We start from the raw sequence: 56,840 nt of genomic DNA, 5'->3' as shown, positions 1-56,840 counted from the left end.
CAGGTCGGTGACCCGTTCACCGAGAAGCTGCTGATCGAGGCGTGCCTCGAGCTGTACGACGGCCAGCTGGTCGTCGGCATCCAGGACCTCGGCGGCGCCGGCCTGACCTGCGCGCTCACCGAGACCGCCGCCGCTGCCGGCACCGGCATGCGGGTCTGGCTGGAGCGGGTGCCTCTGCGCGAGCCCTCAATGGACCCGCACGAGATCCTCGCCAGCGAGTCGCAGGAGCGGATGCTGCTGGTCGTCGAGCCGGACAAGCTCGACGCGGTGCTCAAGACCTGCGAGAAGTGGGGCGTCCTCGCCACCGCGATCGGTGAGGTCACCGCACCGGAGCCGGACGGCCGCCCGGGTCGCCTGCTGATCACCTGGCAGGACCACCTGGTCGTCGACGTGCCCCCGGGTTCGCTGGTCGACGACGGCCCGGTCTACGCCCGGCCGATGCGCGAGCCGGCCGACCTGATCCTGCTCCAGGCCGACCGGGCCGAGACGCTGCCCCGCCCGGCCGACCCGGAGGCGCTGCGGGAGACCGTGCTGCGCATGATCGCGTCGCCCAACCTGGCCGACAAGACCTGGGTCACCGAGCAGTACGACCGCTACGTGCTGGGCAACACCGTGCTCGCCCAGCCGGAGGACGGCGGCGTGATCCGGATCGACGAGCGGACCGGTCTCGGTGTGGCGCTGTCGGTCGACGGTAACGGCCGGTACGCCAGGCTCGACCCGTACAACGGCACCAAGCTGGCCCTGGCCGAGGCGTACCGGAACGTCGCGGTGACCGGCGCGAAGCCGATCGCCGTGACCAACTGCCTCAACTTCGGCTCGCCGGAGGACCCGGGCGTGATGTGGCAGTTCGCCGAGGCCGTGCGCGGCCTGGCGGACGGCTGCCTGGAGCTGGGCATCCCGGTGACCGGCGGCAACGTCAGCTTCTACAACCAGACCGGTGCCGCGGCCATCCACCCGACCCCGGTGGTCGGTGTGCTGGGCGTGCTGGACAACGTCGCCGACCGGGTGCCGATGGGCTTCGTGCCGCGCGCCGGTGGCGACCACGACCAGCTCTACCTGCTCGGCGAGACGAACGTGGAGCTGTCCGGCTCGGAGTGGGCCTGGGTGACGCACGAGCACCTCGGCGGTATTCCGCCGCAGGTCGACCTTCTCCGCGAGAAGGCGCTGGCCGAGCTGCTGGCCGAGGCGGCCCGGGTCGGCCACCTGGCCTCCGCGCACGACCTCTCCGACGGTGGTCTCGCCCAGAGCCTGGTCGAGTCCTGCCTGCGGCGCGGCGTCGGTGCCCGGGTCGCGGTGCCGGAGCAGTTCGCCGAGGGCTCGATGCCGTTCGTCTACCTGTTCAGCGAGTCCGCCACGCGGGCGCTGGTCTCGGTGCCGCGCGGCCACGACAAGGCGTTCGCGGCGCTCTGCGCCGAGCGGGGCGTGCCGTTCGAGCTGATCGGCGTCACCGACCCGTCCGGTGGGGCGCTCGAGGTGCACGGCCAGTTCCGGATCGGCCTGGACGAGCTGCGCGCCGCGCACACCGAGACGTTGCCGCGCCTCTTCGGGGGCTCGGCGGCCGTCGAGGTGCCCGCGCCGGCTGCCGGTGTGGCGGGTGCGGTCGAGGCCGTACCGCTGCCGGTCGCGCAGGCTGAGCCGGTCGACGCGGCGGCGGTGGTCTCCGAGCCGATCGCTTCCTCGGGTCCTTCCCCGGAGACCGGGGCGGTCGAGCCGATCGGGTCGGAACAGCCCGACGGGGCGTCCGAGTCTGACTCCGGTGTCACCGAGCCGTCGCCTGACGAGCGCTGAGGCGTTGACGGCCGCCGTCTACGGCCAACCCGGATCGGGTGCCCGGTTCGACTGGGGGCTGACCGGGGCGGCCGAACTCGGCCGGGTCTGCGCGGCGCTGGTGGTGGTGGACGTCCTCTCGTTCACCACCGCCGTGGAGGTGGCGGTCGCCCGGGGCATGCGGGTGCACCCGTTCCCCTGGGCTGAGCAGGCCGCCGAGTACGCCGTCCGGGTCGGTGCGACCGCTGCTGTCGGGCGGCGGCAGACGACCGCAGAACATCCGTGGTCGCTCTCGCCCGCCGCGCTGAGCAGCGCACCCGTGGTGGCGGACCTCGTGCTGCCCTCCCCGAACGGCTCGGCCATCAGCGCCGCCGCCAGCGCCACCGGCCTGCCGGTGGTCGCGGCGTGTCTGCGCAACGCGCGCGCCGTCGGCCATTGGCTGCGCCGCCAGGGGTACGGCACGCTGGACGCCCCGATCGGCGTGATCGCCTCGGGGGAGCGGTGGCCGGACGGGTCGCTGCGACCATCGGTGGAGGACCAACTCGGCGCCGCCTCGGTGCTGGACGCCCTCTCCGGTGTGCCGGGTGGGCTCTCGGTGGAGGCGGCCATGGCGCTCGCCGCGCTGGCGAGCACTCCGGATCTGCACGCCGCGGTGCGCGGCAGCGTCTCCGGTCGGGAGTTGACCGAGAACGGCTTCGCCGCGGACGTGGACGTCGCCGTCCGGATCGGCGTGTCGGACGTCGTCCCGGTGCTCCACCAGGGCGTCTTCTCCGCCGCCTGATCGCGCCGGCCCGCGCCTCGCCGCGCCGGCCCGCGCCTTGTGATCAACTCGGCTTTCCGGAAGTCGCGGTGTCCAGGTTTTCGGGATGGCCCGACTTCACTGATCGCGAGTGGGTCTTGCAGCGAAACGGCCACCCGGATCTCCCGGGTGGCCGTTTCCGTGTGCTGTGGTGGGGTCAGTCGTCCAGCCAGTCGAGGCGGCGACCGCCGCGCTCGGTCGGCGGCGGGGTCTCCGGTCGGTTCCGCCCGGCGGGCTGGCCGTAACCGCCCTGGTCGTAGCCGCCCCGGTCGTCGTAACCGCCACCGCGCTGCGGCGGAGGCTCCTGGCCGCCGTAGTTGCCGCCCTGGTCGTATCCGCCGGCGGGCTGGCCGTAACCGCCCTGGTCGTAGCCGCCCCGGTCGTCGTAACCGCCACCGCGCTGCGGCGGAGGCTCCTGGCCGTAGGCGCCGCCCTGGTCGTATCCGCCGGCCGGTTGCCCGTAGCCGCCCTGGTCGTACCCGCCAGCCTCCGGAGCGCCGTATCCCGCGGTCGGCTCGGCGGTGCGACCGCCGTACGGGGCGGGATCGGGCTGGCCGTACCCCTGCCCCTGCTCCGGCTGGTAGACGCCGGTGGCGTACGGGTCGGCCGGGGCCGGGTACTGGGTGTCGCCGGTGTACCGGCCGGTCGGCTCGTCGAACCGCTCGCCGTAGGCCGCTCCGCCAGCGGGAGCCGGCGGGTAGGCGGCGGTGCCGCCCGGGGCGTCGTAGTCACGACCGCCGTAGCCGCCACCGGAGGCCGGGGCGTTCCCGTAGCCGGCACCGGAGGCCGGAGCATTGCCGTAACCGGCACCGTAACCGTCACCGGCCGCACCGGCGCCGTACCCGCCCTCCGGGCCGGCCGGAGCGCCGTAGCCGCCACCGGAGGCGGGAGCGTTGCCGTAGCCGCCGGCACCGTACCCGGCGGACGCTGGCTCCTCGCCGTAGCCGACGCCGCCCCAGCCCTGCTGACCCGCGCCGCCGTACGCCTGGGCAGGCGCGCCGTACGGGTCTGGCGGAACGTCGTCGACCACCGGTCGGTGCATCATCGTCGGCGCCTCGCTCAGCGCCGCGCCGCCGACCATTGTCGGGTCCGCTCCACCACCGGGACGACCGCCGACCACCCGGGTCTGGTCGTCGGGACCGCGGAACCCGCCGCGCGATGGCGGCACCACTCCGCCGCCACCGGCAGCTGCCGGAGCGTCGTCGTCGCCGTTCTCCCTGCGCTTCATCCAGAGCAGCACGATCGTGCCGACACCGGCGGCGACCAGGAGACCACCGAGCAGGATGATCAGGTACGAGCTGAAGCCGCCGCCGTCCTCGCTGTTGGCGGCGTTCGCCGGAGCACCCTGGCTGGCCTCCTCGGTGGGCTCCTCCGCGGTGCCCTCCTCGGTCGCCTCCTCGGTGGGGGTCGCCTCGGGGGTGGCGGACGGGGTGGCGCTGGGCGTCGCCTCCACCTTGAGCGCGAGGCTGAGCCGTTGCCCGGTGACGGCCTGCCCGGCGGCGGCGTTCAAAACCTTGAACGCTTTGATGTTGTCGAACGACGCGCCCAGGTCGATCCGTCCGGGCGCGATCGGGTTCTGGGTCGTACCGGTGAACCGGAAGTTGCCGCTGCCGTCGCTCGTGGCGTCGTAACGGTGACCGGCGGTGTCCTGGAGGACCACGAACGCGTTCGGCACGGCCTTGCCGTCGGCCTGCGAGACCACCTTGCCGGAAACCGACCGCACGGTCTGGTTCTGCGGCGGCGGCGGAGCGGCCTTGCCCTTCACGGTCAGCGAGACGGTGGCGGTGTCCGGGCCGGACTCGGCCTCGACCGCCACCGTGATGGTCGCGGTCGCGTCGCCGGCGTTGTCGTTGGCCGCGATCCTGACCAGCTGCGAACCTGTCGGATTGCCCAGGCCGCCGCCGGAGAGTTTGACATCGCCGCAACCACTGGCGCAGCTGACGCCGGACGGCAGGCCGGAGAGGCTGACCTTCGCCGACTCGTCGTTGTTACCCCCAGTGACGCGCACGGTGATTGTGGCGTCGCTGCCGGCGTTTACGGTGATCGAGCCGGGGGAAACGCTGACCTCTGCGGCCATGGCTGGTGTGGCGGGGACGGCGAGCAGAGCGCCGGCAACCAGCGCTACGACCACACCGGCCCGCTGCTTCCAGGCACGTCGGTGTGTTGACACGTCCACCGCCTTCCGGGCTGACTTCCCTCTGACCGGCGGGGCGCCGGGCCGGGGATCATCACGGTACGAATACGCCGTCGGCAACTATGCCTTGTCCGACTGCATGAGCGCGACCCAGGGCCAGCGTCGCGTGTCTGGCCTGGGGGTCGTATCGTCCCGTCGTGTCCTCTCCGCACAGTAAGTCCGCTGCCGTTACGGCCGCGTTGTCGGCGCTCGACGAGGGGCGTACACCCGAACGGCCGGTGTTCCGCGAGGCGGTCCGGTCGTTGTTGACCGTCCTCGCGGAGCGCGCCCCCGGCCGATCGGTGGAGGTGCGCGTTCCACCATACGGGGCGATCCAGTGCGTACCGGGGCCTCGACACACCAGGGGAAATCCACCAAACGTGGTCGAGATGGCCCCGAACACCTGGTTGGAGCTGGCAACCGGCAGGGTCGGCTGGGCGGAGGCGGTCACCGACGGTCGCGTCCAGATGAGTGGCAACCGCGCTGACCTGTCGGCGTATCTGCCCCTCTAGTCGTCCGGATGTCCCACTCGCTGTAACGCTGAGCAGGGGAATCGTGACTTTCTGTATTGACGTCGATTCGCGTACACTGTCAGGCGATGACAGTGGTCCCGGCAGAGGAGAGTGGATCCGCCAGTGATCCCCGCCCGGCCGGTCCAGACCAGCATGAGGGAGCGGTAGGTGCCCCGAGGCGACGGCCGGCTGAGCCACGACCTTGACCCCCAACGACCTGGCCCCCAGGATGCCTGCGGCGTCTTCGGCGTCTGGGCCCCCGGCGAAGAGGTTGCCAATCTGACCTACTTCGGCCTCTACGCCCTGCAGCACCGCGGCCAGGAGGCGGCGGGCATCGCGGTGAGCGATGGCTCCGGCGTGGTGGTCTACAAGGACCTTGGCCTGGTGGCACAGGTCTTCGACGAGCCCACCCTGGCGAGCCTGCGCGGTCACCTGGCGATCGGGCACGCCCGATACTCCACCACCGGCGCGTCCAACTGGGAGAACGCCCAGCCGACGATCCGGTCGACCACCTCCGGCACGACCATCGCGCTGGCCCACAACGGCAACCTGGTCAACACGGCCGAGCTGGAGAAGGAGGTCGCCGAGCGCGGCCTCATCGCGGACGGTTCGACCAACGACACCTCCCTGGTGACGATGCTGCTCGCCAGCCGGCCGGATCTGTCGGTCGAGGCGGCCGCGCTGGAGGTGCTGCCGCAACTGCGCGGCGCGTTCAGCTTCGTCTTCATGGACGAGTCGACCCTCTACGCGGCCCGCGATCCGCACGGCGTCCGCCCGCTGGTGCTCGGCCGCCTGGAGCGCGGCTGGGTCGTGGCCAGCGAGACGGCCGCCCTGGACATCGTCGGCGCCAGCGTGGTGCGCGAGGTCGAGCCGGGCGAGCTGATCGCGATCGACGAGAACGGGCTGCGCTCCACCCGGTTCGCCGCGCCGGAGCCGAAGGGCTGCCTCTTCGAGTACGTCTACATCGCCCGCCCGGACGCCACGATCGCCGGGCGCAACGTCCACTCGGCGCGGGTGCAGATCGGCCGGCAGTTGGCCAAGGAACACCCGGTCGAGGCCGACCTGGTGATCCCGGTGCCCGAGTCGGGCACGCCAGCCGCCATCGGGTACGCGGAGGCGTCGGGCATCACGTACGGCGCCGGCCTGATGAAGAACCCGTACGTGGGTCGCACCTTCATCCAGCCGTCGCAGACCCTGCGTCAGCTCGGCATCCGGCTCAAGCTCAACCCGCTGCGGGAAAACGTCCGCGGCAAGCGGTTGGTGGTCGTGGACGACTCGATCGTGCGCGGCAACACCCAGCGCGCCATCGTGCGGATGCTGCGTGAGGCAGGGGCGCTGGAGGTGCACGTCCGGATCTCCTCCCCGCCGGTCAGCTGGCCGTGCTTCTACGGCATCGACTTCGCCACCCGGGCGGAGCTGCTGGCCAACGGGTTGGACAACGACGGCATCCGGCGCTCCATCGGCGCCGACACGCTGGGCTTCGTTTCCCTTCCCGGCCTGATCGCCGCGACCGAGCAGCCGAAGACCAGGCTGTGTCGGGCGTGTTTCGATGGGGAGTACCCGATCGAGTTGCCAGCCGGCAACCTGATCGGCAAGCACGTGCTCGAAGGGGTGGGTCGACGCGTCGCCAACTCGGCGCCGGAGGCCACGCACACCAACGGCTCGTCCGTCGCCACTCCGGGTGGCGTTACCGCAAACCGCCCGTAGCACCAACCGGCGCGGCCCGGCTACCGCCGGCGGCACCGAGAACCAAAGGGGAGAACCGTGACGCACGTGTCCGAGCGCAGCGGCGCAGGAAGCAGCCCGACCGGCGCCGGCGGCGACCGCCAGCCGTGGACGGGCGGTGCTGGCCGCCAGGCGCGCAAACGCTCGGTCTCGTACGCCGACGCCGGGGTCTCCATCGACGCGGGTGACCGCGCGGTGGAGCTGCTCAAGTCGAAGGTGCGGCAGACCCGCCGTCCCGAGGTGCTCGGTGACCTCGGTGGCTTCGCCGGCCTGTTCCGGCTGGACACGAAGAAGTACAAGAGCCCGATCCTGGCGTCCTCCACCGATGGGGTGGGCACCAAGCTGGTGATCGCCCAGCAGATGGACATTCACGACACGGTCGGCATCGACCTGGTCGCGATGGTCGTCGACGACCTGGTGGCCTGCGGCGCCGAGCCGCTGTTCCTGCTCGACTACATCGCCACCGGCGAGGTCGTGCCGGACAAGGTCGCCGAGATCGGCGCGGGCATCGCCGACGGCTGCCGCTACGCCGGCTGCGCGCTGCTGGGCGGGGAGACCGCCGAGCACCCCGGCGTCCTGCGTCCGGACGAGTACGACATCTCCGCGACCGGCGTGGGCGTGGTCGAGGAAGCCGACATCCTGAGCCCCGACCGGGTCGAGGTGGGCGACGTGGTGATCGCCATGCGCTCCTCCGGCCTGCACTCCAACGGGTACTCCCTGGTCCGGCACGTGCTGCTGGGGGCGGCCCGGATGCGTCTGGACATCGTGATCGACGACTTCGGCCGGCAGCGGACCCTCGGTGAGGAGCTGCTCACACCGACCAAGATCTACGCCAAGGACTGCCTCAAGCTGATCGCCGAGGCCGAGGTGCGGGCGCTGTCCCACATCACCGGTGGCGGCATCCCCGGCAACCTGGTCCGGGTGCTGCCCGAGCACGTCGACGCGGTGGTCAACCGGTCCACCTGGAAGCCGCAGCCGATCTTCGACCTGATCCAGACCAAGGGTCGGATCGACGACCACGACATGGAGTCGACCTTCAACATGGGCGTCGGCATGTTCGCGATCGTCTCGGCCGAGGACGCCGACCGGGCGCTGGCCACCCTGACCGGCCGTGGCGTCGAGGCGTGGCAGGCCGGCGAGATCATCGAGGGCACCGGCAACGTGCAGATGGTCGGTCAGCACACCCGAGGATGATCACTTTCCGGTGATCGTACGGGCACCTGATCAGGGCTTCACCCGAGTGGCCAATGCCGCCTAGCCTGAAGGGCACCCTCAGGCTAGGCGGAGGAGGGCGATGGCTGCTCGGGGACAGTCGTTCAGCGGGATGCGCGGTCTGGCCGCCGTCCCGTCGTACGTCGTCATGCAGCCCACCACGCTCTGCAACCTCGACTGCGCGTACTGCTATCTGCCGTTTCGCGCCGCCGACCGCCGGATGCCGGTGGCGGTGGCCGAGGCGGTCGCTGCCGCGGTCAATCCCTGGGCGGCGAATGGTCGGTTCTCCGTGGTGTGGCACGGCGGCGAGCCCCTGGCCGCCGGTCGAGAGCACCTTGCCGATCTGATCGCCCCGTTCGGGCCGGAGGTCGAGCACCATGTGCAGACCAACGCCACCCTCATCGACGACGACTGGTGCGACTTCTTCGCCCGGCACGAGATGCGGGTGAGTGTGAGCGTCGACGGCCCCCGGACGCGCAACGGCGACCGGGTCAACCGGGGCGGTCAGCCGGCGTACGACCGGATCCTGCACGGCATTTCGGTGCTGCGCCGGCGCGGTCTGCCCTTCTCCGCGTTGGCCGTGGTGTCCCGGCCCGAGCCGGGGCTCGCCACCGAGTTGTACGACTACTTCCTCGAGCTGGGCTGCGACGTGCTGGGCATCAACATCGAGGAGACCGAAGGGGTCAACACCCGCGACAACCGCCACGACCCGGCGGCGGTGTCCGCGTTCTGGGCGGAGTTGGTAGGGGCGTGGCGCCGGGAGCCCCGGATCCACCTCCGCGAGATCGAGTGGTCGTTGCGCTACGCCGCGGCGGTGCTCGACAACTCGGCGGACGGGGTGCTGCCCCGCCACCTGGACCCGATCCCGACGATCGGTCACGACGGCTCGGTGATCGTGCTCTCCCCGGAGCTGGCCGGCTTCACCGACCCCCGCTACGGCGACTTCAGCAGCGGCAACGTGCTGACGACCCCGTTGGCGCAGATCCTCGGCAACGCGGCGACGACGCCGTGGGTGAGGGAGTTCCTGGCCGGGGTGGAGGCGTGCCGGGCGTCCTGCCCGTACTTCGGCTTCTGCGGTGGTGGCCATGCCGCCAACCGTTACTTCGAACTGGGGCGTTTTGACGGTACGGAGACCGAGCACTGCCGCAACAGCAAGATCCGCCTATTGGAGGGAGTGTTGGAGCATGCCCGAGACCACCAGTCACCGGCGGCCTGAGCGCGAAGCGGACGACGGAGTCACCGAACGGGTGCGGGACGCGGCTCCCGCGCTCGTCGCACTGCTCCAGGAGGCCGAGGACGCACGCCGGCTGCGTTCGGAGGTGTCGGGCGGCGAGGGCTCCAGCGCTGTCTGCGCCTGGAACCACTTCGAGAACATCCCGACGTTCTACAACTGGAACAATCGCCCGCGCTGAGGAAGCCGTTGTCAGGGGCCTGTCGAGCGGCCGGAGTGGATCCGGTCGGGCCAGGCCCCTGATCGTCGGCGACTGCACCTGCACGGGACGTGCGTGAGCACGCGGGGGTTACCGCGTGCTCAGCTGCGTCGAGAGGTCAGCGGGTCGGACGGACCCAGGGATCCGGATCGTCGTCCGCGTGATCCTCATCATCGTCGTCGACGAACTCTTTAGAGTCGTCGTCGAAGTGGTGCTCAGACTTACCAGCACCCGCCAGTTCGCGCTGCAAAGCGGTGAGGTCGGTGTTCGGGGAGTGGTACTTCAACTCCCGCGCCACCTTAGTCTGCTTGGCCTTAGCACGGCCGCGCCCCATGGCTCGACCCCCTCGCACAGAATGCGGGGCAGCCCGAAGGCGGGCCCCGATGACGTCAGGCATCTCTCGTGGCTCTTACGGTACATGGGGATGCCATCGTTCGGCACCTCGGGTTACCGTCAGCCGGCTCTGCGCGTCGCGTGATCCGGCCGTCACCCAGTGTACCGGGTAAGGAGCGGAACGGTTAGCGCCCGTGACACCGGACAAACCGCATCAAATTTGACCCCGGCTCAGCTTACCCAGCGACGCCCGGCACGGGGGCCCGGAGGCGGATCTCGTCGATCCGCCCCCGGGGACGCTCAGCGCAGGTGGATCGCGCGCAACCGGCCGACGTCGGCCATCCGCCGCTCCGCCAGGCGGTCGGCGGCCACCGCCGGCGGCACGCCCTCCGCGTCAGCCAGGTGCAGGATCTCGCGGGTGGTGTCGTAGATCCGGGTCGCCCGCAGCTTCGCCCGGTCGAAGTTGAAGCCCTCGATCTCGTCGGCCACCTGGATCACGCCGCCCGCGTTGACCACGTAGTCCGGGGTGTAGAGGATGCCCCGGTCGGCCAGCAGCTTCTCGATGCCCGGGTGGGCGAGCTGGTTGTTCGCCGCCCCGGTGACCACCTTGGCGCGCAACGCCGGCACGGTGTCGTCGTTCAGGGCGCCGCCCAGCGCGCACGGCGCGTACACGTCGATGTCCGCGGCGACCAGGGCGCTGGCGTCGTCGACGAGGGTGACCTGCGGGTGGTTGCTGCGCACCCACGCCAGCGCCTTCGGGTTGACGTCGGTGGCGACCACCTCGGCGCCATCCTCCAGCAGGTGCCCGGTGAGGTACTTGCCGACCTTGCCCAGCCCGGCCACGCCGATCCGTCGGCCCCGCAGGCTCGGGGTGCCCCACACGTGCTCGGCCGCGGCCCGCATCCCCTGGAAGACACCCCAGGCGGTGAGGATCGACGAGTCGCCGGCGCCGCCGTGCTCCACGCTGCGCCCGGTCACGTAGCGGGTCTCCCGGGCCACGACGTCCATGTCCGCGACGTACGTGCCGACGTCACAGGCGGTGTAGTAGCGGCCGCCCAGCGACTCCACGAAGCGGCCGTACGCGCGCAGCAGCGCCTCGCTCTTGATCTGCTCCGGATCGCCCCAGATGACGGCCTTGCCGCCGCCCAGGTCCAGCCCGGCGAGCGCGTTCTTGTACGCCATCCCACGGGACAGGTCCAGCACGTCGGCGAGGGCGTCGTCCTCGCTCGCGTACGGGTAGAAGCGGGTGCCGCCGAGCGCCGGGCCCAGCGCTGTGGAGTAGATCCCGATGATCGCCTTCAGGCCGCTCTGCTTGTCCTGGCAGAACACGACCTGCTCGTGACCGGTCGATACCGGGTCGTCGGTGCTCGCGAATACGCCCATGGTTGGCTCCTACTGTGGTGTGCGTCCTTGTGGGACGCGGACCTGGTGGACCCCGGCGGGGATGCTGCCGGTGTGATCGAGCCTAGTATCGGCCGCCGGACGGGCGCTCGACGCGCCGCCGCCGTCCCACGGTGCGGCGCGCGTGCTCCGGCCGCTGACCGCGTACGGGCGTGGTTCGTGGGAGGATCGCGCGGTGCCGTCGCTCTTCGCTTCTTACCTGCGCGTGTACGAACCGCTGGCCGCCTTCGATCGGGACCGGCAGAGCTACTGGCGCCGCTACGTCTCGGAGGGGCGCGCGATCGCCCCGGTCGAGGGGCCCGGTCGGCAGCGGACGGCGGTGATCGAGGCGCTGGGTGCTGGCTGGACCCGGCTGCCGGACCTGCCGGAGGAGGCGTACGTCCTGGAGACGGACGACGGCCTGCTGGTCTGCCCGTGGAACCTGCGCATCCGGGTCGCTGAGGCGGCGCTCAGCGCCCGGGACGGGGTGCCCTCGGTGCTCGCCGACGCCTTCGTGCCGCCGGTGCTCGCCGGGCAGGCCAGGGCGGTGGTGGACGACTGGCGCAGTGGCGCCCGGGTGCTGGAGCACGGGGTGCCCCGGGTGCACGAGCAGATCGCCACCTGGGGCGTACCGCTGCGGTGGTTCGTGCTCTTCGACCCGGCGGAGCGGGACCTGGTCACCCAGCCGGGCCGGCGGGCGTTGCGCTACCGCACCGAGATCTCCAAGGCTCGACGCCGCTCGTCGCGGGCGCTGTCGGTGCTGCGCAAATCGGTGGGCGAGGCGCCGATCACCGAGGCGGTGGAGGAGGCGGCCCGCTGGTTGGAGGAGTTCCATCCGCGGTCCGTGGTCGAGCTGGACTACGGCGGTCTGGTCGACCTGCTCTCCGACGAGACGCTCGCCGCGGACGACTCGCCCGAGCTGGTTGCGGGCGGCCTCGCGGGGCTGTCACGCGGTGAGGCCGAGGAGGCGTCGGCCGCGTACGACAAGTTGGTGGCTCGGTGGCGCGCGGTGCAGCTGTTGGAGCGGTGCAACTAGGGCATATCACCCTAGGAGCGCTCCCAAGGTGAGTTGTGCTCGTAGTTGACGCATCACGAACCGTGATCATGAGTCCGAATAAGGTACTTTCTGCCGTGTAAAAGTCGTAAAAATCGGGCATGGTTCATCCGTCCGTCTAGGGACCTTCATCCGTTCGGCCCATGTCGGACATCGGGGACTAGCCGGACCATGGGAGACGCGTCGGCCGGCGGGACCCCGGCCGATGTCTATACATGTGGAGGAGTGACCGATGGCATCGCGAACGCACGAACCAGAGCCGCTACTCACGCCGGCCGAGGTGGCGTCGATGTTCCGGGTCGACCCGAAGACGGTGACCCGGTGGGCCAAGGCTGGCAAGCTCAGTGCCATCCGCACCCTGGGTGGCCACCGTCGGTACCGTGAGTCGGAGGTCAGGGCGCTGCTGCAGGGCCAGATCCCGCAGCAGCGGCAGGGCGACTGAGCCGGCAGGAGTTCTTCGTCAGGGGCGGTGGATCTCGATCCGCCGCCCCTTTCGTATGCCCGGGCTCGGGTCAGCGCCGCAAGTCAGCGCCGTGGCTCGGTCAACGTCACCCGGATGCCGACCGTGCCGCCCTCGCCGCGACGCAGCCGGCTGCCCAGCAGGCTCAGTCGACCGATCAGGCGGTACTTGTGCTTGAGCAGGTCGCGGACCCGACCGGTGTCACCGCTCCCGTAGATCGTCGCGTGAGCTGGCACCTCCGCCCCGTGTGGCCGACCCCGCACGTCGCACGGGGCCACTGTCACCTCGCCGTTGCGGCGGATCCGCTTCACCTTGCCCGAGTCGGCGCGGGTCCAGACCGCCAACGCCTCCCCGTCGCGTACCGCCCAGACCGGGGTCGGCACCGCCCGACCGTCCTTGCGGAAGGTCGTGAGCAGGATGTACTTCTCGGCCGACAGCCGGTCCAGCATGGTCACGCCGCCAGGATACGGCCGGCGCGGGCCACTGAGTGGCCGGATAGCGTGAACGTCGTGACGGTTGAGCCTCTAATCGGTGACGTGATCGGCGAACTGCTGCGAGACACGCTCGCCGTGGCCACCGGGGTGGGCCCCCGGCCCCTGGTCGGTGGTCGACTGCCGCGACCGGTCATCGAGATCATCGAACGGGACGACGGCCTGATCAACGGCGCCCCGTCGGCGCACTACCTGGACGGCCCGGCGGAGTGGCAGCCGTACGACCACCGCGCGGTGGAGCGGGCGCACGGCGAGACGCTGGACATCGGCACCGGTGCCGGCCGGATCGCGCTGCTGCTCCAGGAGCGCGGCGTACCGGTCACCGGACTGGACACCTCAGCGGGCGCGCTGGAGGTGAGCCGGCGTCGCGGTGTCCGGCGGCTGGTGCACGGCACCGTCGACACGCACGTCGCCGACGGGTCGCGGTACGACACGTTCCTGCTGCTCGGCAACAACCTCGGGCTGTTCGAGGGGCGGGAGCGTGCCCCCGAGTTCCTGGCCGCGCTCGCCGCGCTGGCCCGACCGGGGGCGCAGATCATCGCGCAGGGCACCGACCCGTACGGCACCCGCGACCCGCTGCACACCGGCTACCACGAGCGCAACCGTCGGCGCGGCCGGCTCGGTGGCCAGCTGCGGCTGCGGTTGCGCTACCGCGAGTTGAGTACCGAGTGGTTCGACTACCTGGTCTGCTCGGCGGACGAGTTCGCCAGCCTGGTGCACGGCACCGGTTGGCGGCTCACCGATGTGGACGACCGCGACGCCCCCTACTACCTGGCCACCCTGCGCCTCGTCGACTGAGCAGGACGGCCCCCGCTCTCCGTCGGGCGGAGAGCGGGGGCCGTCGTACGTCTCAGACCTGGACGGTCGGGGGGAGCTGCTCGGGCGGCAGGCCGCCGTCGCCGTCGACCACCTCGTCCGGTTGGCCGTCCTCGTCGATGTCGACCATGGTGATGTCCACCTTGCCGTCACCGTCGGTGTCGAACTGGAACAGGTCCGCCTTGCCGTCGCCGTCGGTGTCCACCACCCACACGTCGGTCTTGCCGTCGTTGTTGGTGTCGGCGCGCAGCAGTTCGACCCGCTCGTCGCCTCGGGTCTCCACGGTCTCCCCGTCGGTGACGCTCTCCGGTGCCTGGCTCATGTCGATGCGGTCCTTCCCTCGGTTGACGGGCCGTCATTACCCGATCCGGCGCTCCCCCACGCATGGGCCGGGTCGTCGCGCTGTCTAGGGTCGCACCATGAGCGAGCGGAGCGGGCGGGACACCCGGGCCGGCGTAGCGGGGACCCCGCGCGTCGGCGGGCGGGACAGGGAGGCGTGATGAGCGATCGTTTCGTGGTCGTCGGTGCCGGCACGATGGGGCTTGGCATCGCGTACGTGGCGGCCGGTACCGGGCACGCCGTCGAGTTGGTCGAGGTGGATCCCGAGCGGGGTGCGGCCGCGCTGAACCGGCTCGCCGAGCTGTGGGAGCGGGCGGTGCAGCGCGGGAAGCTGAGCGCCGACGAGGCCGCCACGAACCGGCAGCGGGTGACGCTGCGCCCGACCCTCGCCGAGGTCGCTCCCGCCCCCCAGGTGATCGTGGAGGCGGTGCCGGAGCGCCTCGAGGCGAAGCGTGCCGTGCTGCGCGACGCCGCCGCGCTGCGCCCGGCACTGCTGGGCAGCAACACCTCCAGCATCGCCATCGGGGCGCTGGCCGCCGAACTGGACGCGCCCGAGCGCTTCCTCGGTCTGCACTTCTTCAACCCGGTCTGGGCGATGGCGCTGCTGGAGATCGTGGTCGGCCCGGCCACCGCCGAGGAGACCACCGCCGCGGCCGTCGCGCTCGCCGGCCGGCTCGGCAAGGAGCCCGTCGTCGTACGCGACATGCCCGGCTTCGCCACCTCCCGGCTCGGGGTCACCCTCGGGCTGGAGGCGATTCGGATGGTCGCCGATGAGGTGGCCAGCCCGGCGGACATCGACAAGGCCATGGTGCTCGGCTACCGGCATCCGATCGGGCCGTTGGAGCTCACCGACCTGGTCGGCCTCGACGTGCGGCTGGACATCGCCCGCACTCTCCAGGCCGCGTACGGGGACCGCTTCGCGCCGCCCCCGCTGCTGGTGGAGATGGTGGCCGCGGGGCGGCTGGGTAAGAAGTCCGGGCAGGGCTTCTACCGCTGGGAAGGCGGTGTCAAGCAGTGAGCGGGTTGCGGATCGAGGAGCGGCCGGACCGGCTGGTGGTCACCCTGGACCGGCCGGAGAAGCGCAACGCCATCGACGCCGACCTGATCGCCGAGCTGCACCAGGTCTGCGCCGAGTTGGAGGCGCGCCCACGCCTGCTGCTGCTCACCGGCGGTGCGGCGGGCATCTTCGCCGGTGGCGCCGACATCGGTCAGCTCCGCGAACGAGGTCGCACGGACGCCCTCGCCGCGATCAACTCGGCCGCCTTCGCCCGCATCCGGGCGCTGCCGATGCCGACCGTGGCGGCCGTCGACGGCCCGGCGTTGGGCGGTGGCGCGGAGCTGGCGTACGCCTGCGATCTGCGGGTGTGCACGGCACGGGCGGTCTTCGGGCAACCGGAGGTGCGGTTGGGCATCCTGGCCGGCGCCGGTGCGACCCACCGGCTGCCCGCGTTGATCGGCGAGGGCCGGGCCAAGGAGCTGCTCTTCACCGGCCGGCGGGTGGACGCCGCGGAGGCACTGCGGATCGGCCTGGTGAACCGGGTGGTGGACGAGCCGGGCGAGCTGCTGACGGTGGCGCACGCGTTGCTGGACGAGATCGCCCTGGGCTCACCGTTGGCGGTGCGGCTGACCAAGCTGGCGGTGGACGCGCCCGCCGCCGCGCACCCGCATCTCGACCTGGTCAGCCAGGCGGTGCTCTTCGAGGACGACGAGAAGCACCGCCGGATGACCGAGTTCCTGGAGCGTCGCCGGCCGCGCTGAGACCGCGTACCAGAAACGGCCGCACCGGCGGGAAGCCGGTGCGGCCGTCGTGGTTTCGGGTCCTGCCTACTGCCGGATCTGCACCCCGGCGTCGGCCAGGCCGCGGATCACCTGGGCGGACTCACCGAAACCGATGATCAGTACGGCGTCCGCGCCGAATTCCTTGATCTCCTTCGCGCCGCCGCTGAAGTCGACCGGAGCGGCCTTCGCGTCGGCCGGCGGCTCGTACGTCAACAGCTTGAGCCGGTCGTTGGCGATACCGGCCTTCTCCAGCTCGTCGCGGACGGTGCCCTGAAGGCCCTCACCGTAGGAGTCCTTGCGGGCGACGATGACGATCTTCTGTGACCCGTCGCGGAGGATCACATCGGCCAACGCCCGGCCCTGGAGGCTGTCCGGCGGGGCGGTACGGAAGTAGAGGCCCTGGTCGTCGACGTCGGTCAGGCTGCTGTCGGTGTTGGACGGGGAGAAGAGGATCTTCCCGGCCTGCACCACGTCCGGCAGTACCGCCCGGGAGATGCCCGAACCGCCGGCCCCGATGATCACGCTGACGCCGTCCGCCACGTGCTTGGCCACCGTCGCCTTGGCCACCGCCGGGCTGGTGCCGTCGTCGCCGTCGAGCCACGTCACCGGCTTGCCCAGTGCGCCGCCAGCGGCGTTGATCTCCCTGATCGCCAGCGCGGCGCCAGCGGCCATCGGCGGGTAGGCGATCGAGAGGTCACCGGTCTTCGGCAGCAGGCCGCCCAGGATCAGCGGCTCCTGGTCGGCGGCGCCACCCGGGCGCTGCTTCTTCGGCTTCGGCGGCGTCTTGGTGCTCGCCGCCGACTCGATGCCCGCGCCGACGAACTCGGTCTTGCCGTCGTTGATCTGCTGCCCGTCGAAGGTCAGCGTGGCGTAGCTCGCGGTGGCCGGCTCACCCTTGTCGGTGAAGCCCGCCCGGGTCAGCGACACGCCGCGGTACTCGATGTCCTGCCCGTTGCGGGCCAGCGCGAGACAGCTTGCCGGGTCTTCGCAGCGCTGCCCGTCGTTGGTCACGGCGACGATCTGCTTGGTGATGGCGGCCGGGTCGGTGCTCCCGGCCAACTGGGCGGCGAGCACGGCGATCACCACCGCGTCGTACGTCTCGGCGGAGTACACGTAGTCCGTCAGCGCCGGATTGACGGCTCGTAGCCGGCCCTTGAAGTCGTCGGGGAGCGGTACGAGGGGCGTGGTGCCCTTCATCCCGTCGACGAGACTCGCCCGTTCCTTCAACTCCGCAGGATAGGAGTTGAGCATGTTGCCGTCCGTGCCGTAGAGGCGCACCTGTTGGGCGCTGGCCTCTTCGGGCTTGTCATCCCCGCAAGCGCTTGTGGCGAGCAGGATCGTCGCGCAGGCAGCCAGTGTGGCTACCCGCGAGCGGCGTGATACGAACATGGTCGTCCTTCCTCCGGCGAAGGTCCGCTGCGCACATTAGCGTGCCGAGGCCGGCGGCGGGACCGTGGAGGTGGCGTAATGCGCAGGTAGCTCGCGTTGAACACGGACAGTGACGGTTGCGGGAGTGCGCTTGACCACCGGTCCTACTGTGCGCTGCGTGACCGACCTACCACAGCAGACGTTCGATGACGCGGCCGCCGTGCTCCGTTCGGCGCTGACCGGCGATGGAGATGCGGTGGTGGGAGCGTTCGACGCGGTCGTCGACCGGGCCGGCCTGGACGGCGCGTATGACGTCGCCTGGTGCCTGGCCGCGACCATGCTCGGTGATGCGCCGGCGGCCAGCGGGGCGGCGCTCGACTTTCCGGGAATCGATCAGGCCGGGTACGACACCCGCTGGGTGGCCCGCTTCGTCAGCGCGTACGCGAATCGGGACGAGCCGACCGGGGAGGCGCTGTTCGGCGCGGCGGCCGCCGACGGGCTGCTCCCCGACTGCCTGCTCACACTCGCCGGCTCGACGATCGCCACCCTGCGCAGCCGCGCCGGGTGACGCCCAGCCGGGTCGCGGCGTCCGTCGGGGGGCGGACGCCGCGACCGTGCGGGGCCGGTCAGAACGCGTGGTACGCGATCAGCGGTTCGTACTCGTACCGCAGGTTCTCGAAGCGGACCCGGAAGTTGACGCCGTCCCGGACGTTGGTCGCCACCGTGATCCAGCCGGAGTTGGCCGGCAGGTAGGTCCAGTAGTTGCAGGCGCTCGTCTTGTCGACGAAGATCACGCACGCCTCGGTGGCGTACACGCTCGCGTTGCGCACGTTGATGTCGCGACAGCGCGTCGTGGTGCGGTACTGGCCGGCCGAGCCGCCGTAGCGGCCGGTCTCGAAGTAGGACCGGACCGCCCCGCCGTAACAGGTGGCGAGCGGGGCGAACGCGTTCGGCCCGGAGCTGACCGGCGTGGTCGGTGTGGTCGGCTCCGCCTGCGCGGGCGTGCCGACGGAGAGCAGTGCGGCGGCCGTGGCGACGGCGAGCAGACGAGCGGTCGGGGATGGCATCCGTTCGTTCCTCCAAACAGTTGGCTGACCGTACGTATCGGACTGATCATCTGACCGTGACGATGATACGTATCGATCGATTGCCGCGCGGCCCCGATGATGTCCGGCCCGTGTGGTAGCTCTGTAGGCATGTCCGAGGCCATGCTCAGCAAGGTGCGCAAGCTGTTGGCCCAGGCCGAGGACCCGGCCTGCACGCCGGCCGAGTCCGCCGCGTTCACCGCCAAGGCGACCGAGTTGATCGCCCGCTACGGCGTCGACCGGGCGCTGCTCGCCGCCCGGGACCCGACCACCGACCCGGTCGGCGATCGGGTGCTGGACGTCGTCGCCCCGTACGCCCGCGACAAGGTCGGCCTGCTCGCCGCGGTGGCCGAGCCGCTGCGCTGCCGCTGCGTACGCCGTCGGCAGGGCAACGGCTTCGCCCTGCACCTCTTCGGCTTCGCCAGTGACCTGGAACGGGTCGACCTGCTCTTCACCTCACTGCTCGTGCAGGCGGCGCACGGCCTGGCCGCCACCGAGGTGCCCGCCGACGACCACCCCGCCGCCTTCCGCCGCTCCTGGCTGGCCGGCTTCGCGGAGGTGGTCGGAGGCCGACTCTGGGCGGCCGAGTCGGCAGCGGCCAGCGAGTCGGGCACACCGTCGATGGCCCTGGTGCTGGCCGATCGGTCCGACCGGGTTCAGCGCCGGCTCACCGAGGAGTACCCACGGCTGCGTACCGCACCGCCACGTCGGTTGGGCGGCACCGGCTTCGGTTCGGGGGCGGAGGCCGGCCAACGCGCGAACCTTGGTGGTCGGGACCTCGGCGGCGCCGCTGCCGGTCGTCGGCTCGGCCGCTGACCCGGGGGGCCGTCAGGCCGTCGTGCTGGGGCGGTGGCGCGACACCGTGGCGACGTAGCGGGTGAGCAGCTCGTGCCAGCCGGCCGTGAGCGCCTTGCGGTAACCCTCGGCAGCCTCGCCGTGCCGGTCGAAGTGCCGGTGTTCCAGGTCGACGCGGGTGCGCTCCGGCCCCTCGGCGTGGAACAGCACCTCGACCTCGCTCGCGCGGGCCGGGTCCGGCACCGGCGCCCGGTCGGGGCCGATCTGCCAGACGAAGACCAGCCGGCGAGGCGGATCCCAGGTGAGCACCCGACCCCAGTCGGCGCGGAAACCGTACGGGCCGATCTCGTAGAGCATGCCGCCGGCCCGAGGCTCCATGCCCAGCTCGGCCAGCGCGTCCGGGCCGGACCAGGTGTATTCGGTGACCCACCAGTCGGTCAGCTCGTCGGTGAAGACCGTGAATGCGTGCTCGGCGGAGCCCGGGACGAGAAGGCTGCACCGGAGAGAGAACTGGCCGGCGTCCTGCCGGATGTCGGCCGGATCAGTCAATTCCTGTCCCATAGGCCCGGACCATACCGGCTGATGCCTCGGTGTGCAGCTTCGCGCGGTGCCCGGTTCCAGACAGAGGGTCGTCGAGTCGTCACGGACGGGATGGCCCGCCGGAAAGCGGGTAACCGCGCCCGACGGCCCGGACGACCGGGCTGGTGTGCAGGTGGGGCGGGGAGAACATGAGCGAGAGCGGGCAGCAGCGGGAGCCGGACCGCAACGTCGACAGCGGGAACCCGGACGTCCTGCTCGACATTCCGAAGGTCTCCGTCGACTCCATCCGACTGGCGGTCGACGGTCTGGAGGCCGACCTGTCGCTGCGCGCCCGGGTGGCCAACCTGCTCCAGGTCGACGCCGGCGTACGGGTGCACCTCGACGGCGGCGAGTTGAACATCGACGGGGTGAGCGCCGAGGCGCAGCTGCGCGTGCGGTTGGAGCAGCTGACCAGAATCCTGGGCCGCGCGCTCGACACACTCGACCACAACCCACACATCATCGAGGCGCTCGCGCGCACGGCCGGCACCGCCGTCGACGACGTGAACCGCAGTGCCCAGCAGTTGGCCACGGGCGCAGCGGAGATCAAGGCATCGAGTCGACGCACGGACGACGTAGGCGACGAGCCGGTCCGGCGGGTCGGCGCGGCCAGCCCGGTGGCCGACCGCGACCGACTGGGTTCCGACCGGCCGGGTCCGGGTCGGCCACCGGGTCCTGGCCGGCCGGGTCCCGATCAGCTCGGCCCTGGTCGTCTGGGTTCTGATCGGCCGGAGGCGGGTGGGTCGGATGCGGGTGGGTCCGGGGCGGGGCCGGGCGGCTCGGGACCGGGTGCCGGCGGCCCTGGGCCGCGAGCCGGCGGCCCAGGGCTGGCCGAGCAGGCGCATACGCAGGGCCAGCATGGGCAGGGCCAGCAGCCGGAGGGCCGGCGCCCTGAGGGGCCGCATGCACAGGGCCAGCATGCTCAGGGACGGCAGCCAGATGGACGGCAGCCGGAGGGCCGTGCGCCGGAGGGCGGCGCGCCAGGTGGCGACCGCCCGGAAGACCGGCGGTCCGAGGGGTCGCGTCCCGCCGGTGCAGAGCGGCCCGAAGGTGCGGGTGAGGGAGCGCACCCAGCGGCGGCGAGCCGGGACCAGCAGCGCCCCGGGGGATCGGCGGGGCCGACGGCCGGGGGGACCGGCAACAAGCCCGGCCAGTCGGCTGCGTCCGGTCCGAGCCCGTCCAGGGATGGCGACGGTGGTCTGCCGGGCGCGGCGCAGGCCGCGGCACAGAGCGCAGCCCAGTTCGCCGAGCAGGCGGGGGAGACGCTGCGAGAGGCCGGGCGCAGCGTGTGGGAGGCGATCCAGGGCAGCGTGGCCCAGCATCGCCCGCAGGGCCGCCGCGACCACTGACGCCGCGCGGTGCGTCTGCTGGGACACCGCGACTTCAAGAAAGTCGTGTTGATCACGGAGGCTGGCCGGGTCGACCAGGCAGGCTGGCCAGGGCTGGTCATCCAGGCCGACGGGAGGTGTTGGCGACAGCCCAGGAGTAGCCCACGTGGAGTGTGGTGGGTGTGGCCGTCACTGAAAGCGACCCGCCAAAAGCAAGATCCCCACCTGCGTTTCCGCTGGTGGGGACCTCTGTAGCCCGGCGAAAGGCTATGTGGCCAGGGGCGGGGTCGAACCGCCGACCTTCCGATTTTCAGTCGGACGCTCGTACCAACTGAGCTACCTGGCCGTGTCGCTCGGCTCATGTTACCCGGCAACCGGACGAACCGGCGGCAAGGTGACCTGCTCCGATACGCAGAACGCCGCGCGGGGCGCGGCGTCAGCGCTGCGGTCCTGACGGGACTTGAACCCGCGACCTCCGCCTTGACAGGGCGGCGAGCACTCCAACTGCTCCACAGGACCTAGCTTGTGTTGCTCCGGCTTGCGCCGGCCTTGCCTTGCTCCGGCTTGCGCCGGCCTTGCCTTGCTCCGGCTTGCGCCGGTCGTGCCCCCAACGGGATTCGAACCCGTGCTACCGCCTTGAAAGGGCGGCGTCCTGGGCCGCTAGACGATGAGGGCGGCCCCGCCATCATTGCACATTCGCAACTTCAAGCGGACTTGCTCCCATCCGGCCCCGCCGGAGGCTTGGAAAGCATACGTGATGCTCCGTCGGTCGACAAAATCGGTGTCGGCAAGGGCTTAGGGCGGGCCATAACCGCAGGTCAGAGCGGTTCTAGCGGAGTCGGGTGATGCCGAAGCGCTTCTTCAGGTCGGCGATCAACTTCGGGCATGCGGCGAGTGTCGCGGCCCGATCACCGCCCCCGTCGTGCAGAAGAACGATCGCACCGGGCCGGGTGGCGGCGTGGACACGTTTGCCGATCGTGGCCGCGGTCGGCTTGTCCCAGTCCTGCGGGTCGACCGACCAGTGCAGCGGACGCATACCGAGGTTCTTGGCCACCCCGAGCACCTCCGACGTCCACCGGCCGCCGGGCTGCCGGTAGAACGACACCTTCGCGCCAGGTGCGGCCTTCTGGATGGCCTTGTTGGTGCGGTCCAGGTCGGCACGGATCTCGCCGACAGGCCGACGGGCAAGATCGAGGTCGTGACGCCAGCTGTGGTTGCAGAGCTGGTGTCCCTCCCGGACGATCCGCCGGACCAACTCCGGGTGACGCTGCACCTCGCGGCCGACGACGCAGAAGGTCGCCGTCACCTTGGCGGCCTTGAGCTGGTCGAGCACCTTGGGTGTCCAGGCCGGGCTGGGCCCGTCGTCGAACGTCAGGGCCACCGGGCGTACGCCGGTGTTGCGTCCCAGACCGGAGGGGAGCTTGGCCGGCAGCGGCCGCAGCGGCGGCTTGGCCGGCTTGGTGACGCTGGGGTGCGGTGTCGGGGTGGGCGGCGTGGTCGATTCCACCGGCCGTGGAGCGCCGGCGGGTGCGATGGTGCGCTCCGGCTGCGCACAGCCGGAAAGGACCAGCGCCAAGGCGAGGACGGACGCCAGGGTGGCGCGGGCTTGCATCTGCTCGCTCCCGGAGGGTCGGGGTAGGCGGACCCGCCCGACGGTAGTTCACGTCGCGATTCGGCGACAGTGCGATCAATCACGCCTCGACTGGTCCAGGGAGTCGCGGACGGCGGCGGAGAGCGAGACCGCCTCGGCCAGGTCGACCGGCCGCACCACCCCGGCGGGCAGCGTGTCGGCTCGCCAGCCGGGGCCGGCGGCGAGCACCAGCAACGGGCGCCGGGGCGCGGCGAGCAGCGCGCTGAGTTGGGTCGGGTCGGCGGTGGCCCGGGTGTGCGACCAGAGCACCACGGCGGCCGGTCCGGTCCGGTTGACCGCCTCGACGAGAGCGACCACCGGCACCCGGGCGCCGAGCATCCGGTAGCTGACACCGGCCTCCGCGAGAGCCGCCGCCAACGCCTCCAGCGGCAGCGTGTGCTGTTCCTCGTCGGCGCAGGAGAGCAGGATCCGGGCCGGCCCGGTGGGCACGTTGGCCCGACTGGCCGCCGCGAGCGCCTCCGAGACGCAGCGGGACATCAGGTGTTCCACCTCGATCAGGCCGGCGGTGGCGGCGTGCCGTTCGCCGATGCCGGCGAGCACCGGGCGCAGCAGGCCCTCCCAGGTGGCGACGACCCCGCTGGCGGCCAGGGTGTGCGCGATCGTCTCGCTGATCGCCGCCGCGTCCAGTCGCATGGCGGCCCGGGCCAACCCGCGGGCCGCCGGGCCGGCACGGCCGACCGGGATGGAGCCGCCGCCGTCACGGCCGGTCGGGAGGATCCGGGCGGGGGCGACGGTGCTGGTGCCGTTGGGCATCGGGTCCGGTGCCTGGCGGGCCCAGCGGGCCGCCTCGGCGGGGCTCACCCCCTCGGCGGTGAGCCGTCGCATGATCTCGAGACGGGCCAGATCGCTCTGGGTGTACCGGCGATGGTGACCGGGGATGTGTTCGCTGGGCCCGAGCCCGTAGCGCTGGTGCCAGGTGCGGAGGGTCGTCACCGCGACCCCCAACCGTCGTGCGACAGCGCCCGCGCTCAGCGCCTCATCGACCACCCGACCGCTCCGCCGCGTCGTGCCCCGACGATCCGGGCGGCGTCAGGGCCGGGCCGGTTGCCTCCGACCCGGACTCCGTGGGGCGTAGCAGCCGGTTCACCACCCCGCCCAGCCAGGGCGCGTACGACCGGGGGTCGAGCTTCAACTCGGCCTCCAGTGCGGTGGGGTCGGCCCACCGCACCTCGGCCACCTCGTCCTGGTCCGGCAGTAGCGGAGCGCCGGGCAGGAACTCGCCTCGCAGAACGTGGTCGTATTCGAACTCGACCCGACCGGTCGCCGGGTCCTCGGCGTAGTAGACGTAGATGCCGACCTCGGTCAGCTCGACCGGGCCCGCGCCCAACTCCTCGCTCAGCCGTCGGTTGGCCGCCTCGGCGAGCGACTCGCCAGGCTGGGGGTGGCCGCAGCAGGAGTTGGCCCAACGCAGTGGGAACCGGGTCTTGACGGCGGCTCGGCGCTGGAGCAGCACCTGGCCATCCGGGTCCACCAGCAACACCGAGAAGGCCCGGTGCAGCTGCCCGGGTGGTTGGTGCGCGGCCGCGACGGTGGTCTCGCCGTGGGCCTCGCCGGTCTCGTCGACGAGCTCGACGAGGTGCTTCTCCCGACTGCTCATCGGCCTTCCCCGGTGATCCGGCCGGCGGCGAGCTTGCCGGAGATGAGCACCATCGGTACGCCGACGCCGGGTTGGGTCCCGGAGCCGACGAAGACCACGTTCGGCAGGTCGCGGTGCAGGTTGGACGGGCGGAACGGCCCGGTCTGGAAGAGGGTGTGCGCGGCGGCGAACGGGGTACCGGCGGCCATCCCCTGCTCCTCCCACTCGGCGGGGGTGATCGCCCGGAGCACCTCGACCCCGGCGCCGAAGCCGACGTAGCCGCGCTCCTCCAGGGTGCCGATCAGCTGGTCGGTGTAGCGCTGGGTCAGGTCGCCACGCCACTCGAACGGCGCCCGGTGCAGGTTGGGCACCGGGGCGAGCACGTAGTAGGTGTGTCGGTCCGGCGGGGCCACCGCGGGGTCGGTCCGGCTCGGGTTGGTCACCAGCAGCGACGGATCGGTCATCAGCTCACCCCGTCGGATGACCTCATCGAAGGTGCCCTTCCACGCGCGTCCGAAATGGATGTTGTGATGGGCGATCTTCGCATAGGCCTGTCGGGAGCCGACGTGCAGAACGACGCAGGACGGTGAGTAGGTGAGGCGGCGCTGCGGCGCGGCGGGGAGCAGGTCCCGGTAGGCGACCGGCAGGTCGGGGTTGAGCACCACCACGTCCGCCGGCACCAGGTCGCCGTCGGCGGTGAGTACGCCGGTGGCGCGGCCGTTCACGGTCTCCACCCGGGTCACCGTGGTGTCGTACCGGATCTGCACGCCGTGCTTCTCGGCCGCGCCGGCCATCGCCTTGGAGACCGCGTGGATGCCGCCGCGTGGGAAGTAGACCCCGGCCACCGAGTCGAGGTACGCGATGACCGCGTAGATGGCCAGCGCGTCGTGCGGCGCGAGGCCGGCGTACATCGCCTGGAAGGAGAAGATCCGCTGGGTACGCGGGTCCCGGAAGAACTGGTTGATCTTCGTCTGGAGGCGCCGGAAGGCCCCGCCGCTGAGCAGCTTGAGCAGATTGCCGGTGATCAGGTCGGTCGGCGCGTCCAGGTTGCGCTCGATGAAGTCGGTGCGCTCCAACCGCCACAGCTCCCGCGCGTACTCGACGAACCGCAGGTAGCCATCGGCCTCCCGGGGCCCGCAGACCCGGGAGATCTCCGCCGCCATCCGGGTGGTGTCGGTGAGCACGTCGAGGGTCGAGCCGTCCGGGTAGTACGCCCGGTAGGCGGGGTCGAGCGGGGTCAGGTCCAGCCAGTCGTGCAGCTCCTCGCCGACCGCGCCGAGCGCCTCGGCGATCAGGTCGGGCATGGTGAGCACCGTCGGGCCGGTGTCGAACTCGTAGCCGTCCACCCCGAGGCGTCCGGCCCGTCCGCCGGGCACCGGCTCGCGTTCCAGCACTGTCACCTGTCGACCGCTGCCGGCCAGGTGCAGCGCGCAGGCGAGCCCGCCCAGCCCGGCCCCGACGACCACCACCCGGTCCGTCCGTCCTGTCACCGTCCGCACGTGACCACCTCCTCGCTCAAGTCGCTCATCAGGCCCGCCGGTTGGCAGCGGCGGTGGCCAGACCGCTCAACGCGGTCCGCGCCGTCTGGTCCACGGGTGCGGCGTCGAGCGCGGCCAGCGCATCGCTGACCCGCTCGGCGATCATCTGTTCCACCCGGGTCACCGCGCCGGTCTCGGCGACCAGCCCGGCAAGCGTGTCGACCGATCCGTCGGCGGCCCGCTCCAACGCCGCGAGCTGGGCCGGCGTGGCCAGCTCACGGGCCAGCATGAGCAGCGTGGTCGGCTTGCCGGTGCGGAGGTCGTCCCCGGCCGGCTTGCCGGTGGCCGCCGGGTCGCCGTAGACGCCGAGCAGGTCGTCGCGGAGCTGGAACGCTTCGCCGACGGCCAGGCCATAGCGGGTGTACGCGGAGACCAGCGGGTCGTCGGCGGGCACCCCGGCCAGGCAGGCACCGAAGAGCAGTGGTCGCTGGACGGTGTAGCTGGCGGTCTTGTAGCGGGCCACCCGTAGTGCCCGGTCGACCGACCAGCTGCCCGGGTCGTTCTCGCCGAGCACGTCCAGATACTGCCCGGCGACCGTCTCGACCCGCATCTGGTCGTAGCAGCGGCGCACCTCGAAGAGGCGCGTCGACGGCACCGAGGCGTGAGCCAGCAACTGGTCGGCCCAGACCATGCAGAGGTCGCCGATGAGCACGGCGACGGCCTCACCGAACCGGCCGGGATCACCTCGGTGGCCGGCGGCGACGTGCTGTTCGGCGAGCGCGACGTGCGCGGTGGGCCGGCCGCGGCGGGTGGTGGACGCGTCCATCACGTCGTCGTGCACCAGCGCGAAGGTGTGCAGCAGCTCCAGCGCGGCAAGCGCGGGCAGCACGGGTGGCAGCGCCGCGGTGCCACCGACGGCCCCGCGCCACCCCCAGTAGGCGAACGTGGAGCGGATCCGCTTGCCGCCGGTCAGAACGGCCTCCCGCGCGGTGGCGGCGAATTTGCCCATTGACGCGTCGATGTCGTTGAGGGCATCGACCTCGGCGGTGAGGAAGGTGTCCAGTGTCTCGTCGACCGCTGTGACCAGATCGTGGGTATAAGCAGCCAGAACGGCGCGGACCGGATCGTCCCCGTCCCCCGGCCCTGTCGGCGCCACGCGGGTCACGTTGCCCGCAACTGCGTCGTTGGCCATGCGGCTGAGCGTACCCTAGGCTACGAGTTGCGTCGATTGGTGCGTCGATAAATGGAGGAGGGCCGGTGGAAACTGATCTCACCGCTGCCTATGACCGGTGCCGTGAGCTGCACAAACGCCACGGCCGCACCTACTATCTCGCCACCCGCCTGCTTCCCGCTTGGAAACGACGACATGTGCACGCCCTCTACGGGTTCACGCGGTACGCGGACGAAATCGTCGACCGCACCGAGGACCTGCCGCCAGCCGAGCGGGCCGCCCTGCTGGACCGCTGGGCCAGCCAGTTCGTGGCCGGTCTGCACGGCGCGCCGGTCGACGACCCACTGTTGCCGGCCGTGCTGCACACGATCGCCGTCTTCGATCTCGACCGGGACGACTTTGCGTCGTTTCTGAAGAGCATGGCGATGGACCTGACCGTCACCGCGTACCCGACCTACGACCACCTGCTCGACTACATGGAGGGCTCGGCGGCGGTCATCGGCACCATGATGCTGCCGATCCTGGGCAGCTCCGACCCGGTGGCGGCCCGGGAGCCGGCCCGGCAGCTCGGCTTCGCCTTCCAGCTCACCAACTTCATCCGGGACGTCGCCGAGGACCTCGACCGGGGCCGCACCTACCTGCCGGACGAGGACATGGCGAAGTTCGGGGTCACCCGCGAGGAGTTGGCCGAGGCCCGCGCCAAGGGCCGCGTCACCCCACGGATCCGCGAGCTGATCGAGTACGAGGTGACCCGCGCCCAGGCCCACTACGCCGCCGCCGCACCGGGCATCACCATGCTGGCGCCCGCCTCGCAGGCCTGCATGCGCACCGCCTACGCCCTCTACGGCGGCATCCTCGACGAGGTGGCCGCGCAGGACTACGACGTCTTCGCCCGGCGGGCCCTGGTGCCGCAGCGGCGACGGATGGCGGTGGCCGCGCGGGCCCTGCTCAGCTCGACCGGTACGCCGGTCGTCATCCCCGGGCCGACGATCCAGCCGGAGAGCCGGTGACAGTGAGCACGGCGATCGTGCTCCTCACCCGCGACCTGCGGGTGCACGACCACCCGGCGCTGGCCACCACCTGTGCGGCCTTCGACAGGGTGGTGCCGCTGTACGTGCTCGACCCGGCGCTGGCCGACCTCTCCGCCAACCGCACCCGTTTCCTGCACCAGGCCCTCGCCGACCTGCGCGACCAACTCCGTGAGCGTGGTGGCGACCTGGTGGTCCGGCACGGCGGCCTGGTGGCCGAGACGATCCGGCTGGCCGACGAGGTCGGGGCCACCGCCGTCGCGCTCTCGGCCGACGTCAGCCACTACGCCGGCCGCCGGGAGCGGCGACTACGCGCCGAGTGCGAGCGGCACCGGCTGCACCTGCGGCTGTTTCCCGGGTTGACAGTGGTCGAGCCGGGCGCGTTGCGGCCCGGTGCCGGCGGCGACCACTACCGGGTGTTCAGCCCGTACCACCGGGCCTGGGCGGCCAACCGTTGGCGCGAGGAGTTGGCCGCGCCGCGCCGGATCGCGCTGCCCGATCGGGTACGCGTGGGTCGGCTGCCGGCGCTGCCGGCCGGCGACTCGCCGGAAGCGGCCACCGGTGGCGAGCGGATCGCCCAGGCGCGGCTCGCCGACTGGCTGCCCGACCTGACCCGGTACGGCGATCAGCACGACGACATGGCCGGCGACGACACCTCCCGGCTCAGCCCGTACCTGCGCTTCGGCTGCGTGTCGCCGCTGGCGGTGGCGAACCGCGCCGGGGACAGGTCCGGCCCGTTCGTCCGGCAGCTCTGCTGGCGGGACTTCTACTACCAGGTCACCGCCGCCTTCCCGGAGATCTCGACCACGGCGTACCGGCGGGGTGCCACCGAACAGTGGCGCTACGACGACGACGCGTTGGCGGCCTGGACCGAGGGACGCACCGGGATGCCGATCGTCGACGCCGGGATGCGGCAGATGCTGACACAGGGCTGGATGCACAACCGGGCCCGGCTGATCACCGCCGGCTACCTGACCAAGCACCTCGGGCAGGACTGGCGGTCCGGGGTGGCGGTGTTCTTCCGCTGGCTGCTCGACGGGGACGTGGCGAACAACTCCGGCAACTGGCAGTGGGTCGCCGGCACCGGCAACGACACGAAGCCCTACCGGGGGTTCAATCCGGTCCGGCAGGCCGAACGGTACGACCCGGCCGGCGACTACGTGCGCCGGTGGGTGCCGGAGCTGGCGACCGTGCAGGGCAAGGCGGTGCACCAACCCTGGCGGCTGCCGGAGGCCCTGCGCCAGACGCTCGACTACCCACCGCCCCTCTCGGTACCCGGCACCGACCCCGTCTGGCTGCGCTGATCAGAGCACCGAGTGCAACGCCTCGACCAGTTCGTCCACCCGGTCGTGCTCGGCGAGATGCGCCGTGACGTACGCGACGGTGTAGCCCCGCTCGGGGTCGGCCCACGCGCTGCTGCCGCCGATGCCGCCCATGCCCCAGCTGCCGTCCGGCTCCCGTTGCATGCCCAGCGTCCACTGGGCCGGGCGGTCCAGCACCAGGTCCGGCCCGTCGTACTGCACCCGGGTCGTCTCTGTCACCAGCTCCGGACTGAACAGCCGGACGCCGTCCAGGACACCACCGGCCAGCAGACCGGCGTAGAGCCGGGCCAGGCTGGGCGCGGTGGCGTGCAGGTTGACGGCCGGCATTTCGGCGCCCCGCCACAGCGGACTGTTCAGCACGGCCAGGTCCAGCCCGCCGGCCGGGTTGCCCAGCGCCCGCGCCCGCAGTGACCCCGGCTCGCCGAGCTTGCGGCTCGGCCATCCCTGGTCGCCGTACCGCAGGTCCGCGCAGCGCAACTGGTCCGCCCCGGTCAACCCGAAGCCGAGGTCGAGCTGCCACCGGTCGGCGACCTCCTCGGCCAGGAACCGGCCCACCGACCGTCCGTCGACGCGGCGGACCAGCTCGCCCACCAGATGCCCGTACGTCCAGGCGTGTTCCCCGGCGACCGTGCCCGGCGACCACTCGGAGTCGGCGGCGGCCAGGTCGCCGGTGAGCAGCGTCCAGTCGGCGACCGCGGCGGCCGGTCGGGGCACCGGAAAGGCCGGCAGCCCGGCGGTGTGCGACAACACCTGACGCACGGTGGCGGGAGTCCGGAACTCCGGCCAGTACCGGTCCACGGGCGCGTCGAGATCGACGGTTCCCCTGTCGACGAGCATCAGCAGGCAGAGCGCGGCCACCGGCTTGCCGACCGAGTAGACGTTGACCAGCGTGTCCGGCAGCCACGGCTCGCCGCCCGGCCCGTCGCCGGTTCGAGAGCCGCCGACCAGGTCGACGACCGGCTGCCCGTCGTAATAGATGGTCAGGGCTGCGCCGGTTTCCCGGCCGGAGGCGAGCAGGTCGTGGAAGCAGTCCCGGACCGGAGCGAAGCGTGCGTGCATCCGGCCACGGTAAGCGTCCGGGCCGGTGTGGGTGCCGACTTTTCCGCCGACCCCGGTGGTTGGGGTGGTGTCGCTGGGGGATGCTGTTCGGTGTGGCGGAGCCGGAGCTGGTGGATGTGGTCGTTGTCGGGCTCGGGGTTGGCGGCGAGGAGGTGGCTGAGCGACTTGCCGAGGCCGGCCTGAACGTCGTCGGTGTCGAACGGGATCTCGTCGGCGGGGAGTGCCCGTACTGGGGCTGCATCCCGAGCAAGATGATGATCAGAGCGGCCAACGCGCTCGCCGAGGCTCGCCGGGTCGACGGGCTCGCCGGGACGGCACAGGTCCAACCGGACTGGGCGCCGGTGGCGAAGCGGATCCGCGAGGAAGCCACCGACACCTGGGACGACACGGTCGCGGCGGAGCGGTTCGTCGGCAAGGGTGGCCGGCTCGTGCGCGGCAGCGGCCGACTCGACGGTCCGCACCGGGTCCGCGTCGGTGACCAGGTGTTCGAGGCCCGACACGGGGTGGTGCTGGGCACCGGCACCCGCCCGTCGGTGCCGCCGATCGACGGCCTGGCCGACACGCCGTACTGGACCAACCACCAGGCGATCGAGGTCGAGGAGCTGCCGGAGTCGCTGCTCGTGCTGGGTGGCGGCGCGATCGGTCTGGAGTTGGCGCAGGTCTTCGCCCGCTTCGGGGTCCGGGTCACAGTGGTCGAGGCGCTCGACCGGGTGCTGGCCGTCGAGGAACCCGAGGCGTCCGAGGTCGCCGCCGCGGCGCTGCGCGCCGACGGCGTGGAGATCCACACCGGGGTACGCGCCGAACGGGTCGAGCACGACGGGACCCGGTTCACACTGCGCGGTGCCGGCGGCGCCGAGTTCACCGCCGACCGGCTGCTGGTGGTGACCGGGCGCAAGGCCCACCTCGCCGAGCTGGGCCTGGACACGATCGGCGTGGACGCCAGCCAGCGTTACCTTCCGGTCGACGACCGTCTGCACGTCACCGACCACGTCTGGGCGGTCGGCGACATCACCGGCGAGGGCGCCTTCACACACATCGCCATGTACCAGGCGGGGATCGTGATCGCCGACATCCTGGCCCGCGCCCGGCAGGCGAAGGCGGGAGCGGACGCCAGCGGCACCTCCAGCGTGGTCGGCGGGGCGATGGGCGCGTCCAGCTCGCTGGCCGCCAGCGGATCGAGCGGATCGGCCGGCACCGTCCCGCGAGCCGACTACCGGGCGCTGCCCCGGGTGACCTTCACCGATCCCGAGATCGGCGCGGTCGGGCTCACCGAGCAGCAGGCCCGCGAGCGCGGCATCAACGTGCAGGTGGGTTTCACCAAGCTCGGCAGCTCGACCCGCGGCTGGATCCACCGGGTCGGCGACGACGGTTTCATCAAGCTCGTGGCGGACGCCGACCAGGGCGTGCTGATCGGCGCGACCTCGGCCGGCCCGGCCGGCGGCGAGGTGCTGTCCGCGCTGGTGGTGGCGGTGCACGCGGCGGTGCCGCTGAGTCAACTCCGGCACATGATCTACGCGTACCCGACCTTCCACCGGGCCATCGAGAGCGCCCTGCGCGACCTCTCCTGACCCCAGCCCCACCCGAGGCCACCGCGCCCGGCGCTTCGCGATGCCCCGCGCGCGGGTCCGGACGGTGGGAAGAATGCGGCAGTCGGCCAGCAAACGACGGGCAGATTGCTGTTCATTTCTTTCATCCAGGTGACGTACGATTGCGACCGTGACCAAGCGGTTGACTGAAGTTGCCAAGAAGGCGGGCGTCAGCGAGGCCACCGTCAGCCGGGTGCTCAACGGCCGCGACGGAGTCTCCGAGGCGACCCGCACGGCCGTCCTGACGGCGCTGGACGTGCTCGGTTACGAGCGGCCGACCAAGCTGCGCGGCGAACGCGCCCGGCTGGTCGGGCTGGTGCTGCCCGAGTTGCAGAACCCGATCTTCCCGGCGCTGGCCGAGGTGGTCACCGGCACTCTCGCCCAGCGCGGCTACACCCCGGCGCTCTGTGCCCGGACCATCGGCGGGGTCTCCGAAATGGACTATGTGGAGATGCTCCTCGACCACCAGGTCTCCGGGGTGATCTTCGCCGGTGGCTCGTACGCGCTCGCCGACGCCCGACACGACCACTACCGTCGGCTGACCGACCGGGGGCTTCCGGTCGTGCTGGTCAACGCGGGTGTGGACGAGCTGGGTTTTCCCCGGGTTTCCACTGACGACGCGGTGGCGGTGGAGCAGGCGTACGGGCACCTGCGCTCGCTCGGGCACGAACGGATCGGGATGGTGCTCGGCCCGGAGGGGCATGTGCCGTCACGGCGCAAGCTCGACGCGATGGTCCAGGCTGCCGGCTGGGACGAGGGTGACGCCGAGTGCGTCGAGCGTTCCAGCTTCTCGATGGAGGGGGCGCGGGTCGCCGCGACGAAGTTGGTCGAGCGGGGCGTGACCGGCATCATCTGCGCCAGCGACGTGCTCGCGCTGGGCACGATCCGCGCGGCCCGGCGGCTGGGCCGTTCGGTTCCGGCCGACGTGTCGGTGGTGGGCTTCGACGACTCCGCCTTCATGACGTGCACCGATCCGCCGTTGACCACGGTGCGCCAGCCGATCGAGACGATGGGGCAGGCCGCCGTGGATCTGCTGGTCACCCAGATCGAGGGTGCCGGCGTCCTTCAGGACGAGCTGCTGTTCGAGCCGGAGTTGGTGGTGCGGGGCTCCACCGCGCCCGCCCCCGGCCGCTAGGCACCACACCTGACGACGCTTCGGCCGTCGACCGCCTCTCGCGGTCGGCGGCCGTTTTCGTCGTTGCTCGCCCCGGTCGGCATCGACCGGGCCGAATGACCGGACACAAGGGATCAATAGTCGGCAAACCGGGCGGCTTTCAGTGTCTTGCCAACATCTGTCGTAATCACGTCGTGTCCTTTCGGAACAGGGTCGATACCTTGCCGAAATGAGTCGGCCTCGTTACAGTGACTCCACTCACACCTGGCTCCGACGCAGCTACTGGGCGTCAGGTCGTATCACCGCAGATCAGCGAAGGTCACTGGAGACACCCGTTCCCGAAGGGATGGACAGATGTCCGTACCGCAATACCGAAAGGCTGCGGCGGTCGCGCTCGTGGCCGGCCTGGGGCTCAGCCTCACGGCATGCTCCACGAAGGGCGACGACAAGGGCTCGAGCGCCGGCGGCAAGGTCACCATCACTGTCGACTGCCAGCCGGTCGGCGCCCAGAAAGAGCTGTTGAAGAACTGGAACGACGACGTCGCCGAGTTCCAGAAGCAGAACCCGGACATCATCATCAAGAGCGTCAGCGTCGGCGAGCAGTGCAACAACCCGCCGGACTTCACCGCCCGCCTCGCCGGCGGCACCGTGACCGACGTCTTCTACGGGTACATGACCGATCTCCAGCAGGTGCTCGACTCCGGTCAGGCGATGGACATCAGTCAGCACGTCAACAAGGACACGATCCCGACCTGGGACAGCGTCGACCCGGCGCTCAAGGAGGTCTTCACCGACGGCGGCAAGCTCTACGCCGTTCCGGTGAAGAACTACTCGATGGGCCTGGTCTACAACAAGGCCCTGTTCCAGCAGGCCGGGCTGGACGTGAACAACCCGCCCAAGACCTGGGCCGAGGTCCGTGCCGCGGCCAAGAAGATCTCCGCGCTCGGCAACGGCATCGCTGGCTACTCCGAGTACAGCGCCGGCAACACCGGTGGCTGGCACTTCACCTCCCTGCTCTACTCGCAGGGCGGCCGGGTGCTGACCGAGGACGGCAAGAAGGCCGACTTCAACAACGCCATGGGCAAGCAGGTCCTGCAGAACCTCAAGGACATGCGGTACGGCGACAACAGCATGGGTGCCCGTCAGCTGCTCCAGTGGGGTGACCTGCTGACGAACGCCGGCGCGGGCAAGGTCGGCATGTTCATCGGCGCGCCGGATGCCACCCAGGCGATCGTCAGCCAGTTCCAGGGCAAGTTCCAGGACTGGGCGATGGCCCCGCTGCCCGGCCAGGACGGCGCGGCGAAGGGGACGCTCGGTGGTGGCGAGGGCTACTTCTTCAAGAAGGACCTCACTCCCGAGCAGGTCAAGGCCGGTCTGAAGTGGATCGCGTACCAGAAGCTCACCCCGGGCAAGGGCCAGTTCGACTACGTCCGGGCCAAGCCGCAGAACTACCCGGTGGGTCTGCCCCAGCCGCTGCTCTTCGCCAACGGCAGTGACGCGCAGAAGCAGGAGTTGGAGCTGCGTAAGGCGAACGCGAACGTCGACACGGCGAACTTCGCGCTCTTCGAGGCCACCCCGGTTCCGATCAAGGGTGAGCCGCGCAACGCCCAAGCCGTCTACGCGGTGCTCGACGCCGCGATGTCGGGTGTGCTGACCAACCCGAACTCGAACATCGACGCACTGCTCAAGACCGCCGAGGAGAAGGTCAACCAGCTCCTCGCCGCCGAGAGCTGACCGATCGTGTGGGGGTCGGGACGCCGACCCGACCCCCACGCCACTCGCACCACATCTCGACGTCACCGACTCACCCAGGAGTTGCCTTGGCGATCACCACCGTCCCGGAGACCTCCAGGAAACCGGGCCGCCCGCCGTCGCCGTACTCGGCGAGGCCACAGCGCACCAGCCTCGGCCGCAAGGTACGGGACAACCTCACCGGTCACGCGTTCCTGATCGGGGCGGTGCTCTGCTTCGTCGTCTTCTCCTGGTACCCGATGGTCCGCGGCATCATCATGAGCTTCCAGCGGACCCGGCGTGGCGAGACCACCTGGGTGGGTTGGGACAACTACTCCCGCATCATCGCCGACCCCAGCTTCTGGACGGCCTGGCAGAACACCTTCTACTTCACGGTCCTGGCGCTGGCCCTCGGGTACGTGGTGCCGTTCTTCGTGGCGATCCTGCTCAACGAGTTCCGCCACGCCAAGGGGTACCTGCGGATCCTGGTCTACCTGCCGGTGATGCTGCCGCCGGCCTCGGCGCTGTTCCTCTTCAAGTTCTACGCGTACGACCCGAGCGAGGCCGGGCTCTTCAACGCGATCCTCAAGGCACTGCACCTGCCGACCTCGCAGTGGATGCAGTCGCCCGAGATGACGATGCCGGCGATGGTGGTGGCGTCGACCTGGATGAACATGGGCGGCGCCGTGCTGATCTACCTGGCGTCGTTGCAGAACATCCCCGGCGAGCTCTACGAGGCGGCGGAGCTCGACGGCGCCGGGATCTGGCGGCGGATCCGCCACGTGACCATTCCGCAGACCCGGTTGATCCTCGCGCTCCTGGCGATGTTGCAGATCGTCGCCACCATGCAGCTCTTCATCGAGCCCCTGATCCTCGCCAACGGTGCGGGCGCGGAGGACTCGGCGACCTCGGTGGCGTACCTCATCTACCAGCACGGGTTCTTCCAGAACGATCTCAACGGCGCCGCCGCCCTGGGCGTGATCATGCTCGTGGTGCTGGCCGGCTTCTCCGCCGTGTACGTGCGGCTGACTGCGAAACAGGACTAGGACGGCGAGGAATGGCACAGGATTCCGGAACCCGGACCCTCATCTCCCAATCCCAGCTCAGCCGGGGGCGCGGCCGGGTCATCTACTGGACGCTGCTGGTCGTTGTCGTGGCGGGGTTCACGCTCGTCTTCCTCGGACCGCTCTACTGGATGGTCACCGGCGCGCTCAAGTCCGGCCAGGAGATCGCCCAGACCCCACCGTCGCTGTTTCCGAAGGACCCGCAGCCGCAGAACTACATCGACGCGTGGAACAACCTGGCCCTCGCCAAGCTGCTCTTCAACACCTTCTACTACGCGATCGGCGCGGTGCTGTTCCAACTCGTCTTCGACAGCGCCGCGGCGTACTCGCTGTCCAAGCTTCGACCGATCTTCGGCAACACGATCCTCGCCCTGATGCTGGGGACCCTGATGATCCCGGCGATGGTCCTCATCGTTCCGCAGTACGTGACGGTGCTCGACCTGCCGATCCTGCACATCAACCTGCTCGACTCACCGTTCGCCATCTGGCTGCCGATGGTCGCGAACGCGTTCAACATCTTCCTGTTGAAGCGGTTCTTCGACTCGATCCCCGAGGAGCTGATGGCGGCCGCCCTCATGGACGGGGCGTCCTCGCTGCGCACGCTCTGGTCGATCATCCTGCCGCTGTCGCGCCCCATCCTCGGGGTCGTCTCGATCTTCGCCGTGACGGCGGTCTGGAAGGACTTCCTCTGGCCGAAGCTGGTCATGCCGTCGCCCGAGACCCGGACGGTCAGCGTCGGCATCTACACCTTCGCGGGCGGCACACCGATGAACGTGGTGATCGCCGCGTCGGTCATCGCCGCGATCCCCACTGTCATCATCTTCCTGATCTTCCAGCGGAACATCATGTCCGGTCTGACCACGGGCAGCATCAAGGGATAGCGACCACCGGTCCTCCCGCGCGGCGAACAACGACCGTTCGCCCGACACATAACCAGGTCCGGCGAACCCGCCGACGTACTGACGCAGAAAGCAGGTGCTCGTGTCCACAGCTGACAGAAGTCCGTGGTGGCGTGGAGCCGTGATCTACCAGGTGTATCCCCGGAGCTTCGCCGACGGTAACGGCGACGGTATCGGTGACATCGCCGGCATCCGGTCCCGGCTGAACCACCTGTCCGCGCTCGGCGTCGACGCGATCTGGTTCAGCCCCTGGTACCCGTCCCCGATGGCCGACGCCGGCTACGACGTCTCCGACTACCGTGACATCGACCCGGTCTTCGGCACCCTGGCCGAGGTGGAGGCGCTGATCGCGGAGGCGCACGCGCTGGGCATCCGGACCATCGTCGACGTGGTGCCCAACCATTGCTCCGACGCGCACCCCTGGTTCCAGGCCGCGCTCGCCGGTGGCCCCGGCGCGCCCGAACGGGACCTCTTCTGGTTCCGGCCCGGCCGGGGTCCCAACGGCGACGAGCGACCCACCGACTGGGTCGGCGAGTTCGGTGGCGAGACCTGGACCCGCACCACCAACCCGGACGGCACCCCCGGCGACTGGTACCTGCACCTGTTCGCCCCGCAGCAGCCGGACTTCAACTGGGACCACCCCCGGGTGCGGGAGGAGTTCGAGGACATCCTGCGGTTCTGGTTCGACCGGGGCGTGGACGGCATCCGGATCGACTCGGCCGGGCTCCTGGTCAAGGACGGGACGCTTCCGGAGGTCCGCGAGGACCAGCCGCACCCGTTCCACGACCTCGACGGGGTGCACGAGATCTACCGGGGCTGGCGTCGGGTCGCCGACGAGTACGCCGACCGGGCGCTGATCGGTGAGGTGTGGCTGCCGGACCGGCAGCGGTTCGCCAACTACCTGCGCCCGGACGAGCTGCACGCGGCGTTCAACTTCGACTTCCTCGGCTGCGCCTGGGACGCCGCGGCGCTGCGGGAGAGCATCGACGGGACGCTGAGCGCGCACGCGCCGGTCAACGCGCCGGCCACCTGGGTGCTCTCGAACCACGACGTCACCCGGCACGTCACCCGCTACGGTCGCGCGGACACGCGGTTCAGCTTCGCCGCCAAACGCGAGGGCACCCCCACCGACCTTGAGTTGGGCACCCGCCGGGCCCGCGCCGCCGCGCTGCTCTCGCTGTCGCTGCCCGGTGCCGCCTACGTCTACCAGGGCGAGGAGCTGGGCCTCTACGAGGTCGAGGACATCCCGTACGCGATGCGGCAGGACCCGATGTGGGAGCGGTCCGGCCGAATCGACCCCGGTCGGGACGGCTGCCGCGTACCGCTGCCGTGGGCCGGGGACGAGCCGCCGTTCGAGTTCAGCCCCGAGGGTGCCGCGGCGCCGTGGCTGCCGCAGCCGGCCGACTGGAAGGACCGGACAGCCAGCGCGCAGACCGGCGACTCGGCCTCGATGCTGGAGCTGTACCGGGCGGCGATCCAGGCCCGAAAGGCCGACCCGGCGCTCGGTGACGGTGAGCTGACCTGGTTGCCCGCCCCGGACGGGGTGCTGGCGTTCAGCCGCGGTGGCGGCTTCACCTGCCTGGTCAACCTGTCCGCCGCGCCGGTGCCGATGCCAGCTCAGGGGGAGTTGCTGCTGGCCAGCGGGCCGCTCGACGACGGATTGCTGCCGTCCGACACCGCGGTCTGGCTGCGTACCGCCGAATCCACCGACGGGCCGCGCGCGGCGGACGGCCCGGCCTGACCTGACTCTGCTCGCCGTGGTGCCGGCGGCCCGTCCCGGCCGCCGGCACCACGCCACCCAGGAAGGGAGAACCGAGGGGGGACGCGCGACACCGCACCGACACGGGGGATCTGGCCTGCCTGACGAAAGGGAGAGCGCAGCTCATGGCCAACCACACCACCGCCACCCCGCACCACCTTCGACACCCGGCCCGGGCACTGTTGGCCGCCATCGCCGCCACAGTGCTCGCCGCCACAGCGGTCACCGCCCTCGCGGTGACCGGCACCGCGACCCCGGCCTCGGCGGCGGGGTTGTCCCCCTTCGACATCCCCAACCGGGGCGCCACCGTCCCGTTCGTCGAGCAGGAGGCGGAGGAGACCGCCCACAACGGCACGAAGATCGGCCCGGACCGGCGTTACGGCACGCTGCCGTCCGAGGCGTCCGGCCGGGAGGCGGTCACCCTCGACGCCGTCGGCGAGTACGTCGAGTTCACCCTCACCGCCCCAGCCAACGCGGTCACCTTCCGCTACAGCCTGCCGGACAGCCCGGCCGGCACCGGCCGCGACGCCGCCATCGACCTGCGGGCCAACGGGGCGCTGCTGAAGTCGGTCCCGGTCACGTCGAGGTACGGCTGGTACTACGGCGGATACCCGTTCAACAACAACCCGGGTGACACCAACCCGCACCACTTCTACGACGAGACCCGGGCGCTGTTCGGCAGCACCCAGCCGGCCGGCACGAAGATCCGGCTCCAGGTCTCCTCGACCGCGCAGTCGCCCACGTTCACCATCGACCTGGCCGACTTCGAGCTGGTCGCCCCGGCGATCACGAAGCCCTCCGGTGTGCTCGACGTGGTCACCGACTTCGGCGCCGACCCGAGTGGGGCGAGCGACTCGACGGCGAAGTTCCAGGCGGCGGTCGACGCCGGCAGGGCCCAGGGCCGGGCGGTCTGGATCCCGACGGGCACCTTCACCCTCTGGGATCACGTGGTGGTCGACGGGGTGACTCTGCGCGGCGCGGGCCCCTGGTATTCGGTGCTCGGCGGCCGGCACCCCACCGAGCGGAACAGGTCCGTCGGCATCTACGGCAAGTACGTCCCCGGTGGCGGCTACACCGGCCCGGTCCGCGCGCACGAGGCGAACGGGCCCAGCCGCAACGTCACGCTGCGGGACTTCGCCATCATCGGCGACATCCGGGAACGGGTCGACGACGACCAGGTCAACGCCCTGGGCGGGGCGATGACCAACTCGGTGGTGGACAACCTCTGGCTGGAGAACACCAAGGTCGGGGCGTGGATGGACGGCCCGATGGACAACTTCACCATCCGCAACAGCCGGATCCTGGACCAGACCGCGGACGGGGTGAACTTCCACACCGGGGTGACCAACTCGACGGTGACCAACACGTTCGTCCGCAACACCGGCGACGACGCGTTGGCGATGTGGGCGCAGAGCGTGCCGAACGTCAACAACTCCTTCACCCGCAACACCATCGGGGTGACCCTGTTGGCGAACCACCTGGTCAGCTACGGCGGTCGGGACATCAAGATCACCGACAACGTGACGGCCGACTCGCTGACCAACGGCGGTGGCATCCACGTCGCGAACCGCTACCCCGGCGTGCAGGGCGCCACCGGGGTCCAGGGCACCTGGACGATCGCCCGGAACACGTTGATCCGTAACGGCAACTCGGACTACAACTGGAACTTCGGTGTCGGGGCGATCTGGTTCTCCGCGCTCAACGAGGCGTTCCAGAACCCCACCATCAACATCACCGACACCGACATCCTGGACAGCTCGTACGCGGCGCTGCACTGGATCGAGGGCCAGACCAACGGGATCAACCTCAACAACGTACGGATCGACGGCGCCGGCACCTACGCGCTCCAGGTGCAGGCGAACAGCCAGGTGTCGTTCACCAACGTGCGGGCCACCAACATCGCGCAGAGCAACCCGATGCACAACTGCGTGGGCGCCGGCTTCCAGATAACCCAGGGCTCCGGCAACTCCGGCTGGTACACACCGACCCCGTACTGCGGCCCGTGGCCGAACCCCCAGTGGGGCGGCGGACCCACCTCGCCGCCGCCCACCACCCCGCCACCCACCACGCCGCCGCCGACCACCCCGCCCCCGACCAGCGGGAACCTGGCACTGGGCCGCTCGACGACAGCGACCAGCACCAACCAGAACTACACGGCCGCCAACGTGGTGGACGGCAACGCGTCGACGTACTGGGAGAGCGCCAACAACGCCTTCCCCCAGTCGGTCACCATCGACCTGGGTGCGTCCCGGTCGGTCGACCGGGTGGCGCTCAAGCTGCCCAGCGGTTGGGAGCAACGCACCCAGACCCTGTCGGTGCTCGGCTCCACCGACGGCTCGTCGTACACCACACTGGCGTCGTCCGCCGGTCGGGTCTTCGCCCCCGGTGCGGGCAACACCGTGTCGATCGGACTGCCCTCCGGTGACCGCCGCTACATCCGGGTCACCGTCACCGGCAACACCGGCTGGCCGGCCGCGCAACTCTCCGAGGTCGAGGTGTACGGCGGCACCCAGACCACCCCGCCGCCGACCACGCCACCGCCGACCACCCCGCCCCCGACCACGCCGCCGCCCAGCGGCAACCTGGCGGCCGGACGGTCGATCACCGAGACCAGCCACTCGGACGTGTACGCCGCCCCCAACGCGGTGGACGGCAACGCGAACACCTACTGGGAGAGTGCCAACAACGCATTCCCGCAGTCGTTGACGGTGGACCTGGGGGCCGATCGGTCGGTGTCCCGGGTCGTGCTGAAGCTCCCACCCTCATCGGCCTGGCAGACGCGTACGCAGACACTGGCGGTGCTCGGCTCCACCAACGGTTCGACGTTCAGCACGCTGAAGGCGTCCGCCGGCTACAGCTTCAACCCGGCCAGCGGCAACACGGTCACCGTGACCTTCACGGCGACCACCCAGCGGTACCTGCGGCTGACCGTCACCGGCAACAGCGGCTGGCCAGCCGGCCAGCTCAGCGAGTTCGAGGTCTACTCCAGCTAGGTCGGGTGCCCCTGCCCGGACCGGGCGGGGGCACCCGGTCCGGGCGTCCCGGCGCAACGCCGCGCCAGCCGTCCGACCCCGTCCCCAACCCGCACCGTCCCCCACCTGTCGCGGAACGACGGGCGTACCCCTGCACCCGTCACCGGGCAACGCACCCACACCCACCCCCGAAAGAGGTGTAGCGACCCCATGTCCAGTACCGGCACCAGACGAGGCACGCCGCCAGCCGGCGCGCCCACCACCGTCCCCCGCACCGCCCGCACGGGCCGTCGGATGCTCGCCGGCGCGCTCGCCGGAATGCTCCTCGCCACCGCCCCGGTCGTCACCCCCATGGCGAGCGCGGCACCGGCGGCCGACCCGTCCGCGGCCGCCGCCCGCGTGGCCATGCTCGCCGGGCTCTCCGCCACCATGACCGCCAGTAGCTACAACCAGAACTACGTGGCGGGCAACGCCAACGACGGCAACGCGTCGACCTACTGGGAGAGCGCCAACAACGCGTTCCCGCAGTGGATCCAGGCGGACCTGGGTGCCACTGTCAGCGTGGACCGGGTGGTGCTCAAACTGCCACCGGCGTCGGACTGGCAGACCCGTACGCAGACGCTGTCGGTGTTGGGCTCGACCAACGGTTCGACGTTTAGCACGCTGAAGGCGTCCGCCGGCTACACCTTCAACCCGAGCAGCGGCAACACCGCGACCGTCAGCTTCACCGCCGCCAGCACCCGCTACGTACGCGTGCAGGTCACCGGCAACACCGGTTGGCCGGCCGCCCAGCTCTCCGAGGTAGAGGTGTACGGCGCCACGGGCAGCAGCGACACCCAGGCACCGAGCGTGCCGGGCAACCTGGCCTACACCCAGCCGGTCAGCGGGCAGATCCGGCTCGCCTGGTCGGCGTCCACCGACAACGTCGGGGTGACCGGCTACGACGTCTACGCCAACGGCGCGCTGCGTGGCAGCGTGAACGGCTCGACGCTCACCTACACCGACAGCCAGCCGACCAGTGCCACGGTGTCCTACTACGTGCGGGCCAAGGACGCGGCCGGCAACCAGTCGGCGAACAGCAACACCGTGACCCGGACCGGCACCGGCAACCCGCCGACCGGTTCCAACCTGGCGATCGGCAAGCCGATCACCGCCTCCGGGTTCGTGCACACGTTCGTGGCCACCAACGCCAACGACAACAACGTGGCCACCTACTGGGAGGGCAACGGCAACCCGAGCACGCTGACCGTGCAGCTCGGGGCGAACGCCAGCCTCAGCCAGGTCGTCGTGAAGCTCAACCCGGACTCGGCGTGGGGTGCGCGTACCCAGAACATCACAGTGCTCGGCCGGGACCAGGGCTCGTCGAACTTCACCACCCTGGTCGGCGCGGCGAACTACAGCTTCAACCCGGGTACCGGCAACACGGTGACCATCCCGGTCTCCGGCGCGGCGGCCGACGTACGGCTCTCGATCGCCTCGAACACCGGCGCTCCGGCCGGTCAGGTGGCCGAGTTCCAGGTCTTCGGCACCCCGGCGCCGAACCCGGACCTGACCGTGACCGGCATGTCGTTCAGCCCGTCCGCACCGGTGGAGACCAGCACCATCACGCTCTCCGCGACGGTGCGTAACGCGGGCTCGGCGGCCTCCGGCGCGACCAACGTCAACTTCTACCTGGGGTCCACCCGGGTGGGCACGGCCTCGGTCGGCGGTCTCGCGGCCGGTGCCTCGACCACGGTCAGCGCCAGCATCGGCACCCGGGACTCGGGCAGCTACCCGCTCAGCGCCAAGGTCGACGAGTCGAACACCGTCGTCGAGCAGGACGACACCAACAACAGCTACACGAACCCCAGCCCGTTGGTCGTCGCCGCGGTCGCCAGCTCCGACCTGGTCGCCTCGTCGGTCGCCTGGTCGCCGGGCAACCCGTCGGCGGGCAACACGGTGACCTTCTCCGTGTCCATCCGCAACGCCGGCAACCAGGCTTCCGCGTCCGGTGCGCACGGCATCACTCTGACCGTGCTCAACGAGTCCGGCACCGTCGTCCGTACCCTGACCGGCTCGTACTCCGGCGTGATCAACGCCGGTGCCACGGTCGGCCCGATCAGCCTGGGCACCTGGACCGCCGCGAACGGCAAGTACACCGTCCGGGTGGTGCTCGCCGTGGACGGCAACGAGCTGCCGGTGAAGCAGGCCAACAACACCAGTGACCGGCCGCTCTTCGTCGGTCGCGGCGCCAACATGCCGTACGACATGTACGAGGCTGAGGACGGCGTGATCGGCGGCGGTGCCGCCGTCGTCGGACCGAACCGGGAGGTCGGCGACCTGGCCGGCGAGGCGTCGGGTCGGCGGGCGGTGACCCTCAACTCGAACGGCAGCTACGTCGAGTTCACCACTCGGGCCAGCACCAACACGCTGGTCACCCGCTTTTCCATCCCGGACGCACCGGGCGGCGGCGGGATCAACTCGACCTTGAACGTCTATGTCAACGGCACGTTCCACAAGGCCATCGATCTGACGTCCCGGTACGCCTGGCTCTACGGCAACGAGACCAGCCCGGGCAACTCGCCGAGCGCGGGCGGTCCGCGGCACATCTACGACGAAGCCAACGTCATGCTCAACTCCACCGTTCCGGCTGGCAGCAGGATCCGCCTTCAGAAGGACCCCGCCAACACCACCACGTACGCCATCGACTTCATCAACACCGAGCAGGTGGCTCCGATCGCCAACCCGGACCCGGCCCGCTACACCACGCCGACCGGCTTCACCCACCAGGACGTGCAGAACGCCCTGGACCGGGTGCGGATGGACACCACCGGCAACCTGGTCGGGGTGTACCTGCCGGCCGGTAACTACTCCACCTCGTCGAAGTTCCAGGTGTACGGCAAGGCGGTCCAGGTGACCGGCGCCGGCCCCTGGTACACCCGCTTCAACGCTCCGTCGGGGCAGGACAACACCGACATCGGCTTCCGGGCCGAGAACTCGGCGGCGAACTCTTCCTTCAAGAACTTCGCCTACTTCGGCAACTACACCTCGCGGATCGACGGCCCGGGCAAGGTGTTCGACTTCTCCAACGTGTCGAACATCGTGATCGACAACATCTGGAACGAGCACATGGTGTGCCTCTACTGGGGCGCGAACACCGACTACATGACGATCAAGAACTCCCGGATCCGGAACATGTTCGCCGACGGCATCAACATGACCAACGGCAGCACCAACAACCTGGTCAGCAACAACGACGCCCGGGCCACCGGCGACGACAGCTTCGCGCTGTTCTCGGCCATCGACGCGGGCGGCGCCGACATGAAGGACAACGTCTACGAGAACCTGACCTCGACCCTGACCTGGCGGGCCGCCGGTGTCGCCGTGTACGGCGGCTACGGCAACACGTTCCGCAACATCTACATCGCGGACACGCTGGTCTACTCCGGCATCACCATCAGCTCGCTCGACTTCGGCTATCCGATGAACGGCTTCGGTGCCAGCCCGCCCACCCGGTTCGAGAACATCTCGATCGTGCGGGCCGGTGGGCATTTCTGGGGCTCACAAACCTTCCCGGCGATCTGGGTCTTCTCCGCCTCGAAGGTGTTCCAGGGCATCCGGGTCAGCGACGTCGACATCATCGATCCGACCTACAGCGGCATCATGTTCCAGACCAACTACGTCGGCGGGCAGCCGCAGAACCCGATCACCGACACGGTCTTCACGAACATCTCGATCAGCGGTGCCCGCAAGAGCGGGGACGCCTACGACGCGAAGTCCGGCTTCGCCATCTGGGCGAACCCGATGCCGGAGGCGGGGCAGGGGCCGGCCGTCGGGTCGGTCACCTTCAACAACCTCCGGTTGAGCAACAACGCGGTGGACATCCAGAACCCGACGACAACCTTCACCATCAACCGCAACTGAGCTGGTCGGTAGCCGACGCCGCCGGGGGGCGTACCCCTCCCGGCGGCGTCGCGCCGTGTCGGCCCTCGCCCGCCGCGAACCGGGCCGCGCCGGCCGCCGCGTCCGTGGCCAGCGAATCCAGCCCGTACGCCAACTCGGTCGCCAGCGCCTCCGGCTCTCCTCGCCCCGCGCCGGCCAGCAGCGCCGCCCGGTCGTTGCGCAGGCAGGTCTGCGGATGCCGGGCGATCGCCGCCGCCAACTCCTCGGCCGCGGCCCGCGCATGGCCGGGCGGCACCAACCGATTGACCAACCCCATCGTGTACGCCTCGTCGGCCGGCACCGGGCGGCCGGTGAGGATCAGGTCCATGGCCCGACTCTCGCCGATCAGCCGAGGCAACCGGACGGTGCCGCCGTCGATCAGCGGCACTCCCCAACGGCGGCAGAACACCCCGAGTGTCGCGTCGGACTCGGCGACCCGCAGGTCACACCAGAGCGCCAGTTCGAGCCCGCCCGCCACCGCGTACCCGGAGATCGCCGCGATCACGGGTTTGCTGAGCGTCATCCGGGTCGGACCCATCGGGCCGTCCCCCTCCGGCTCGACCCGGTTGCCGCTCGGTGTGCCGATCGCCTTGAGGTCGGCGCCGGCGCAGAACGTCCCGCCGGCGCCCCAGAGCACGGCCACCGCCGCGTCCGGATCGGCGTCGAAGGCCCGAAACGCGTCGGCCAGCGCCCGAGCCGTAGGACCGTCCACGGCGTTCCGAACGTCCGCCCGGTCCAACACCACCGTGGTGACCGCCCCGACCCGCTCCACCCGCACACCCATCCCGCCAGCATGCCGGGCCGGCCCCACCCCCACAATCCCCGTCGATCTTGCACTCCCGGTTGCCGGTTCGCGGCTTGCGCCCCGGATTGTCGGAGCAGAAACTGCACGATCCGCGGCGTGGGTGGTGCGGCAGGTTTGTCGCCGCCGACCGGTTTGCGACGGCGATCGCCGGGAAGTCGGTACTCGTGCGAGCACTTTTGACGAAAGTTGAGCAGGACGCCCGGCTGGACCGCGCGGGTGACCGGTTGCAGAAGGTCGTCCTTGGGACGCTGCGTCCACGCCGGCTGCGTGACCTGCTGCACGGGGTGACCCTCGGGCATCCGCTGCATCCGGCGATGGTGCAGGTGCCGGTCGGCGCGTGGATCAGCGCCGCTGTGCTGGACCTCATGCCCGGGCAGCGCCGGCCCGCCACCGTGCTGGTCGGTCTGGGCACCGTCAGCGCGCTGCCAGCGGCGATCGCCGGTCTGAACGACTGGGCGGCACTCGCCAGGGACCAGCGCCGGGTCGGCCTGGTGCACGCCGCTGCCAACACCGTCGGCCTGACGCTCTACGCCGGCTCGTTGGCCGCCCGGCTGTCCGGCCGCCACGGCATGGGTCGCGCCCTCGGCTTCCTCGGGCTCTCCACGGTGAGCCTTGGCGCGTACATCGGGGGTCACCTGGCGTACAAGCAGGGGGCGCAGGTCAACCAGAGCATCTCCGAGCTGCGCCGGATGACCGATGGCTGGCACTCGCTGGCCGACATGGCCACGCTGCCGCAACGCACCCTGATCACCCGAGAGGTGGACGACGACATCTCGGTGATCCTCTACCGGCACGGTGACGAGGTGACCGTGATGTTGGAGCGCTGCCCGCACCAGAGCGGGCCGCTCGGTGAGGGTGAGGTGCAGGAGATCGACGGCCACGCGTGCGTGGTCTGCCCGTGGCACGGCAGCGCCTTCCGGCTCAACGGCGGTGAGGTCGTGCAGGGGCCGTCCGGCAACGACCAGCAGGTTCTGCCCACCCGGATCCAGAACGGCGTGCTCCAGACCCGCCTGCCCTGACCGGCCTGCCCTGACCGGCCTGCCCCGACCCGCCTGCCCTGACCGGCCTGCCCTGACCGGCCTGCCCCGACCCGCCTGCCCTGGCCGGCCTGCCCCGACCCGCCTGCCCTGACCGGCCTGCCCTGACCGGCCGGCGGTGCCTTCGGCGTCGGTATCTGGCACCCGCGTCGGTGTCTGCCAGCCCATGTCGCGGTGTGCCATCCCGGCGCTGATGCTCCGCGCCTCGGAGGCAGTACGTCCTCGACGCCTATACCTGTGAGTCATTTTTATGACTCAGAGGTATATCGCTCTCCGAGACATTGCCCCGGCCGCACCCGACACGACACTGCCTGAGTTTGCGGAGCCGCCACAGGGCGGCGGAGACAACAGGTCGTGCGAAACGCTCAGGTGCGTCGGTGTCGGCCGACCGGCGGACCGTCCGGTACGGAGTCGAGGCCGTGCCCGCCGTCGAACAGCCCGCCCTCGCCGCCAGCACCGGCCCAGCCGTCGTCACCACTCCAGCCTCCGATGCCGGCGGCCGTCATTCCGACCCCGTGGGGTGCCGTGCCGCCGGAGAGAGCCATCCCGCTGCCCGGGAACGCCGTACTGCCGGGGAAAGCCATTCCGCTGCCGGCGGGTGCCGTCCCACTGCCCGTAGGTGCCATCCCGCTGTCCGCAGGTGCCGTCCCGCTGCCCGCAGGTGCGGCGCGGCTACCGGTAGGTGCTGCCCCGCTGCCGCTGGATGTCATTCCGTCGCCGCGAGGTGCGAAGTCGTTCCCGCCCGGTGCCGCGCCGCCCGGTGTCGCGGGAGCTTCGATGGCCGCGGCCGCCCGGCTGGCAGCCCAGGCGGCACCGCTCCCGGCCGCCCCACCACTGCCCCGCCGGCCCGCGCCGCTGCTGCCTTGGCCCGCGCCAGCGCTTCGGCCTGCGCCGTCGCTGCTTCGGCCCGCGCCACCGCCTTGGCCCGCGCCACCGCCTTGGCCCGCGACACGGCTTCGGCCCACGCCCCGGGACGTGCGGGAGGACGCGGCCAGTCGGGGAGCCGCCCCGGCGGTGGCCGGACGGCGGCGCAGGCCCAGGACTGCGCCGATCTGGGCGCCGACGATGCTCGCCACCGCCAGAACGGCAGAGACCGCCAGCGGGCGGTTCACCCGGTCGGCGGCACCGGCTCGGGCTGCACCGACCGTCATCGCTGGTGGTTGGCCCGCTGACTCCGTACCGCTGGGTGGTGCCGGGGCCACCCGCGGCGGTGCGGTCCGCTCGGGCGCCGGCCGGGGCGCTGGTGGCTTCTTCGCTGCCGGCCGGTCGACGAGCCGACCGGTGGCGTGCTGCCGGGCCCCCTGGTCAGCGGCCTCCGTGGGCAGTCGGAGCAGTTGGCCGGGGCGGATCCGGTCCGGGTCGTCGAGCTTGTTCAGCTTGGCGAGCTGTCGGTAGTCCCCGAACTCGTCCAGGTACCGCTCGGCCACCTCCCCGAGGTAGTCGCCCCGTGCCACCCGGTACACCGGCGCGGCCTCGTCTTTCGCCGCCGAGGCACCGGGGGCGGCCAGCCCCGTTCCGGCCATGCCGAGCAGCCCGCCCCGGGCCACCGGCGCGGCCGTGTCAGGTGTCGTCGCGGCGCGGGTCGGCGCGGCCATTGTGGTGACGGCCGTTGCGCTCGGACTCGCGTACACCGGAGTTCCGTAGACCGCCGCGGCGCTGGCGGCGGCCGGGCTGGCGACCAGGATCAGCGCGACCGAGCCGACCAGCGCGGCGGCTGCCTTCTGCTGGCGGCCCATCCCGGGCAGCTTCGGCGCCGGCCGGCGCAGGGTCTGCGCGCCCAGTTCGACGACGACGGAGAAGGCGAACGTGGCCCAGCCGAACCAACCGGCCACGGCCAGCGCCCGCAGGAAGAGCTGACCGTCGTCCCGGCTGGTCAGCGCGGTGCCCACCTCGCTGATCGTGGGGAGGTGATCGGGCAGGGGGTTACCGGCGAAGGCGAGCAGCGCGATCGGCGCGCCGACCAGCAGCACCAGGAGCACGGCCAGCGCGCCGATGCCGGTGAGGATCCGTCCGGTCCGCCGTACGACGGACCCACCCGATACGGGCATGGCTGCCTTCCTTCCTACGGTGTTGCGGTGATGGCACGCGCGGTCGCCTCGCCGGTGACGGTGACCGCCTTTTCCTGGACGAACGGTCCGATCATCGAGCGGTGGTAGGTGATGGAGACGGTCACCCGGATCAGGATCTCCCCGTCGACCTCGGGGAAGTTCACGGTGTGGCCGGCGGTGTTCACGGCGTCCAGGTAGTCGGCGACCGCATCGCGCGCCTCCGGCTCGTTGATCCGCTTCGGCCCTCCCTCGATGGCGGTGGCCCGGTCGATGGCCTGACCGCCGGCCCGGGCCGCCTCGGCAGCCAGGTTCTGGGCGCGTTGCAGGGTGCGGAGCTGCCCGGCGGCGTCGAAGGAGAGGCCGATGATGGCCAGTACGCCGACCATCGTCACCGCGAGGAAGATGCTCACCCGGCCGTGCTCACCTGCCCCCGAGGGCCGGTCAGCCGACGTGGTGGCCGTCATTGCCGACTCCGGTAACGGTCAAGTGGGGAGGTGAACTCCGCGGAGATCTCCTTCTCGATCTCCATTCCCGGCAGGATGTCGAGGGTGATGTCAGTGAAGGACACGGTGCAGCTGATCGTCACCGTCACCGTGGCGTTCGTACCGACCGAGCTGCTGAAGGCTTTGTCGAAGCTGGACTCGTTGCCGGGCGACTTGCCGCTGAATTCCGGTTTCAGGGCGTTGGCGCAGGCCAGGCCGTGCCAGTCCAGCTGGGCCTGAGCTGCCTCCAGCGCCTTCTTCCGGGCGGTGTCGGAGTCCCGGGAGATCGAGGCCGCCCGGGCGGCGTCGTGCGCGGCCGCCTGGAGCGCCTCCGCGGCCAAGGCACTGCGCCCGACCACGCCGGCCAGCACCATCAGCGCGATGAACGCGGGCGCGAGCACCGCCACCTCGATGGAAACCGAGCCCCGCTCGGCGGTACGGGTCATGGCGCGGTCACCCTCTCCACCGTCCCGTGGGCGGTCTGCTGTACCGCGAAGTCCACGCCCGGCACCACGGACAGGGACCGGCCGCTCACCGTGCAGGTCACGTCGGTCGTGGTGGTCACACAGGTCGGGCCGGCCTTGTCCCAGCCCACCAGCCAACCGCCGGCGGCCTTCAGGAAGCGGGAGGCGCTGTCCACCCCGGCACCGCTGCTCGCCTCGTACGTCCGCTGCGCGTTGACGCCGCTCTGCGCGGCGTTCAACGCGGTGGAGCGGGCGAGAAAGACAGCCGCGACCTGGATCGAGGCGAAGAGCAGCACCAGGATCAGCGGCATCACCACGGCCAGCTCCACCGGGTTGGCACCCCGCTCGCGGTCGCCGGCCGCGAGGTGGCGCCGGGCGGCGGTGACCGCTCGGCTCCACCTCGGGTACGCGGCTCGACGCACGTCAGCTACTACGGGTTCGTGTGGTTCGGGATGCCGGTCATCCAGTTGTTGGCCTTGGTCAGTGCCAGGGCGGTGACGGCCATGGCGACGGCGACCAGGCCGGCGATGATCACCGCGGTGGGCACCGGGCTGTCGCCGCGCTCACTGTCACGGCGCAGCTCGGCCAGGCGCGTCGTCACCACGACGTGCAGATAGCTGAGGATGGACATGGCGTTCTCCTTCAGGGACGGGGTCAGACACGGGCGATGAACGGATAGAGGACGAACCCGAGCAGCACGAAGACGAGCAGCGCGCCCGGGATGTCGAGCTTGCTGGTCACCCCTTCGGCGCGGGCGAGGTTGTCGGTGCGAATCTGGTCGCGCAGTGAGTCGGCCCGGCTGCGCAGCGTCTCGTGCACCTGCGCGCCCTCGCTGCCGGAGGAGCGCATGATCGCGCCGACGTCGCCCAACTCCGGAATGCCGATCTTGTCGGCGAGGTCGCGCAGTTCGTCCCAGGGCGCGTGCATCTGCATCTGGGCGATCCGCAGCGACTCCTGGAGTCGGTCGAACACCCAACCGTCGCAGACCGCCGCCGCCCGCTCCAGCGACTGCACCGGCCCGTGCGCGGCGGAGAGCTGCAACGCCACCAGGTCGAGGTAGGTGCAGACGGCCTGGCGGAACTCGTCGCGGGCGGCGTTGGCCTTGGTCAGCACGGCCCGGTGCGCCAGCAGGCCGGCCAGCAGCGCCAGGCCGAGGCTCCCCAGCACCGGCACGACCAGGGGGAACGGGATGCCGAGCACCCACAGCACCACCCCGAGCACTGTCGGCGTGGCCAACCCGATCAGCGCGGAGAGCAGCACCGACAACGCGTACTGCTCGGAGGTCTGACCGATCAGGGCGAGCTGCATCTGCGGCGGCCGCAACCAGCGGGACATCCCGGTCAGCCAGTCGAGCCGCCGGGACGCGGCCGTGGCCACCCGGCCGGTGCCCGGGGGCTGGTGCAGTCGGCGCAGCGCGGGCCCGAGCGCCGGTGTCGCCGGCACCAGCTCCCGGACGATCAGGAACACACCCAGACCGATCCCGGCGCCACCGCAGACCGCGAGGGCGAACTGCCAGTTCACGATCATGGGAGCCGCCTTTCGTTCGCGACCGCGGGGCTCCGCTGCGCTGCGCTCCTCGCGCTCACGCGATCACCTCGCTGGGGTTGGGCGCCGGCAGGAACCGGGCCGGCCGTTGCGGCTGGCTCATCGACCGCACCCAGGCCAGCAGGCCGATGAAGGCGGCACCGAGGGCGGCCATCACCAGCTGACCCACCGGTGTGCCGTACGGCCTGATGTACTCGGTGTTGATCAGCCCGTACGCCAGGGTCGCCAGCGTCATCCCGGTGAGGAAGCGGACCGCGAACCGGGGCTGGGTGCGCTTGGCCTCGATCTCCCGACGGGTCGCCACCTCCGCGGACGCCGCGCCGGCGATCGAACCGAGCACGTCACCCAGCCGTTCACCCCGGTCCGACAGGTGCAGGATCAGCGCCGCGACCACCTGGTCGCAGACCGGGTCGGCGATCTCGTCGGCGAACGCCAGCAGCGCGGAGCGGGCCATCCAGCCGGCCTGGAGGCGGGCGGCGAGCAGCCGTACCTCGTCCTCGACGCCGGGTGGCACGCTGCCGATCGTGCCGATGATCGCCTGCTGGAGGCCCTGCCCGGTGCCGGAGACGTCCTTGAGTCGGCGGGTCCACTCGCCGACCGCCTCGATCCGGGCGATCGCCCGTTGTTCGGCCTTGCCCACCCCGAACAGCCACGGGGTGCCGGGCACCGCCACCGCCACCAGCAGGCCCACCACCGGCAACCCGGTCAGCAGGAACGCCAACGCGCCGGCGACCAGCGCGACGACCAGCAGCGCCTGGTAACTCCGCTGCTCGGCCGGAGTGCTGCCCGGCCCGCGCCACAGTCGGCTCAGCCCCGGCCCGCTGCCCGGCCGCGGCCCGGGGGGTCGACGGGTGCCGACCAGGGCGACCACGGCCAGCAGCAGCCCGGCCACACAGGCGGCGCCGGAGACCACGGCGATCAACTCCAGGCTGTCGACCATCAGGTCACCGCCGGGCCAGTCGGGTCTGCCGAGGCCGCCGCCAGGCACCGGCACCGGCCTCGACCCACCGGGTGAGCAGCCGCGCGTCGTAACCCACCCGCAGCAACTGGTCGCGGACCCGCTCCGGCAGGTGCCGGGGGACCGCACGACCGTCCGGGCCCGGCCCGAAGACCGTGGTGGTGGTGATCCGACCCGCTTCGCCGGCCCCGATCACCTCCTCCACATGCGAGACGAACCGGTGCTTCCGCCCGCCGATCGCGGTCTCGTCCTCGATGGTGACGTAGACGATCAGGTCGAGCGCGTTGCCGGCCATCCGGCGGGCCTGGTCGACGGTCATCTCGCGGCCGTGCGCCAGGGCCAGCTCGACGATCCGTTCACCCACACCCGCTGCGGTACGGGCGTGGATGGTGCACATCGATCCCCGACTGGTGGTCATCGCCTGGAGCATCGGCACGATCTCCCGGGACCGCACCTCGCCCACGATGATCCGCAGGACCCCCATCCGCAGCGACAGTGGGATCAGGTCGGCGATGGTCACCTCACCGGCTGGGCGGCCGTCGAAGCCGCGCTCGCCGTGACCCTCCCGGGCCTCGAAGCTCATCACCGCCCGGTGCCGCTCCCGGCGGCGGGCCGGGAGCAGCTCCCGACTCTCCTCCAGCAGCACGTACGGCTCGTCGGGCGGGATCTCGTTCATCAGCGCCCGGATGACAGTGGTCTTTCCGGCGCCGGCCAACCCGGCGACCATGATGTTCAGACCGGCGCGCATCGCCGCGCGGAGGAAGTCGCGCAGCAGCGGGTCGATCATCTCGTCCAGGTCACCTCGGGCGCCGGCGAGGTCGTCGAGGCTGACGTCCAGGGTGTTGTGCTTGCGGATCACCGCGTACGGGCGGTGGCTGACCAGGAACACCGCGGCCAACCGGCTGCCGTCGGGCAGTTGCAGGTCGAGGGTGGGCTTCACTGTGGAGAGGGACCGCTCGGTCGCGCCCGCCCGACGGGCCGCCGCCTGGAGGATCTCCACCAGCTCGGCGTCGCTGTCGGCGATCGGCTCGGCCCAGTCCACCCCACCGCCGCGCCGGGTGATGCGTACCTGGTCGCAGCCGAGGATGTGCACCTCCTCGATGGTGTCGTCGACCAGCAGCGTCTGTAGCCGGCCGAGCCCGACCAGCTCGGCGGTCACCTGGTCGAGCAGCAGGCGTTCATCGCCGGCGGCCATCGGCGTGCCGGCCCGGCGCACCGAGTCCGCGTACGCGGAGACCACAGTGACGGCGAGTCGGGCCCGCTCGGTGTCCTCCTCGTCGACTGTGAACTCCCGGCCACGCTGCCAGAGGGTGAGCCGTTCGGTGAGTTCCCGGCGCAGCTCCCGGACCACCTGGAAGTCCATCCGGGCCCGGGGCGGCGACTCCGGCGACGGGCTGGCCGCGGGCGGCGACTGCGACTGCGGCCCGGACTGGTGGTGCCGGCCGTTCGGCACGGCCAGGGGCGGCGCGGTGGAGGTCACGGCCGGTGGCTGCTGGCGGGGATCGGTGGAGACCGGCTCAAACCGCATCCGGCACCCCCTGCTGCACGGGCCACGCCAACCGGGCCCGTCGCCGCTCCAGGAGCGCCCCGATCGGGACCTCCAGCGCGGCCGCCGCGCGCATCAACGGCCGACCGGCCCGCACGGTCCCGCCCAGGGCGAGCACCCCGGCGGTACGCGGATCGTGCGGCAACCGTGCGATGACCGGCAGTTTCAGGGCTCGGCTGATCTCGGCCCGCCCGTGCCCGTCGCCGACCAGCAGCAGCCGCAGGGTGCCCGGGGGCACCCGGTGTTCGGCGAAGTCCCGTTCGATCGCGGTGACCACCGCGCGGGTGCCGGAGAGGTCCGGCAGGTTCGCCCGGGTCACCAACAGCACCACCGAGGCGGCCCGCAGCACCGGCCACGGAGGCCCGGTCACGTGCAGCCGACCACAGTCGACCAGGACGTCGTAGCCGGGGGTGCCGCGGTCGAGGGCGTCGAAGTAGTCGGCGAAGCGCTGCCAGAGAGGGGTGACGCTGCCGCTCTGGGCCGGGTCGACGAGGCCGGGCAGCAGCAGCCGTTCCCGGCGGGGGGCGTCCAGGTCGACCAACTGGGACCAGAACGCGGTCTCCAGGTTGCCGTCGCGCAACTCGCCGACGGCCAGCTCTCCGATGCCGCGCGGGCCGTCCAGTTGGCCGCCGAGGTATCCGGCGAGGATCGAGCCGCCGGCCGGGTCACATTCGGCGACCACCAGCCGCCGGTGCCAGGACAGCGCGCAGGCCAGCGCCGAGGTGGTGACACCGGGCGAACCCTTCGCGGACACCAGCGCGATGATCGCCATGCTCAGGCCGCCTCGGTCAGGACGACGGCGAGCCGTTCCTGTGCGGCGAGCGCCACCACCGCGGGCACGTCACGGGTGAGCAGCGCCAGGTACAGGACCTTGTCGTCGTTGGCCGGGCTGACCATGTCGATGACGGTGGCCGCGAACCGGGTGCCGGCAGCCGCCGGCTCTGCGTCGGCATCGTTGTCCGGAGTGCTGACCAGCAGGACCTTGTCGCCGGGGTGTAGTTCGCGGGCCGGCACCTGGGCGGTCTTCAGGCCGAGCGCGATCTGCTGCTGGCCGGGGCCGAGCAGCGGGTCGTCGGTGACCTGTCCCAGGGTGAGCAGCGTGCCCGGAAGCAGCGCGACAGCGGCCCGTTTGCCGACCACCTCGTCGAGCCGTGCGGCGGGCACCGGGCGCAACCCCTGGCCGCCGGCGACCTGCACGGTGACCAGGTCGGCTGCGCTGATCTCCCGGCCCACCTCCACCGGTCGAGCCACCGCCAGATAGCTGCCGGTGGCCCGTACCGAGGTGACCGCGAAGGCCGCGCCCAGCCCGCCCAACGCGATCAGGAGGACGGCGAGACCGAGCAGCCCGGGACGGACCCGGCGCTGGCGGACCACTGTGGGCGGGTTGACGGGAGCGTCCACCGACGGGGTCCCGTTGCGCGTTGCGAGGCTCATCTGGTGACCACCTGGAGTTCGTTGATCCTGATCTGCACGATGCCGCTTCTCCGGGTCTGCGGGATCACCCGCCTCGTGGCGTCGCTGTTGGTCCACCAGCTCACCGTCCAGTGCGTGGTGGCGGTGACGTCGTAGGTGTCTGCCTTCGGGTAGCCCTCGTCGTAGCCGCAGTCCGGGGAGGTGGCACCCGCCCGGGTGCCCGTGGCCTTGTACTCGGTGCCGGGGCCGTAGCAGGTGACCTTCTCGCCGTTGCCCATGTCCCAGACGATCCGGTCGACCTTGGCTTCGATGTAGACGGTCAAGCCCCGGTCGGACTCGTCGGCGTATATCGGGCCGAAGTAGTTCTTTCCTGCGGTTGCCCACATCCAGACGGGCAGGCCGACCAGGCCGGGGCCGATGTTCTTGCGGGGTGCCACCTTCAGCCGCGCCGGCAGCAGACTGATCGACGCCAGGGCGCGACGGGCCAGCTCCTCCGGGTCCGGCGGTGCGCCGAAGCCGGCCGGCGGGTCGGCCAGCGTCACCATCACCTGCGTGCCCAGGTCGCCGCCGTTGCAGGTCTGCAGGTACCACTGGTGACCCTCGGGGGGTTCGACCGTCCCCTCGCTCAGCTTGTAGTAGCACCCGTCGCCGTTGTTGAACCAGCCCAGGTCCTCGTCGTAGCAGGGGATGGTCCGCCCGTTCCACTGGCAGACACCGCCACCGCCTCCGCCGCCGTCGTCCCCGCCCCCACCGTCGTCCCCGCCGCCCCCGGGACCACCGGGATTG

Annotated in this window: 50 protein-coding genes, 3 tRNA genes and 2 pseudogenes (2 of these 55 only partly in view); 26 read left to right on the top strand and 29 right to left on the bottom strand. The window is 71.2% G+C overall.

What is annotated here, in order from left to right:
• Both purL and ABTW72_RS05560 read left to right on the top strand, forming a co-directional pair.
• Window positions 1-1,788 carry the 3' portion of a phosphoribosylformylglycinamidine synthase subunit PurL gene (gene purL, locus ABTW72_RS05565; protein WP_350854673.1) on the top strand. The gene continues 882 nt to the left of window position 1, outside the view, so 1,788 of the gene's 2,670 nt are visible here — the last part of the coding sequence; its start codon lies off the left edge, out of view; the stop codon is at window positions 1,786-1,788.
• A 4-nt stretch (window positions 1,789-1,792) separates the two neighbouring features.
• Entirely contained in the window at window positions 1,793-2,548 is a 756-nt protein-coding gene (locus ABTW72_RS05560; RefSeq protein ID WP_350855421.1) for a 2-phosphosulfolactate phosphatase, read from the top strand.
• A gap of 175 nt (window positions 2,549-2,723) precedes the next feature.
• Here ABTW72_RS05560 and ABTW72_RS05555 read toward each other — a convergent pair whose 3' ends face one another.
• Entirely contained in the window at window positions 2,724-4,736 is a 2,013-nt protein-coding gene (locus tag ABTW72_RS05555) for a carboxypeptidase regulatory-like domain-containing protein (RefSeq protein ID WP_350854670.1), read from the bottom strand.
• A 161-nt stretch (window positions 4,737-4,897) separates the two neighbouring features.
• Between ABTW72_RS05555 and ABTW72_RS05550 the strand changes: the two genes are divergently transcribed.
• The 5 genes from ABTW72_RS05550 (at window position 4,898) to amcA (ending at window position 9,600) form a co-directional block, all read left to right on the top strand.
• Entirely contained in the window at window positions 4,898-5,251 is a 354-nt protein-coding gene (locus ABTW72_RS05550) for a sterol carrier family protein (protein WP_350854667.1), read from the top strand.
• A 168-nt stretch (window positions 5,252-5,419) separates the two neighbouring features.
• Window positions 5,420-6,958: an amidophosphoribosyltransferase gene (purF, locus tag ABTW72_RS05545; protein WP_350854664.1), complete on the top strand. Its 1,539-nt coding sequence runs from the start codon at window positions 5,420-5,422 to the stop codon at window positions 6,956-6,958.
• A 57-nt stretch (window positions 6,959-7,015) separates the two neighbouring features.
• Window positions 7,016-8,170 (top strand): phosphoribosylformylglycinamidine cyclo-ligase, encoded by a 1,155-nt coding sequence (gene purM, locus ABTW72_RS05540; protein WP_091396042.1) that lies wholly within the window; start codon window positions 7,016-7,018, stop codon window positions 8,168-8,170.
• A gap of 130 nt (window positions 8,171-8,300) precedes the next feature.
• Entirely contained in the window at window positions 8,301-9,404 is a 1,104-nt protein-coding gene (gene amcB, locus ABTW72_RS05535; protein ID WP_350855418.1) for a cyclophane-forming radical SAM peptide maturase AmcB, read from the top strand.
• Window positions 9,373-9,600, top strand: coding sequence for a multiple cyclophane-containing RiPP AmcA (gene amcA, locus ABTW72_RS05530; protein ID WP_124853502.1), 228 nt, complete (start codon window positions 9,373-9,375; stop codon window positions 9,598-9,600). Before amcB ends, amcA begins: the two co-directional genes overlap by 32 nt.
• A gap of 136 nt (window positions 9,601-9,736) precedes the next feature.
• Here amcA and ABTW72_RS05525 read toward each other — a convergent pair whose 3' ends face one another.
• The gene (locus ABTW72_RS05525; RefSeq protein WP_030332207.1) at window positions 9,737-9,952 is read right to left on the bottom strand and encodes a DUF3073 domain-containing protein; all 216 of its coding nucleotides are present in this window, start codon (window positions 9,950-9,952) and stop codon (window positions 9,737-9,739) included.
• 299 nt (window positions 9,953-10,251) lie between these two features.
• Window positions 10,252-11,334, bottom strand: coding sequence for a Glu/Leu/Phe/Val family dehydrogenase (locus tag ABTW72_RS05520; RefSeq protein ID WP_124853501.1), 1,083 nt, complete (start codon window positions 11,332-11,334; stop codon window positions 10,252-10,254).
• A 193-nt stretch (window positions 11,335-11,527) separates the two neighbouring features.
• Between ABTW72_RS05520 and ABTW72_RS05515 the strand changes: the two genes are divergently transcribed.
• The gene (locus tag ABTW72_RS05515; protein ID WP_203123410.1) at window positions 11,528-12,367 is read left to right on the top strand and encodes a DUF8083 family protein; all 840 of its coding nucleotides are present in this window, start codon (window positions 11,528-11,530) and stop codon (window positions 12,365-12,367) included.
• A gap of 250 nt (window positions 12,368-12,617) precedes the next feature.
• On the top strand, window positions 12,618-12,827 hold the full coding sequence (locus ABTW72_RS05510) for a BldC family transcriptional regulator (protein ID WP_007073996.1): 210 nt from the start codon (window positions 12,618-12,620) through the stop codon (window positions 12,825-12,827).
• Window positions 12,828-12,910: 83 nt separating this feature from the next.
• Here ABTW72_RS05510 and ABTW72_RS05505 read toward each other — a convergent pair whose 3' ends face one another.
• Entirely contained in the window at window positions 12,911-13,300 is a 390-nt protein-coding gene (locus tag ABTW72_RS05505) for a PPOX class F420-dependent oxidoreductase (RefSeq protein WP_350854660.1), read from the bottom strand.
• A 54-nt stretch (window positions 13,301-13,354) separates the two neighbouring features.
• Between ABTW72_RS05505 and ABTW72_RS05500 the strand changes: the two genes are divergently transcribed.
• Window positions 13,355-14,134 carry a class I SAM-dependent methyltransferase gene (locus tag ABTW72_RS05500; protein WP_350854657.1) on the top strand — a complete coding sequence of 260 codons (780 nt, stop codon included), beginning with the start codon at window positions 13,355-13,357 and terminating at the stop codon, window positions 14,132-14,134.
• Between the two features lie 52 nt (window positions 14,135-14,186).
• Here ABTW72_RS05500 and ABTW72_RS05495 read toward each other — a convergent pair whose 3' ends face one another.
• Complete coding sequence (locus tag ABTW72_RS05495; RefSeq protein ID WP_238660820.1) at window positions 14,187-14,474, bottom strand: hypothetical protein; 288 nt, start codon at window positions 14,472-14,474, stop codon at window positions 14,187-14,189.
• A 177-nt stretch (window positions 14,475-14,651) separates the two neighbouring features.
• Between ABTW72_RS05495 and ABTW72_RS05490 the strand changes: the two genes are divergently transcribed.
• Together ABTW72_RS05490 and ABTW72_RS05485 are read left to right on the top strand one after the other, a co-directional pair.
• Window positions 14,652-15,509, top strand: a complete 858-nt coding sequence (locus ABTW72_RS05490) for a 3-hydroxyacyl-CoA dehydrogenase family protein (RefSeq protein ID WP_350854654.1) — start codon at window positions 14,652-14,654, stop codon at window positions 15,507-15,509.
• Window positions 15,506-16,249, top strand: coding sequence for an enoyl-CoA hydratase/isomerase family protein (locus ABTW72_RS05485; RefSeq protein WP_091396017.1), 744 nt, complete (start codon window positions 15,506-15,508; stop codon window positions 16,247-16,249). The genes ABTW72_RS05490 and ABTW72_RS05485 overlap by 4 nt, the downstream gene beginning before the upstream one ends.
• Before the next feature lie 66 nt (window positions 16,250-16,315).
• Here ABTW72_RS05485 and ABTW72_RS05480 read toward each other — a convergent pair whose 3' ends face one another.
• The gene (locus ABTW72_RS05480) at window positions 16,316-17,659 is read right to left on the bottom strand and encodes an ABC transporter substrate-binding protein (protein WP_350854651.1); all 1,344 of its coding nucleotides are present in this window, start codon (window positions 17,657-17,659) and stop codon (window positions 16,316-16,318) included.
• Window positions 17,660-17,816: 157 nt separating this feature from the next.
• Here ABTW72_RS05480 and ABTW72_RS05475 point away from each other — a divergent pair, with 157 nt between their 5' ends.
• Entirely contained in the window at window positions 17,817-18,206 is a 390-nt protein-coding gene (locus tag ABTW72_RS05475; protein ID WP_350854648.1) for a hypothetical protein, read from the top strand.
• Between the two features lie 58 nt (window positions 18,207-18,264).
• On the opposite strand, the gene ABTW72_RS05470 is transcribed toward ABTW72_RS05475, so the two are convergent.
• The gene (locus ABTW72_RS05470) at window positions 18,265-18,705 is read right to left on the bottom strand and encodes a hypothetical protein (RefSeq protein WP_091396009.1); all 441 of its coding nucleotides are present in this window, start codon (window positions 18,703-18,705) and stop codon (window positions 18,265-18,267) included.
• 129 nt (window positions 18,706-18,834) lie between these two features.
• Between ABTW72_RS05470 and ABTW72_RS05465 the strand changes: the two genes are divergently transcribed.
• Window positions 18,835-19,539, top strand: a complete 705-nt coding sequence (locus ABTW72_RS05465; protein ID WP_091396006.1) for a DUF2786 domain-containing protein — start codon at window positions 18,835-18,837, stop codon at window positions 19,537-19,539.
• A gap of 12 nt (window positions 19,540-19,551) precedes the next feature.
• Here the strand turns inward: ABTW72_RS05465 and ABTW72_RS05460 are convergent, their stop codons facing one another.
• Window positions 19,552-20,079 carry an SRPBCC family protein gene (locus tag ABTW72_RS05460; protein WP_112677516.1) on the bottom strand — a complete coding sequence of 176 codons (528 nt, stop codon included), beginning with the start codon at window positions 20,077-20,079 and terminating at the stop codon, window positions 19,552-19,554.
• 167 nt (window positions 20,080-20,246) lie between these two features.
• Between ABTW72_RS05460 and ABTW72_RS05455 the strand changes: the two genes are divergently transcribed.
• Entirely contained in the window at window positions 20,247-21,446 is a 1,200-nt protein-coding gene (locus ABTW72_RS05455; protein ID WP_350854644.1) for a hypothetical protein, read from the top strand.
• A 251-nt stretch (window positions 21,447-21,697) separates the two neighbouring features.
• Here ABTW72_RS05455 and ABTW72_RS05450 read toward each other — a convergent pair.
• The 8 genes from ABTW72_RS05450 to ABTW72_RS05415 all read right to left on the bottom strand — a co-directional run bounded on the left by ABTW72_RS05450 (window position 21,698) and on the right by ABTW72_RS05415 (window position 27,322).
• A tRNA-Phe gene (locus tag ABTW72_RS05450) sits at window positions 21,698-21,771 on the bottom strand.
• 99 nt (window positions 21,772-21,870) lie between these two features.
• A tRNA-Asp gene (locus ABTW72_RS05445) sits at window positions 21,871-21,944 on the bottom strand.
• An 83-nt stretch (window positions 21,945-22,027) separates the two neighbouring features.
• Window positions 22,028-22,100 (bottom strand) — tRNA-Glu (locus ABTW72_RS05440).
• Window positions 22,101-22,254: 154 nt separating this feature from the next.
• Window positions 22,255-23,037, bottom strand: coding sequence for a polysaccharide deacetylase family protein (locus ABTW72_RS05435; RefSeq protein ID WP_350854641.1), 783 nt, complete (start codon window positions 23,035-23,037; stop codon window positions 22,255-22,257).
• 75 nt (window positions 23,038-23,112) lie between these two features.
• Window positions 23,113-24,063: a MerR family transcriptional regulator gene (locus tag ABTW72_RS05430; RefSeq protein ID WP_350854638.1), complete on the bottom strand. Its 951-nt coding sequence runs from the start codon at window positions 24,061-24,063 to the stop codon at window positions 23,113-23,115.
• A complete protein-coding gene (idi, locus tag ABTW72_RS05425; RefSeq protein ID WP_350854635.1) occupies window positions 24,053-24,673 on the bottom strand; it encodes an isopentenyl-diphosphate Delta-isomerase in 621 nt (206 codons plus the stop codon). Before idi ends, ABTW72_RS05430 begins: the two co-directional genes overlap by 11 nt.
• Window positions 24,670-26,151 (bottom strand): phytoene desaturase family protein, encoded by a 1,482-nt coding sequence (crtI, locus tag ABTW72_RS05420; protein ID WP_350854632.1) that lies wholly within the window; start codon window positions 26,149-26,151, stop codon window positions 24,670-24,672. Before crtI ends, idi begins: the two co-directional genes overlap by 4 nt.
• 28 nt (window positions 26,152-26,179) lie before the next feature.
• Entirely contained in the window at window positions 26,180-27,322 is a 1,143-nt protein-coding gene (locus ABTW72_RS05415; RefSeq protein WP_350854629.1) for a polyprenyl synthetase family protein, read from the bottom strand.
• A 65-nt stretch (window positions 27,323-27,387) separates the two neighbouring features.
• On the opposite strand from ABTW72_RS05415, the gene ABTW72_RS05410 reads away from it, so the two are divergent.
• Both ABTW72_RS05410 and ABTW72_RS05405 read left to right on the top strand, forming a co-directional pair.
• Window positions 27,388-28,311: a phytoene/squalene synthase family protein gene (locus ABTW72_RS05410; RefSeq protein ID WP_350854626.1), complete on the top strand. Its 924-nt coding sequence runs from the start codon at window positions 27,388-27,390 to the stop codon at window positions 28,309-28,311.
• Entirely contained in the window at window positions 28,308-29,633 is a 1,326-nt protein-coding gene (locus ABTW72_RS05405) for a cryptochrome/photolyase family protein (RefSeq protein WP_350854623.1), read from the top strand. Before ABTW72_RS05410 ends, ABTW72_RS05405 begins: the two co-directional genes overlap by 4 nt.
• Here ABTW72_RS05405 and ABTW72_RS05400 read toward each other — a convergent pair whose 3' ends face one another.
• On the bottom strand, window positions 29,634-30,710 hold the full coding sequence (locus ABTW72_RS05400; protein ID WP_350854620.1) for a serine hydrolase domain-containing protein: 1,077 nt from the start codon (window positions 30,708-30,710) through the stop codon (window positions 29,634-29,636). It lies immediately after the preceding gene.
• 80 nt (window positions 30,711-30,790) lie between these two features.
• On the opposite strand from ABTW72_RS05400, the gene ABTW72_RS05395 reads away from it, so the two are divergent.
• The 8 genes from ABTW72_RS05395 to ABTW72_RS05360 all read left to right on the top strand — a co-directional run bounded on the left by ABTW72_RS05395 (window position 30,791) and on the right by ABTW72_RS05360 (window position 45,738).
• The gene (locus tag ABTW72_RS05395) at window positions 30,791-32,278 is read left to right on the top strand and encodes a dihydrolipoyl dehydrogenase family protein (protein WP_350854618.1); all 1,488 of its coding nucleotides are present in this window, start codon (window positions 30,791-30,793) and stop codon (window positions 32,276-32,278) included.
• A gap of 148 nt (window positions 32,279-32,426) precedes the next feature.
• On the top strand, window positions 32,427-33,431 hold the full coding sequence (locus ABTW72_RS05390) for a LacI family DNA-binding transcriptional regulator (RefSeq protein WP_112677526.1): 1,005 nt from the start codon (window positions 32,427-32,429) through the stop codon (window positions 33,429-33,431).
• Between the two features lie 333 nt (window positions 33,432-33,764).
• Complete coding sequence (locus tag ABTW72_RS05385; RefSeq protein ID WP_350854615.1) at window positions 33,765-35,144, top strand: ABC transporter substrate-binding protein; 1,380 nt, start codon at window positions 33,765-33,767, stop codon at window positions 35,142-35,144.
• Between the two features lie 86 nt (window positions 35,145-35,230).
• On the top strand, window positions 35,231-36,187 hold the full coding sequence (locus ABTW72_RS05380) for a carbohydrate ABC transporter permease (RefSeq protein WP_350854612.1): 957 nt from the start codon (window positions 35,231-35,233) through the stop codon (window positions 36,185-36,187).
• An 11-nt stretch (window positions 36,188-36,198) separates the two neighbouring features.
• Window positions 36,199-37,086, top strand: a complete 888-nt coding sequence (locus ABTW72_RS05375; protein WP_350854610.1) for a carbohydrate ABC transporter permease — start codon at window positions 36,199-36,201, stop codon at window positions 37,084-37,086.
• 139 nt (window positions 37,087-37,225) lie between these two features.
• Entirely contained in the window at window positions 37,226-38,845 is a 1,620-nt protein-coding gene (locus ABTW72_RS05370; RefSeq protein WP_350854607.1) for a glycoside hydrolase family 13 protein, read from the top strand.
• A gap of 143 nt (window positions 38,846-38,988) precedes the next feature.
• Window positions 38,989-41,856: a galactose-binding domain-containing protein gene (locus ABTW72_RS05365; protein ID WP_350854605.1), complete on the top strand. Its 2,868-nt coding sequence runs from the start codon at window positions 38,989-38,991 to the stop codon at window positions 41,854-41,856.
• Between the two features lie 189 nt (window positions 41,857-42,045).
• On the top strand, window positions 42,046-45,738 hold the full coding sequence (locus tag ABTW72_RS05360; protein ID WP_350854602.1) for a galactose-binding domain-containing protein: 3,693 nt from the start codon (window positions 42,046-42,048) through the stop codon (window positions 45,736-45,738).
• Here ABTW72_RS05360 and ABTW72_RS05355 read toward each other — a convergent pair.
• Window positions 45,725-46,540, bottom strand: a complete 816-nt coding sequence (locus tag ABTW72_RS05355; protein WP_350854599.1) for a crotonase/enoyl-CoA hydratase family protein — start codon at window positions 46,538-46,540, stop codon at window positions 45,725-45,727. The two genes, ABTW72_RS05360 and ABTW72_RS05355, sit on opposite strands and share 14 nt — an antisense overlap.
• A 185-nt stretch (window positions 46,541-46,725) precedes the next feature.
• Here ABTW72_RS05355 and ABTW72_RS05350 point away from each other — a divergent pair, with 185 nt between their 5' ends.
• Entirely contained in the window at window positions 46,726-47,580 is an 855-nt protein-coding gene (locus ABTW72_RS05350; protein ID WP_350854596.1) for a Rieske (2Fe-2S) protein, read from the top strand.
• A gap of 1,022 nt (window positions 47,581-48,602) precedes the next feature.
• On the opposite strand, the pseudogene ABTW72_RS05345 reads toward ABTW72_RS05350, so the two are convergent.
• The 11 genes and pseudogenes from ABTW72_RS05345 to ABTW72_RS05295 form a co-directional block, all read right to left on the bottom strand.
• Window positions 48,603-49,646, bottom strand: a pseudogene (locus ABTW72_RS05345) (LysM peptidoglycan-binding domain-containing protein); the annotation flags it as partial.
• A gap of 14 nt (window positions 49,647-49,660) precedes the next feature.
• Window positions 49,661-50,110 (bottom strand): pilus assembly protein TadG-related protein, encoded by a 450-nt coding sequence (locus ABTW72_RS05340; RefSeq protein ID WP_350854593.1) that lies wholly within the window; start codon window positions 50,108-50,110, stop codon window positions 49,661-49,663.
• Window positions 50,107-50,574, bottom strand: a complete 468-nt coding sequence (locus ABTW72_RS05335) for a TadE/TadG family type IV pilus assembly protein (protein WP_350854590.1) — start codon at window positions 50,572-50,574, stop codon at window positions 50,107-50,109. The genes ABTW72_RS05340 and ABTW72_RS05335 overlap by 4 nt, the downstream gene beginning before the upstream one ends.
• Window positions 50,571-51,014: a TadE family protein gene (locus ABTW72_RS05330; RefSeq protein WP_350854587.1), complete on the bottom strand. Its 444-nt coding sequence runs from the start codon at window positions 51,012-51,014 to the stop codon at window positions 50,571-50,573. Before ABTW72_RS05330 ends, ABTW72_RS05335 begins: the two co-directional genes overlap by 4 nt.
• A gap of 8 nt (window positions 51,015-51,022) precedes the next feature.
• Window positions 51,023-51,223, bottom strand: coding sequence for a hypothetical protein (locus tag ABTW72_RS05325; RefSeq protein WP_091395933.1), 201 nt, complete (start codon window positions 51,221-51,223; stop codon window positions 51,023-51,025).
• A gap of 23 nt (window positions 51,224-51,246) precedes the next feature.
• Window positions 51,247-52,119 carry a type II secretion system F family protein gene (locus tag ABTW72_RS05320; RefSeq protein ID WP_350854584.1) on the bottom strand — a complete coding sequence of 291 codons (873 nt, stop codon included), beginning with the start codon at window positions 52,117-52,119 and terminating at the stop codon, window positions 51,247-51,249.
• A 55-nt stretch (window positions 52,120-52,174) separates the two neighbouring features.
• Window positions 52,175-53,121: pseudogene (locus tag ABTW72_RS05315) on the bottom strand (type II secretion system F family protein).
• Window positions 53,082-54,623, bottom strand: coding sequence for a TadA family conjugal transfer-associated ATPase (locus ABTW72_RS05310; protein ID WP_350854580.1), 1,542 nt, complete (start codon window positions 54,621-54,623; stop codon window positions 53,082-53,084). Before ABTW72_RS05310 ends, ABTW72_RS05315 begins: the two are co-directional and overlap by 40 nt.
• Window positions 54,613-55,413, bottom strand: a complete 801-nt coding sequence (locus ABTW72_RS05305) for a CpaE/TadZ family protein (RefSeq protein WP_350854577.1) — start codon at window positions 55,411-55,413, stop codon at window positions 54,613-54,615. The genes ABTW72_RS05310 and ABTW72_RS05305 overlap by 11 nt, the downstream gene beginning before the upstream one ends.
• A gap of 2 nt (window positions 55,414-55,415) precedes the next feature.
• Entirely contained in the window at window positions 55,416-56,075 is a 660-nt protein-coding gene (locus tag ABTW72_RS05300; RefSeq protein WP_350854575.1) for an SAF domain-containing protein, read from the bottom strand.
• On the bottom strand, window positions 56,072-56,840 hold the 3' portion of the coding sequence (locus ABTW72_RS05295; RefSeq protein WP_350854572.1) for a hypothetical protein. Its footprint extends 164 nt past the window's final position; 769 of the gene's 933 nt are visible here — the last part of the coding sequence; the start codon falls outside the window, past its right edge; its stop codon occupies window positions 56,072-56,074. Before ABTW72_RS05295 ends, ABTW72_RS05300 begins: the two co-directional genes overlap by 4 nt.

Origin of the sequence: Micromonospora sp. NPDC127501, assembly GCF_040302185.1 — a bacterium.
In the GTDB taxonomy this organism is placed as follows: Bacteria; Actinomycetota; Actinomycetes; order Mycobacteriales; family Micromonosporaceae; genus Micromonospora.
This window is presented reverse-complemented; position numbering and strand designations above follow the sequence as displayed.

Bases quoted from the DNA above. Each gene is read 5' to 3' on its own strand.
- ABTW72_RS05495 (WP_238660820.1), bottom strand. From the start codon at position 14,474: ATGAGCCAGGCACCGGAGAGCGTCACCGACGGGGAGACCGTGGAGACC.
- ABTW72_RS05435 (WP_350854641.1), bottom strand. From the start codon at position 23,037: ATGCAAGCCCGCGCCACCCTGGCGTCCGTCCTCGCCTTGGCGCTGGTC.
- ABTW72_RS05400 (WP_350854620.1), bottom strand. From the start codon at position 30,710: ATGCACGCACGCTTCGCTCCGGTCCGGGACTGCTTCCACGACCTGCTC.
- ABTW72_RS05395 (WP_350854618.1), top strand. From the start codon at position 30,791: ATGCTGTTCGGTGTGGCGGAGCCGGAGCTGGTGGATGTGGTCGTTGTC.
- idi (WP_350854635.1), bottom strand. From the start codon at position 24,673: ATGAGCAGTCGGGAGAAGCACCTCGTCGAGCTCGTCGACGAGACCGGC.
- ABTW72_RS05470 (WP_091396009.1), bottom strand. From the start codon at position 18,705: ATGCCATCCCCGACCGCTCGTCTGCTCGCCGTCGCCACGGCCGCCGCA.
- ABTW72_RS05340 (WP_350854593.1), bottom strand. From the start codon at position 50,110: ATGACGGCCACCACGTCGGCTGACCGGCCCTCGGGGGCAGGTGAGCAC.
- ABTW72_RS05320 (WP_350854584.1), bottom strand. From the start codon at position 52,119: ATGATCGTGAACTGGCAGTTCGCCCTCGCGGTCTGCGGTGGCGCCGGG.
- amcA (WP_124853502.1), top strand. From the start codon at position 9,373: ATGCCCGAGACCACCAGTCACCGGCGGCCTGAGCGCGAAGCGGACGAC.
- ABTW72_RS05325 (WP_091395933.1), bottom strand. From the start codon at position 51,223: ATGTCCATCCTCAGCTATCTGCACGTCGTGGTGACGACGCGCCTGGCC.
- ABTW72_RS05465 (WP_091396006.1), top strand. From the start codon at position 18,835: ATGTCCGAGGCCATGCTCAGCAAGGTGCGCAAGCTGTTGGCCCAGGCC.
- ABTW72_RS05360 (WP_350854602.1), top strand. From the start codon at position 42,046: ATGTCCAGTACCGGCACCAGACGAGGCACGCCGCCAGCCGGCGCGCCC.
- ABTW72_RS05335 (WP_350854590.1), bottom strand. From the start codon at position 50,574: ATGACCCGTACCGCCGAGCGGGGCTCGGTTTCCATCGAGGTGGCGGTG.
- ABTW72_RS05300 (WP_350854575.1), bottom strand. From the start codon at position 56,075: ATGAGCCTCGCAACGCGCAACGGGACCCCGTCGGTGGACGCTCCCGTC.
- ABTW72_RS05480 (WP_350854651.1), bottom strand. From the start codon at position 17,659: ATGTTCGTATCACGCCGCTCGCGGGTAGCCACACTGGCTGCCTGCGCG.
- ABTW72_RS05520 (WP_124853501.1), bottom strand. From the start codon at position 11,334: ATGGGCGTATTCGCGAGCACCGACGACCCGGTATCGACCGGTCACGAG.
- ABTW72_RS05375 (WP_350854610.1), top strand. From the start codon at position 36,199: ATGGCACAGGATTCCGGAACCCGGACCCTCATCTCCCAATCCCAGCTC.
- ABTW72_RS05525 (WP_030332207.1), bottom strand. From the start codon at position 9,952: ATGGGGCGCGGCCGTGCTAAGGCCAAGCAGACTAAGGTGGCGCGGGAG.
- ABTW72_RS05460 (WP_112677516.1), bottom strand. From the start codon at position 20,079: ATGGGACAGGAATTGACTGATCCGGCCGACATCCGGCAGGACGCCGGC.
- ABTW72_RS05415 (WP_350854629.1), bottom strand. From the start codon at position 27,322: ATGGCCAACGACGCAGTTGCGGGCAACGTGACCCGCGTGGCGCCGACA.
- ABTW72_RS05455 (WP_350854644.1), top strand. From the start codon at position 20,247: ATGAGCGAGAGCGGGCAGCAGCGGGAGCCGGACCGCAACGTCGACAGC.
- ABTW72_RS05310 (WP_350854580.1), bottom strand. From the start codon at position 54,623: ATGCGGTTTGAGCCGGTCTCCACCGATCCCCGCCAGCAGCCACCGGCC.
- ABTW72_RS05355 (WP_350854599.1), bottom strand. From the start codon at position 46,540: ATGGGTGTGCGGGTGGAGCGGGTCGGGGCGGTCACCACGGTGGTGTTG.
- amcB (WP_350855418.1), top strand. From the start codon at position 8,301: ATGCGCGGTCTGGCCGCCGTCCCGTCGTACGTCGTCATGCAGCCCACC.
- ABTW72_RS05365 (WP_350854605.1), top strand. From the start codon at position 38,989: ATGGCCAACCACACCACCGCCACCCCGCACCACCTTCGACACCCGGCC.
- ABTW72_RS05490 (WP_350854654.1), top strand. From the start codon at position 14,652: ATGAGCGATCGTTTCGTGGTCGTCGGTGCCGGCACGATGGGGCTTGGC.
- ABTW72_RS05385 (WP_350854615.1), top strand. From the start codon at position 33,765: ATGTCCGTACCGCAATACCGAAAGGCTGCGGCGGTCGCGCTCGTGGCC.
- ABTW72_RS05305 (WP_350854577.1), bottom strand. From the start codon at position 55,413: ATGGCGATCATCGCGCTGGTGTCCGCGAAGGGTTCGCCCGGTGTCACC.
- ABTW72_RS05510 (WP_007073996.1), top strand. From the start codon at position 12,618: ATGGCATCGCGAACGCACGAACCAGAGCCGCTACTCACGCCGGCCGAG.